This window comes from Polymorphospora sp. A560 (assembly GCF_045781765.1).
Lineage (GTDB): Bacteria > Actinomycetota > Actinomycetes > Mycobacteriales > Micromonosporaceae > Polymorphospora > Polymorphospora lycopeni.
In genome coordinates, this window is the sequence record NZ_CP122282.1 from 5,907,972 (window position 1) to 5,960,949 (window position 52,978).

Genomic DNA, 52,978 nt, shown 5'->3' on the forward strand with positions numbered 1-52,978 from the left:
CCTCCGGTTAGAGGCGTGCGGCAGCCCCGCCCGGTGCCGAGGGAAGCGACTTTCCCCGGTGTGCTGCCGGCGCGGCCCCGCTCGAAGCGGGGCTGCGCCGAAGTTTCCGCCCGACTTCAGCCCTTGTCAATATCCATGATCATCACATTTCCGGCATGCCGGTTACCACGTCACCACTCCGGGTGGTTTTCTCGGCCGGCCGACCGACGAGTGCGGTCAGGGCGGTTTCGAGCATGTCGGGATCGGGCGCCGCGCCGGTCACCATCGCCTGGAGGATGACCCCGTCGAGCAGGGCACCGGCCGCCGCGGCCGGCCCGGCTCCGATCAGCGGCGTGAGCAGGGTACGGATCTCCCGCAGCCACAGCCCGGCCAGCTCGCGCAACTCCTCGTTGCGGACGGCGGCCAGGTAGAGCTCGTACTCCAGCAGCATCCGTTTCCGGTCCCCCACGGCCAGCCCGGTCATCCAGACCAGGGCAACGACCAGGTCCCGCCCGTCGCCGATCTTCCCGGCCAGGTCGCGTATCTCGCGGCGGACCCGCTCGGCGGCCTGCTCCAGCGCGGCGGCGACCAGGTCGGGCAGGGTCGGGAAGTAGTAGGTGGTGGAGCCCAGCGGTACGCCGGCCCGTTCGGCGATCGCGCGGTGGCTGGTCCGGGCGATACCGACCTCGATCACGAGTTCGAGGGCGGCGTCGAGGATGGCCTGCCGGCGACCCTGCGGGTCACGCGCGCGGCGACCAGAATTCATCGGCACCCCCTGCCCCGCTGCTGTACGGTCGTACATGTACGACCGTACAGCAACACGCGCCGATCCGGCGCGGAGGATCAACATGCGCCGCCCCGGCGCGGAGGATCGGAGTCTCCAGGAATGCGCGACAGGCTGACGCCGGCCGCCGACACGAGCACGGACGCGGGCGCGGGTTGGCGGGAGTGGACCGGACTCTTCGTGCTCATGCTCCCGGTCCTGCTGATCTCGGTCGACATGACGGTCCTCGGCTTCGCCGTACCCAAGCTCAGCGCCGACCTCGACCCGTCCAGCACCCAACTGCTGTGGATCGTCGACATCTACTCGTTCATCCTCGCCGGCCTGCTGGTCACCATGGGCAACCTCGGCGACCGGATCGGCCGCCGCCGGCTGCTGATGATCGGCTCCGTCGGATTCGGCGTGGCGTCGCTGGTCGCCGCGTACGCCCCCGACCCCGCCACCCTGATCGCCGCCCGCGCCCTGCTCGGCGTCGCCGGCGCCACCCTGATGCCGTCCACGCTCTCGCTGCTGCGCAACATGTTCACCGACGAGCGGCAGCGCCTGCTGGCCGTCGCCGCGTGGGGATCGGCGTTCAGCGCCGGATCCGCCCTCGGCCCGCTGATCGGCGGCTGGCTCCTCGAACACTTCTGGTGGGGCTCGGTCTTCCTGATCAACCTGCCGGTGGTCGCCGTCGCCCTGCTCGCCCTCCCCCTGCTGGTGCCCGAGACCCGCGACCCGGCACCCGGCCGCTTCGACCTGCCCGGCGCCGCCCTGTCGCTGCTCACCATGCTGCCCACCGTCTACGGCATCAAGACCCTCGCCAAGCGGGAGTCACCACTGGTCGCCGTCGCCACGATCGCCGTCGGCCTGGTGTTCGGCTACCTGTTCGTACGCCGCCAGCGCGCCATCGCCGACCCGATGATCGACATCTCGCTCTTCCGCATCCGTCGCTTCAGCGCCGCCATCGCCACCAACCTGCTGGTGGTCTTCGCGCTGATCGCGGCGATGTTCTTCCTTCCGCAGTACCTCCAGTCGGTCGCCGGCATCTCGCCGCTGCGCGGCGGCCTGCTGCTGCTACCCGGTGCCCTGCTCTCCATCGTCGCCGGATTCACCGCCGCCGCCACCGCCCGCCGGGTCGGCATGCAGCGCCTGATCAGCGCCGGGATCACCATCTGCGCCCTCGGATTCGCCGTCATCCTGCTGCTGCCGTACTTCGACGGAGCCGTGATCGTCACCGTCTCGTTCGCGATCACCAACGTCGGCGCCGGCCTGGTCATGACGCTCACCAACAGCATCGTGCTCTCCGCCGTGCCACCCGCCCGCGCCGGCGCCGCCGCCGCGGTCTCCGAGACCGGGTTCGAACTCGGCGGCGCCCTCGGCGTGGCCGTACTCGGCAGCGTCCTCGCCACCACCTACGCGGCGCGGCTGCCCGACGTACCCGGGGTCACCGGGACGGCGATGGACACCGCCCGGGAGACCATCGGCGGCGCCGTCGCGGTCGCCGCCGAGACCGGCGGTACGGCGGGTCAGGCCCTGCTCGACACCGCCCGGGACGCGTTCACGTTCGGGGTGCAGGTGACCAGTGCCGTCGGCGCGGTGCTGCTGGCGGCCACCGCGGTACAGGCCTGGTTCCTGCTGCGCCCCGCCGCCGTCCGGCCAGCCGCCCCGGCCGCCGACCGCAAGCCGGCTGCCGACCGCAAGCCGACCGCTGACCGCAAGCCGGCCGCGGACCGGAAGCCGGCCGGGTGACGGCTCAGGGCTGGAGACGGACGCTCAGGCCCTTGCCGCCGAACTCCTCGCACACGAACACCGGCTGGCCCGGCCGGCTCGCCCCGGCGTCGAACCGGTAGCCGATCTCGTCGAACTCCTCGATCCCGGCCGCCGCGTCGACCCGCCGGGTGACCAGCCACCGGGCGAACGCGCCACGGGCGATCTTCGCGTGCACGGTCACGAACCTCGGCTCGCCCGACTTCGGGTCGACGGTCAGGAACTTCGGCGTGACCAGCCGGGCCGCGTCGACGTACGGCGTCACCGTACGGCTGTACTCGACGGCGGCCAGGTTGACGATGAGCCCGGTCGCCGGAACGCAGCGCGCCACCGCGTCGCCCCAGAAGTCGTACAGGCTGCCGTACTTCGGCCCGGGCAGCTTGTAGCCCATCTCCAGCCGGTAGGGGCGGATCCCGTCGTACGGGCGCAGGATGCCGTAGAGCCCGGACAGGATCCGCAGCCGCTCGTCGGCGTACTCCCGGTCGGCGTCGGACAGGTCACCGATCCGCAGGCCGCTGTAGATGTCACCGATGAAACTGTGCACCGCCGGCGACTGGTGTTCCGGCACCGCGTCCCACCCGGCGATGACCTCGTGCGTCTTCTCCGCCAGCGATTCCGACAACTGCATCACCTCGGCGAGCCGCGCCGGGGGCAGGGTCTTCAGGTAGCCGGCCAACTCCTCGGCCCGGTCCACCAGTGCGGGCGTGCCCAGCGGCATCCCGTCGCGCGGTGCCGCCCGCATCGCCTTCGAACTGTGGATGAGAATCATCATCGCCGGACCACGAGCCCTTCCATCGCCTTTGTCCGGCCCATGATGGCATCCTCGCGGTTCCGGCCGGCGACGCCGCCGGCCGGGACCGCCGTGGTGCCCTGGCGCGCGGCCGGCCGGCCGGCACCACTACGCCGGCCGGCCGCGGCTCACGTGCCGTTCCGCGGCCTCTTGGTCTCCCGGCCGCCGTCGTTGCTCAGCTTCCGTTTCGTAGCCCCGGTGGGGGTCACGATCTCGACCTCGGACTGATCCTCGGGCTCGTCCTCGGACTCACTCTCGGACTCGGGCTCGATCTTGGCCTTCTTCGCCGAACGGCCGCCGTCCTCGGCCGCCTTCCGCTTCGTGGGCCCGCCCGTCGGCTCCTTCCGGAGTTGCTTGACCTGCGCCATGGTCAACTCCCGCTCCGTCACCAGCGGTTCGCCGTCGTCGCCGGTGTCCGAATCGGAGTTGTACTCGTCGGTGACCGTGTTCCACTTCTGCGCCTGGCCCTTCGTGCGACCCCGGCCGGACAGCGCCATGATGTAGTTCGGGCAGGCGTACAACAGCGTCACGTAGGTGTTCGGAATCGCCCGCTCGATCCGGTCGGCCAGCTCCGTCACGTCCCGGTCGACGTACTCTTCGATGTCGATGTTGGCCGCCTCGCTCGGCCAGTACGGCCCGGGGCGCACCCCCCGCCCCTGGAACAGGTCGAGGTAACAGGCGACACACGGCCGCTTCACGCCCGCGATGTGCGTCGGGGTGACCCCCACCGCCCGGCTGATCCGGCGCTCGGCGTGCAGTCCGTCCTCGCCGTCCGCGCACACGACGACCGGCTCGGTGAGGGTCTCGCACACCAGGGGATAGTCCCCGTCCCACCGCGTCGACTCGTCGAGGATCCGTAGACGCAGCTTCGCCCGGTGCCGCTCCTCGCGCTCGCTGAACGTCAGCGCGGAATCGGCCGCCCGCTCGAGCCGGTCCAGTTCGTCGAGGATCCGGGTGACGAACTGCGTACCGGTCTTGTACCTTCCGGCGATCCTGGCCAGTTCGGTGTTGCCCTTCCCGCTGTTGGCGGCGATGTACAGCGCTCCATCATGGACGGCGGCCTGCACCTCGACGGGGTTGAGGTCAAGGTGGTTCAGGTACTTGAACACCAGGGTCGAGATCCACCGCAGCGCCTGCCCCTCGCGGTCGGAGCCGTACGAGCGCGGCTCGACGACGTTGTCCGAGTCGGCGTAGAAGTCGGCCAGCTTCCCCTTCTTCAGCCCGAGTTCGGCACCGGCCTCGCCATCGGTGGTCACCCGGTGAAGGGTCACCCCCATCTGCGGGATCGGCGCGTCCCTGGCCTCGTCCCAGGTCGCCTTGGCCCCCTGGAGGTGCCACCGCCGACTGCGGAACTCGTCGTAGAGCTCCTCGATGAATCGGGCCCTGGCCCGGGCCGGTGAATCCGTCGTCTGGGCTGGCTGGGTCATGCCGATCTCTCCCCGGATCAGAGGTTCCGCGACACGGAGCCGTTCGCGTCGCCACAACCAATCACCCGAGGGCCCCGGACGGGGCAGATACGTTTGATTCCCGACTCAGCACATGCCCACCGGCCGCCGCCGGCACGCGTACGATCACGGTGACCGTCCGCAACCGCCGGGGCAGGTGCCTGATGACCGATTACCGACACGACCTGCTCTTCGGGACGTTCCTCACCCCGAACGCCCAGGACGCCGAACGGGTCGTCGAACTGGCCCGGCTCACCGAACAGGTCGGGCTCGACCTCGCCACCGTGCAGGACCACCCCTACCAGGCCAGGTTCCTCGACACCTGGACCCTGCTGTCGGTCATCGCCGCCCGCACCACCACGCTGCGGGTCTCTCCCAACGTCGCCAACCTGCCGCTGCGGCCGCCGGCCGTACTCGCCCGCAGCGTCGCCACCCTCGACATCCTCACCGGCGGCCGGGTCGAACTCGGGCTGGGCGCCGGTGGCTTCTGGGACGGCATCGCCGCCCTCGGCGGCCCGAAACTCGGCGGCGCCGAAGCGGTCACCGCCCTGGAGGAGGGCATCGCCGTCATCCGGGCCATGTGGGCGGCCGGCGGCCCGACCGTACGCCTCGACGGCACCCACCACCGGGTACGCGGCGCCCACCCCGGCCCGGCACCCGCCCACGACGTCGGCATCTGGCTCGGGGCGTACAAGCCACGCATGTTGCGCGTCACCGGACGGCTCGCCGACGGGTGGCTGCCGAGCAGCTCATACACCGGCCCCGAGACGCTGCCCGCGCTCAACCACGCCATCGACGAGGCGGCGCGGAACGCCGGCCGGAATCCCGCCGACGTACGCCGCCTCTACAACATCGCGGGCTCCTTCGACGGCACCGGCAACGGTTTCCTGCGCGGGCCGGCCGCCGTCTGGGCCGAGCAACTCGCCGAACTCACCCTCGACCAGGGCATGAGCGCCTACATCCTCGCCAGCGACGACCCGGACCAGATCCGCCGGTACGCGGCCGAGGTCGTACCCGCCGTACGCGAACTCGTCGCGGCCGGCCGGTCCGGCCCGGCTACCTGAGCGACCTACGGCGGTCGTTGATCTGAGCGTCAGCGACCTTTCCCGGCGCCGGTAAGGTCCCTGCCGCTCAGATCAACGTGCCGTCGGCTCGCCGGAATGCGCGGGGACGGCCGGTGGTTGCACATGGCCGCGGCCGGTGAAGTGCCCGCCGGAGGGACGTGAAGACCCCCGGCGTAGGTGACACTCCCGGCACGTGAACCGGGTCGGCTGGAATGCCACGGCGACCCGATCCGTTACACCCTGTCCGCACCCGTTTACCAGCGCGGTGCGGGTCCCCCGCGTGCGAGGCAGACGTGGGTAGCGGCCGTCCCCCGGCCGTCACACATCCCCCTCGAACAAAGGACATCCCCCATGACGAAGTTTGCGACGTACACCCGAACCGCACTGCTGGCCACCGCCGGCCTGGCCCTCGCCGCCGGCCTGGCCGGCCCCGTCACCGGCGACCCGGCGACCACGCAGACCGCACCCTCGGTGGTGCAGTCCGCGCCGGCCTTCGTCGCGCCGCACACGGCGGACAAGCCGACCGTCGAGCAGCTGATGCCGCTGGGCGAGCCGACGAACCAGTCGAGCTTCACCCCGAGCGCGGAGCAGATGGACAACGCCCGCAAGATCGTCGACGCGGGTAAGGACATGGACCTGCCGCCGCGGGCGTGGACGATCGCGATCGCGACCGCGTTGCAGGAGTCGAAGCTGGAGAACCTGGGCCACCTGGGCGAGCGGAACGACCACGACTCGCAGGGCCTGTTCCAGCAGCGGCCGTCCAGTGGTTGGGGCACGGTGGCGCAGATCACCGACCCGGACTACTCGTCGAAGGCGTTCTACAAGGGCCTCACGCAGGTCGACGGCTGGGAAGAGATGCCGCTGACCGTGGCCGCCCAGACCGTGCAGGTCTCGGCCTTCCCGAACCACTACGCGCAGTGGGAGAAGATGGCCGCCGACATCGTCACCGACGTCACCAAGTGACGCTTACGCACACGTGGGCGCCGTCCATCCGGACGGCGCCCACGTTCGCGTCTCCGGCTCATTCGCCGAGCACCAGCAGCACGTGCTCGTCCGCGCCGTGCCGCACCGATCCGGTACGGGTGAAGCCACATCGTTCCAGCAGCCGGATCGACCCGGTGTTCCCGATGTACGGATCGGCGTAGAGCGGGCGGTTCCGCTCCCGCGCGAGGAACAGGGTGAGGGCCCGCGTGCCTATGCCGCGTCCCCAGAACCGTCGGCCGAGCCAGTAGCCGATGAACCGCCGGTCCCCTTCCCACCAGGCGACGGCGTTGCCGGCCAACTCGCCGTCGACGGTCACCGCCTGAACGAACACGGTCGGATCCCCGAGCACCCGCGTGGCCCAGTGCGTCATGAACCGCTCCCGCCCGCGGGGCGGGAAGTTCGACCGACGGGTCGCCTCCGGATCGTGCTCCTGCTCGAAGAAGACCGGCAGATCGGCCTCCTCGACGTCTCTCAGCCGTATGTCACCCGGCGACACGCTGCCCATGCGGTCGAGTCTCGCACCGGGGGCCGACAGTTCCGCACTGCGAATCCGGACACTCGGCGCTTTACCGTCCGGTGGTGACGTCTGTCGGGCGGCCGATCGGCGGAATGGCCGGCGGGCGCGGGTCGTTGTACATGACCGCGGCCGAGGTGGCACCGCCGCGGTGCCCCACCCGATCGCGCCCCGCCCGATCCGGAAGATCCCCCAGCCGGATGTCGCCGGGCCGGAATGGTCCGGGGTGCGGGTGCGTTACACCCGGTCCGGACGTGAGCAGCACCCCCGCCGCGTCGCGTCCGCCACAGTTTTGCCCCGCGTGAGAGGCATGCGTGAGGGCGGCAGCCCGAACACCCCCCGTTCGGGTTGTCACCATCCCCCTCGAACAAAGGACACCCCCGATCATGACTGTCTTCGCCACGTACACCCGTAAGGCCCTGCTCGCCACCGCCGGTATCGCGATGGCCGCCGGTCTGGCCGGCCCGACCAGCACCGCCCTGGCCGCCGACCCCACCCCCACGCAGGCCGTCACGGTCGCGCAGACCGTGGCAGAGCAGGCGGACAAGCCGACCACCGAACAGCTGATGCCGAACGGTGTCCCGGGCGACCAGTCCAGCTTCACCCCGAACGCGGAGCAGCTCGACAACGCCCGCAAGATCATCGACGCGGGTAAGGACATGAACCTGCCGCCGCGCGCCTGGACCATCGCGATCGCGACCGCGTTGCAGGAGTCGAAGCTGGAGAACCTCGGCCACCTCGGCGACCGTAACGACCACGACTCCCAGGGCCTGTTCCAACAGCGCCCGTCCAGCGGCTGGGGCAGCGTGGAGCAGATCACCGACCCCGACTACTCCGCCAAGGCGTTCTACAAGGGCCTCACCCAGGTCGACGGCTGGGAAGACATGCCCCTGACCGTCGCCGCCCAGACCGTACAGGTCTCGGCCTACCCCGACCACTACGCCCAGTGGGAGAAGATGGCCGCCGACATCATCACCGACACCACCAACAAGTAAGACAACGCCACGACGTGGGCGCCTCCCTGAACAGGGAGGCGCCCACGTTCGCATATCCGGACGTCCGGACGACGCCGGTCACGCCGACCGGTCGCACGGCCCCGGCAGGAGCCGGGCCAACTCGGCGGCGACCATCGCGTGCGCGGCGCGGGCCGACAGCGGTCGCTGCCCGGTGTGGCAGTGCAGGACCAGACCGTCGACGAAGGCGAGCAACCTGGCCGCCTCCATCTCGTAGCCGACGGGTTCCGGAAGCTCCCCGCACGCCAGCGCGTTACGCAGCGCCTGCTCGATCTGCGCGCGCAGGTTGGCGTTGCTCGACCGCAGCACGTCGGCAAGGGCCGGATTGCTGAACGAGCGTGCCGTGAACGCCAGTGTCACCCAGCCTTCGCTGCGCCGGGCCGGGTCGAGCGGCATCAGTTCGGCGACCCCGTCGAGCAGCATCCGTTCGGTCCGGGCGCCGGCGCGCTCGGATCGTTGCCGGCGGGCCGCGACCCTGGCCTCGATGCGGTTGCGGATCCGGCGGAACGACTCCAGGAGCATCTCGTCTTTGCTGGCGAAGTAGTGCTGGACCAGGCCGACAGAGATCCCCGCCTCTTCGGCGGTGCGGGCGACCGTGACGCTGTCGAGACTCTCGGCGGCGATCAGCCGCTCGACGGCATCGGCGATCTGGCCGCGACGCTCTGCATGATCCACGATCCGGGGCACGGTTGAATCATACAGCCATACGGTATAACGTCCCCGTAAACCGTACGGCAATATTGTGATGGAGTCTCCGATGCGCCCCTCGTCACTCCGGTCGGCCGCCGTCGTCGCCCTGTCCGTCACCGTTCTGTCCGTCACCGCGCTGGTCACCCCGCCCGCCGCCGCGGCTCCGACCGACACCGTCCACGACTACCTGCAACGGCACCGTGAATCGGTCGGCTCACCCGGACTCGCCTACGCGGTCGTACGGAACGACAGCGTCGTCGCCCAGGGCACCTTCGGCACCGACGGCGACGGCGCACCCGTGACACCCCGCACCGCGTTCCTGCTCGGCTCGGTCGCCAAACCGTTCGCCGGCCTCGCCGTCGCCCAACTCGCCGAGGCCGGCCGGCTCGACGTCGACGCCCCGGTCGTCGACACGCTTCCGTGGTTCCGCCTGGCAGACAGGGAGGTCAGCGACCGGATCACGACCGAACACCTGCTGACCCACACCAGCGGCATCAGCGCACCGGACGGGGTGCGGTTCGCCGACCGCTTCGACAACACCGACGGTGCCGTCGAACGCGCCGCGCGTGCCCTCGCCGACGCCGAACCCGCCGGCCCACCCGGCGGCGCCTTCCGTTACAGCTCGGCGAACTACATGGTGCTCGGCGCGCTCGTCGAGAAGGTCTCCGGATCGTCGTACGCGGACTATCTGCGCCAGCACGTCCTGGAACCGCTACGGATGCGGGATGCCGTCGTCGACGAGGCCACCACACGCGAACACATCCCACCCGGTCACCGGCTGACCTTCGACCGGGCGTGGAGGTTCGACACCGAATACGACGAATCCGGCGTCCCGTACGGATATCTCGGCGGCAGCCTCACCGACCTGACGAACTTCGCGATCGCCCAGTTGAACGGCGGAACCTTCGCCGGCACCGAGGTGCCGTCGGCCGAGGCGACGGCCCGTACCCACGAGGGCAGGGTCGAGACGTCCAGCGGTTCGTACGGCTACGGATGGCGCACCCGCGACCTCGACGGCGTCCGGACCGTGCACCACTCCGGCGCCACCGCCGGATACATGAGTTCACTCGTCCTCGTACCCGAACAGGACCTTGCCGTCATCGTCCTACACAACGCGCACGGCATGGCCCGCGACGTCCAGCAGTACGAGGCCGCCTTCAACGTCGTACGCCTGCTCCAGGGTGGGACGCCACACGACGTCGGCGCAGACCCCCTGCTCGCGTACGGGCCGTGGGTCCTGCTCGGACTGGCCGCCGTCGTCGTCGCGCTGCTGGCGCGTACCGCACTGCGAAAGGGCCCGAGGTCCGTACTGCGGACCTCCATCTGGTGCGGTGCGGCGCTGCTGTCGGCGTTCGCGGCCGGCTGGATACTGCCCCGGCAGTTCGGCGCCGGCCTGCGCGAGGTCATGCTGTGGGCACCCGACATGGCGATCGGCATCATCGCCGTTCTCGTCGCCTGTGCGCTGACCCTCGGTACGCACCTGACACTGTGGCTGAGACACGTCCGCACCGGTCATCCCTCGTGAGTAGGCGGAATCGGGCCACCGGCGCGGTTCAGGAGACCGGGGTCCCGACCTGGCCACGACGACGGTCGGCGGACAGGCGGAGCGCGGCGGTGACCGTACCGGGGACGGCGGCCGTCGCGGACGGTTCGGGCGCCACCGGTCGCGTCATCCCCGTCGGGCGACCGGGATGTTGATTCCGTGTGGAGTGGGGATAACACCTGCCGGGGCCGGTTCCAGGCCGCCCGGACCGAAGGGGGGCACATGACAGCGCCGGAGGAAAGCCAGGAGAAGGATCCGAAGACCGATGACGTGCTCTTCTCTCCGGACGGCGACCCGCACCACAAACTGGCGCAGGCGCCGCAACCGGACGAGCACCTGCCGGTCACCTACACGCACGACGGGGAGACCGAGATCGTGAGTGGCGAGCAATGAGGGCCGTGCGGATATGCGAACGTGGGCGCCTCCCTGTTCAGGGTGGCGCCCACGTCGTGGCGTTGTCTTACTTGTTGGTGGTGTCGGTGATGATGTCGGCGGCCATCTTCTCCCACTGGGCGTAGTGGTCGGGGTAGGCGGAGACCTGTACGGTCTGGGCGGCGACGGTCAGGGGCATGTCTTCCCAGCCGTCGACCTGGGTGAGGCCCTTGTAGAACGCCTTGGCGGAGTAGTCGGGGTCGGTGATCTGCTCCACGCTGCCCCAGCCGGACGAGGGGCGCTGTTGGAACAGGCCCTGGGAGTCGTGGTCGTTACGGTCGCCGAGGTGGCCGAGGTTCTCCAGCTTCGACTCCTGCAACGCGGTCGCGATCGCGATGGTCCAGGCGCGCGGCGGCAGGTTCATGTCCTTACCCGCGTCGATGATCTTGCGGGCGTTGTCGAGCTGCTCCGCGTTGGGGGTGAAGCTGGACTGGTCGCCCGGGACACCGTTCGGCATCAGCTGTTCGGTGGTCGGCTTGTCCGCCTGCTCTGCCACGGTCTGCGCGACCGTGACGGCCTGCGTGGGGGTGGGGTCGGCGGCCAGGGCGGCGCTGGTCGGGCCGGCCAGACCGGCGGCCATCGCGATACCGGCGGTGGCGAGCAGGGCCTTACGGGTGTACGTGGCGAAGACAGTCATGATGGGGGTGTCCTTTGTTCGAGGGGGATGGTGACAACCCGAACGGGGTGTGTTCGGGCTGCCGCCCTCACGCATGCCTCTCACGCGGGGCAAAGAGAAGAGCGGGGGACGTGGCGCGGGGGGTGCTGCTCACGTCCGGACCGGGTGTAACGCACCGGCGGCCCGGGCCATTCCGACCCGCACCGGGAAACCGACGCCGCCGGCTGCCACCTCGGCGGCGGTCATGCACAACGACCCCGACCCACCGACCATTCCACCGACCGCCGGCCGATCCACGTCACCAACGACCCACGAACCGCCCGGATGTCCGGATCTTGCCACTATCTGGGGCGCCGGTAACCGGACAGAACAGCGCCCGCCGGTCTTGTAGTTTGTCCGGGTGAAAATCCGGGACATGCTGTACAAGCTGTACGCCCGCCGCCTCCAGGCCAGTCTCGGCGACAGCCCCATGCCACGGCACGTGGCGATGGTGATGGACGGCAACCGCCGGTGGGCCCGGCAGATGGGCTACGACAACCCCAGCGTCGGCCACCGGTACGGCGCGGAGCACGTCGAGGAGGTCCTGGGCTGGTGCGCGACCGCCGGGATCGAGCACGTCACGATCTTCGTCGCGTCGACCGACAACCTGCGCAAGCGCCAGTCGGACGAGATCCGGTTCCTCCTGGAGATGATCGAACAGGTCGTGGCGGAGCGGCTGGTACGGGGTTCGAGCCGCTGGCAGGTGCACCTGGCGGGCCGGCTCGACGGGCTGCCCGACTCGACCCGGCATGCGCTGAAGCTGGCCGAGGAGGAGACCCGGGACCGGGACACCGACTTCCACCTCACCGTCGCGGTCGGGTACGACGGGCGGGACGAGGTCGTCGACGCCATCCGGTCCCTGCTGGACAAGGAGGCCCGGGCCGGCACCGACATCGACGAGTTGGCCGGGCGGCTGACCGCCGACGACATCGCCGCGCACCTTTACACCAGTGGCCAGCCCGATCCCGACCTCATCATCCGTACCAGCGGTGAGCAGCGGATGTCCGGCTTCCTGCTGTGGCAGGCGGCGTACTCGGAGCTCTACTTCTGTGACGTCTACTGGCCCGGGTTCCGGCAGGTCGACTTCCTGCGGGCGCTGCGCTCGTATGCGGCCCGCAACCGCCGTTACGGCGCATAGCGGCCGATCTCGCGGGCGAAGGCGCGCAGCAGGTCGTGGCAGGTGTAGCGGCCGGGCCGGTGTTCGGTGAGCAGGTGGGCGCGGGAGAGTTCGGCGAGGGCCCGCCGCGCGTCGGCCGACGACGTTCCGGCGAGGCGGGCGGCGCCGTCCGCGTCGACGTCCGGTTCGTGGTACGCGCCGACGCGCCGGAACAGGGTCGCGGCCGCCGGTGTGAGGTGCCGGTAGGAGCCGGCGAACGCCACCCGTAGGTCGGCGGGTGCGTCGTCGCCGCTGAAGAGGTCGAGGCTGCCGTACGCGAGCCGCAGTTCTTCCGCGAGTACGGCCAGCGGGAAGTTGGGGCGGGCGTTGGCGCGGGCGGCGACGACCACCATGGCCAGCGGCAGGCGGGCGCAGTGCCGGACGAGTTCGTCGACGACGGCGGGTTCGGCGGCGGCCCGTACGGGGCCGAGCCGGTGGGCGAGCAGTTGCCGGGCGTCGTCGGTGGTGGGCAGGTCGACGACGAGGTGGTGTACGCCGTCGAGGGCGACGAGGCTGGTGAGTTGGTTGCGGCTGGTGATGATGGTGAGGCAGCCGGGTGAGCCGGGCAGCAGCGGGCGAACCTGGTCGGCGTCGCGGGCGTTGTCGAGGACCATGAGCACCCGGCGGCGGGCGAGCAGGCTGCGGTAGAGGCCGGTCCGGGCGTCGGGGCTGGCCGGGATCTGGTCGCCGGGCACGCCGAAGGCAGCGGCGACGTCGCGGACGACGCGGGCGGGGGTGACCGGCGGCCCGTCCGGGTCGAGGCCGCCGAGGTTGACGTGCAGCTGGCCGTGGGGGAAGCGGCCGGCGATCCGGTGCGCCCAGTTGACGGCGAGGGTGCTCTTGCCGGCTCCGGTGGTGCCGGTGAGCAGCACCGCGACGGCCGCGGGCGGCCCGGAACGGTCGAGCAGGGCGTCGAGGGCGGCGAGTTCGGTGTCGCGGCCGACGAAGCGGAAGTTCTCGCCGGGAAGCTGGCGGGGCACGGGCCACCGGCCGGCGCCCGGTGCCGGTGTGTTGGGACGCCGGTCCTCCTGTGCGCGGTCGCGGGCGGTGGCAAGCACGCCCTGTTCGGTGGGGGTGGCCTCCAGGAGGGCGGCGAGGACGTCGAGCCGGTTGGTCGGGGGCAGGGTACGCCCACCGAAGTATCCGGCGATGGTGCCGATGGACCAGCCGGTCCGGGCGGCGAGTTCGCGGTAGGTGAGTTCGGAGTCGCCGCGCTGTCGGGCGTGCCGGCGGCGGAGTTGGCGGAGGAGCCGGGCCAGGTCGGACAGGTCGGTGCGTTCGGCCGAGACCAGATAGGGGTTGACCGCCATTTGGCGCCTCATCCGTCGAGGAGTCGAGTGGCCTGAGATTACATAGCCGTTCGGCAATGTTCAACGAAGTTCAGGATTCGTGGTGTGAATTCTCGGTTACCGCAATCATCGGTATCTGCGACGGGGCTTCCAACAACGGGTCGGTCGATCAAGGTGCCTATTTCCTCGCGTTGGGCAAGTCCCGTTGCCGCCCGACTTTTCAGCGTCGGCGTGTTCGCACTTTTCGGATCAGGGCGTCTATCGGCGCCCAAAAGGAGGAAGCCCGTGAACCCGCCCATCGTCGTACCCGGCAGGAGAGGTGGATCCAGGTCCGGCCTACTGCGCCGCCTGGCGTTTCCCGTCGCCGCGACACTCTGTCTCGCACTGGTCGCCGGGCCGGCACACGCCGGAGTGCCGAGCAAGCAGGGCAAACCGACCGAAACTGCGGCATCGTCGGTCGACGCCATGATCGAGGCCCGGCTACAGGCGCTGATCCTCCCCCTGCTGACCGCCGCGCAGAACACGATGCTCCAGGTGCTGATCCGCGACATCGCCGGCCGACAGTTCGACGGCGACACGAACGCGCTGCTCTCGAGCGTGATCAGCGAGGCCGAGGAATCGTATATCGTGCACCCGCAGGACCAGAACTGGCTGCACCTCAAGAATGGTGTCGCACAGTTCCAGAACATCTCGGGCTTCACCTACCCGCCGCAGATCTACATCCCGAACCTGGACGAATGGGTGCCACCGGCGAGTACGCCGACCGTGGCGGTCGCGCCGGCCGATCAGACGGCCACTTCCACGCCCGGTTACCAGTTCCAGAACGGGCAGGTGGTCACCCTGCCGACTCCGCTGACCGAGGCGTACGCCGAGACCAACGAGGTCTGGGTGTTGTCGGTCAACGAGGTCGTGGACACCGGCGGCGGCACGACGGTCGCCTCGTGGACGCCGCCGGCCGAGGAGGCGTCGGACGGCGTCGTCGGACCGGTGGCCGGGGCCGACGCCGGCGCGACCGGTGCCGGCGCGGGGACGCAGGCCGCCTGCAACCCGACCGGACTGCGCAACAACCGGGGCCAGGAACACCTGCACCGGTTCAAGGTGCCGAGCCCGAGTTCGCTGGGCGGGCTCTTCGAGGGCAAGCTGGAGATGAAGCTGATCGTCGTCGCCCAGGGCGGGGCGCACGTGAAGACCATCTACTTCGGAAAGATCAAGAAGAAGCACATCACGGGTTGGCAGTACCCCGACCACTTCCTGACCACCTGGGACTACGCCGCGTACGGCCCGGTCTGGGGCTACCAGTGGGTCGAGGTCGACGGCGGCCCGAACATCAACATCACCCTCAACATCAAGGTGATCGGCTCGGTCACGCTGGCCTTCCAGTCCCGCGACGACCCGGCCGGCGACGCACCGGTCTGGAACAACGAGTCGACCTACCTGCAGTACAGCACCGGCCTGGTCGACTTCGGTGCGTGCAGCGTGGGTGGTGACGGCGGGACCGGCCACGACAACCTCGCCCGCAGCGGCACCGTCTCGGCGTCGAGCACCTTCTCCGGCTACTCGGTGAACCGGATCAACGACGGCTCGACGAACACCACGCTCGGCGGCCTCCACAGTTGGGCGAACGCCGGGGGCACCTATCCTCCGCTGACGCCGGAGTGGGTGCAGGTCGACTTCGGGGTGAACAAGGCGGTGAGCCGGGTCGTGGTCTACACCAGCCAGGGCTATCCGATCAGGGACTTCGACATCCAGGTCTGGAACGGCATCACGTTCATCACCGTCGCGCAGGTCACCGGCAACACCCAACTGGTCCGGACGGTCACGTTCGGCCAACGCACCACCCGCCTGGTCAGGCTGCTGGGTAAGCACGGCCCCACCCATCAGCCCGGCTACGTACGGGTGAACGAGTTCGAGGCCTACCCGGTGTAGTCGTACCGGAACGACGAACCCCGGCGGGACGAGCTCCCGCCGGGGTTCGTCGCATGTAGTGAGCTACACTCACTATCAGGCGGACTCATTATGAGGATGGTGATGTGAGTAAAATGGCGGACCGGCACAACGCGGCACTGAACCTGTTGCTGGAGCTGGTCGTCGTGGTCAACGACGACATGACCCGCAGCCTGGCCCGTGACGGCCTCACCGGCTCCCGGGCCCACGTCATGTGGGTGCTCGCCCAGCGCGGCCCCACGACCCAGCGCGACCTCGCCGAGGCGCTGGCCGTCAGCCCGCGTACGGTCACCGGCCTGGTTGACGGGCTCGCCGCCACCGGCTTCGTCACCCGCGAACCGCACCCGACCGACCGCCGGGCGACCCTCGTGACGTTCACCGCGCACGGCACCGAGACCGCCGAAGCGCTTCTGCGCGGCCAGCACGAGTTCGCCGACCTGCTCTTCGCCGGGATGCCCGACGACCGGCTGGACTGCCTGGTCGCCGGCTTCGGCGAACTGCTGGACAGGTTGCGCGCCCACGATGTCGACCCCGTCCCGGCAGCCGGCACCGGCGACATCCCCACAACCACCGAGGAGGACCGATGACCACCACCCACGGCCGCCAGCCCACCCTGCTGCGCCGGGCCCTCGCCGCCGAGGCCGGGATGTGGCGCAGCCTCTTCCGCTGGATCTCACGCCGACGGCCCACGCTCGCCGACGACGCGCGGGCGTTCGGGTACGCCGGCGTGGTGACCCCGATCTTCGTGGTGTTCATCGTCGTGTCGGCGGTCGAGATCCCGCTGCTCGACCTCCTGCTCGCGCACTTCCTGCCGTGGCCGCCGCTGCGGATCGTCGCGTTGACGCTCGGCGCGTGGGGACTGATCTGGATGTTCGGGATGCTGGGCGCCGTACGCGTGCACCCGCACGTGACCGACGCCGCCGGCATCCGGGTCCGGTACGGACACTCGGTCGACGTCACGATCCCCTGGTCGGCGGTCGCCGAGATCCGGGGCCGGCGCCGGTCGTTGACCCACAGCAGCCGGACCGTCGAGGTCGAGGAGTCCGGTGACCGGGTACACCTGCTGGTCGGCACCGGCGGGCAGACCAACATCGACCTGGTGTTCCGTGAGCCGATGACCGTCGTGGTGCCGAAGGGACCGGACCGCCCGGTGAGCGAACTGCGGTTCTACGCCGACGCCCCGGACGCGCTCATCGCCCGGGCCCGCGGGCACCTGACGGCGGTGGCCACCCCGTGAGTACGTACCCGGTCCCGCCCGGCGCCGGGTGGCATCCGGTCACCGGTGGTGAGTCCGGGGCGGCCGTCTTCCGCAGTGCCGACGGTTCCCGGTACGCCAAGTGCGTGCCGGCCGGCCAGCGGGCGACGTTGGAAGCCGAACGCGACCGGGTCGAATGGCTGAACGGCAGCGGGATCCCGGGGCCCGAGGTGCTCGACTGGCTCGCCGACGACGCCGGGGCCTGCCTGGTGACGAGCACTGTGCCCGGGGTGCCGGCGGACCGCCTACCGGCCGAACAACTGAAGCGGGCGTGGACTTCGATCACCGACGCCGTACGGCGGCTGCATGAACTGCCCGTCGACCGGTGCCCCTTCACCTGGGGCCTCGCGGACATGTTCGACACCGCCCGGGACGTCGTCGCCCGTGGGGCGGTGAACCCCGACTTCCTCCCCGTGGAGCAGCAGGCCACCCCGCCCGACGAACTCCTCGCCCGCCTCGAACCGCAGGTCGGCCGGCGGCTGGACCAGGAGGCCGCCGACACCGTCGTCTGCCACGGCGACCTGTGCCTGCCCAACATCATGCTCGATCCGGACACCTTGCGGGTCACCGGATTCATCGACCTCGGCCGGCTCGGGCGGGCCGACCGGCACGCCGACATCGCCCTGCTGCTTTCCAACGCGCGCGAGACCTGGTCCAGCGAGGAGCGGGCGGCCGAGGCCGACCGGGCCTTCGCCGACCGGTACGGCGTCGAACCCGACCCCGACCGGCTGGACTTCTATCTCAGCCTCGACCCGCTGACCTGGGGCTGACCTCGGTGTCGGCCCGGGGGCGGGTTGCGCCGCCCCCGGGCCGACCGCCTACAGCGTGGTTTCGCCGTTGAGGCCGAAGAAGTCGTGCCATTTGGCGGCGGGGCCGAAGGTGGTGCCGGTGGACAGGGCGACGTGTACGTCGTTGGTGGTGCCCTTGGTGAACACGACGATGTCGTCTTTGCCGTCGCCGTTGAAGTCGCCGAGGTAGGGGAATTCTCCGGCGATGCAGAAGAAGTCGTGCCACTTCACCGTGGTGCCGGCGAAGCTGGTGCCGGTGGAGGTGGCGGCGTAGACGTCGGCGTTGCCGTCACAGGTGAAGGTCACGATGTCGTCCCTGCCGTCGCCGTTGATGTCGCCGATTCGGGGTTGTTCGTTGCCGACGGCGAACAGGTCGTGCCATTTCTGGCTGGCGCCGAAGCCGGAGCCGGTGGACAGGGCGACGTAGACGTCGGCGAGGGTGTTGGGGCCCTGGGTGAAGACGATGATGTCGTCGCGTCCGTCGCCGTTGACGTCACCGACGGCGGGGAACTCGCCGTTCAGACCGAAGAAGTCGTGCCACTTCTGCTCGGTGCCGACGAAGCTCGAACCGTTCGACAACGCCACGAACACGTCGTTCGTCGAACCCCTCGTGAACGTCACGATGTCGTCGCGGCCGTCCCCGTTGAAGTCCCCCACCGCGGCAACCTCCCCGCCGGGTGCGAACCAGTCGTGCCACTTCGTCGCCCCCGCGAACGCCGACCCGGTCGACAGGGCCACATGCACATCGGCCAGGGTCCCGTGCGTGAAGGTGACGATGTCATCGCGCCCATCGCCGTTGAAATCACCGGTCAGCGTCGTCTCACCCGACAGACCGAAGAAGTCGTTCCACTTCACCGACGTACCCGCGAAACCCGAACCCGTCGAGGTCGAGACGTACACATCAGCCAACGACCCGTGCGTGAACGCCACGATGTCGTCACGGCCGTCACCGGTGAAGTCCGTCGGCGAACCACCCATCGGCCGCGCCCCCGACGGTGACTGGCCGCAGTTGTCGCTGGTGAGGTAGCGCTGGTGGTAGGAGCCGGGGTACGGCGCCAGCGACACGCCGTTGATCCGGATGGTCTGGCCCACCCCGTTGAGCAGCTGCTCGTAGTGGACGTGTGCGCCGGACGAGTTGCCGGTGCTGCCGGTCAGTCCGATCTGCTGCCCCTGCCGGACGAAGGCGCCGTTGGGCACCGAGAACGCGTTCAGGTGGAAGTAGTACGTCGTCCAGCCGCCACCGTGGTCGATGACGATGTAGTTGCCGGCCCCGTTCGGCTGCGAGTGGTGCCGGGCGACACCGTCGGCGGACGCCACCTGCGGGGTGTTGTTGGTGACACCGCCGTCGGCGCGTACGAAGTCCAGGGCGAGCCGTACCTCGGCGCTGTGGTGGCTGTACGTCCACCGCTGCCCGCACGGGAACGGCGCTTTGAAGTTCGGTGCCGCGTACGCGACGGCGGGCGCGACCACGATCGCCACCGCGGCGACGGCCGACGCGACGAGGACGCGGAGCAGGTTGGTCATGGATCGGCGGGACATGCGGCTCCTTCCGGCCGGCGCACTCGGCGAACGGCTCTGTCGAGACGGTGGGTCGGCGCGCGGGCGGCCCGGCGTAGGCGGAGGGTCTGGGCGGGCGCGGAGGGTCAGGGCACGCTCGGCCGGGGCAGTTGGCTGCCGGCGGCCAACTGGTCATGCCACTTCCAGGCGTTCTGCACGAAGCGGGACCCGTCGGAGAGCGACACGTAGACGTCGGCGGCCGTACCCCGGGTGAACGTGACGACGTCGGCCCGGCCGTCGCCGTCGAAGTCACCGACACCGGGCGTCTCGGTGCCGACCGCGAAGTTGTCGTGCCACCTCGCGGCGGCTCCGAAGCCCGAGCCGGTGGAGCGGGCGACGTACACGTCGGCGGCGGCACCGCGGGTGAAGGTGACGACGTCGTCGCGGCCGTCACCGTCGACGTCGGCGAGGGCGGGCAGTGCGGTGCCGGCGGCGAGGTTGTCGTGCCACTTCCAGCCGTCCTGCACGAAGCGGTTGCCGTCGGAGAGCGACACGTAGACGTCGGCGGCCGTACCGCCGGTGAAGGTGACGACGTCGTCGCGGCCGTCGCCGTCCACGTCGCCGACGACGGGGGTCTCGGTGCCGACCGCGAAGTTGTCGTGCCACTTCACGCCGGGACCGAAGCCGGAACCGGTCGACAGCGCCACGTACACGTCGGCCCCCGCACCACGGGTGAACGTGACGATGTCGGCCCGGCCGTCACCGTTCACGTCGCCGACCGCCGGGATCTCGGTGCCGACCGCGAAGAAGTCGTGCCACTTCACGCCCGGACCGAACCCGGAACCGGTCGACAGCGCCACGTACACGTCCGCCGCCGCACCACGGGTGAACGTGACGATGTCCGCGCGGCCGTCACCGTCGACGTCGCCGGTCAGCGGGATCTCGGCGTCGATCGCGAAGAAGTCGTGCCACTGGGCGGCCGGACCGAACGCCTGCCCGGTGGACCGGGCGGTGAAGACGTCCGCCGCCGTACCCCGGGTGAAGGCCACGGCGTCGTCGCGGCCGTCGCCGTCGACGTCGCTGGTGTTGCGGGTCCGGGTGGTGGCGGAGACCTCGGCCGAGGCCGGGCCGGTGTTGCCGGCGGCGTCGAACGCGACGACCCGGTAGTGCCAGCGCTGCCCGGCCGGCAGCGGCCCGTGCCGGAACGTCGTGGTGCCGCTGGTGCCGACCAGGTTCGCCGGGTTCACCGGCACCCCCGGGGTGCGCGAGCCGTAGATCCGGTAGCCGGCGACGCCGGCGTTGTCGATCGCCTCGGTCCAGGTCAGGGCCAAGGCGTGGGTACGCCCACCGGTCGTGGCCAGGCCGCCGACGGCGCCGGGCGGCTGCGTGTCGGCGTACGGCGGCACGAGGCTGTGCGCGGTGTAGCGGCTGGCTGTCCACGCCGGCTGGCCGGCGGTCGGGGTGAGGGTGACGGTGACCGTCGACTTCCCGGCCGTCACCGCGGCCGGCAGCGGGAACTCGTCGGTCAGCCAGCGCTGGAACGTGTTGCCGGTCGCCTGCAGCCACACCCCGACCGGTACGCCGTCTACGGCGACCGCCGCCTGCTGGCCGGCGACCCGCTGGTCGCCGGTGCGACGCAGCCGTACGCCCTGGTTGGCGGGGTCGACGGCGAGGCGGAAGCTGATCGCGGCGGTGCCGGCGCGGACCTGGCCGTCGACGCCGACGTTGTCGTCGTCGCCCTCGAAGGTGGCGGTGAGCGGGTACTGGTTCGCGGCTCCGTCGCCGTAGACGTGGGCGGTGCGGCTGGCCGGGTCGCCGACGACGAGGGTGTCGGTCCGGGCCGCGGCGACGGTCGGCTGGGTGTAGAGGTAGGCCGTCGAGCCGTAGTCGGCCGGCATGTCGTTGGTCGGGCCGTGCTCGATGCCGAACCGCAGGCTGGTCGCGTACGACACCGCGTCGCCGATCATCAGCCGGTAGGCGACGTCGCATTCGTCGCTACAGCCGCCGGAGCGCAGGTTGTGCGCGGTGTTGCCGGTGAAGACGCCGCTGTAGACACCACGGTTGAAATACCAGCCGGACTCGTAGAAGTCCTCGGTGCCGGTGCCGTAGATCTGGGGTGTGGCGGCGCCGTCGACGTACACCCGCTCGTCGCCCTCCAGGTAGTTGCGGGTGTTGCCGGCGGGGATGTGGCCGCGCATGGTCTGGGTGACACCGACGAAGCGGCCCCGGCCGGCCTGTTCGGCGAGCGTCCAGTCGCGGCCGGCGACGGCGGCGCCACGCCGGGACTGGGTGGTGAAGTAGCCGGAGTCACCGCCGGCCGCCAGGGCGGCGGTCCATTGTGCACCTAATGCGGAGGTGACCTCGGCCTGGAGGCCGGTGACCGGGATGCCGGTGGGGTTGGTGACGGTGACGGTCGCACCGGTGCGGAACGGCATCGGCCACCAGGTGCTGTACCAGCCGCCGGGTGCGGTGTCCATGGCGAACATCAGGGACCGGACGTGCCGTTCACCGAGTCCGGCGCCGAAGAACCCGGCGATCGGCGAGTCGACGGTGGTCCGGCCGTCGAAGGTGATCCGCAGTCGCAGCCCGGTCAGCAGTGGATCGGTGGCGGCGGCGTCCGGCACCCGTAGCCGCAGCGCGGTGATCGCCCGTGGACCGGTGAGGGTGGCCAGGGTCGCCTGGCCGCCGGAGGGCACCGACACGGTGGCGGCCGTGGTGGCGGCGCCGGGCTGGGCCGGCTTCGGGTCGCGGGTGCCGGCGGCACGCAGCAGGTTCACCACGTCGGTCGCCGGGTCGGTCGGGTCGAAGGTGCCGATGCCGGTGGCGTCGGCGAAAGAGCGGTAGGTGACGTGGTGGAAGAGCGGATTGTGCTGGGTGGTGATCCGCATCGACTGGCGGTAGGGCATCGGCACCTTGACCGTCACCCCGCCGGAGGTCTGGTCGGCGTTGGTGACCAGCGGGAAGACGAACGGGGCGCCGAGGCCGCCGTCGACCAGGCGCTGCAGGCCGGTGTCGACGACGGTGACGCCGTCGAGCTCGATCCGGATCCACCCGGTCGCGGTCACGTTGCCCTCGTCGCGGGTGAACCAGATCGACTGGATCTCACCGGCGCCGCGGTCCTCGGCGATGACGCAGCCGCCGGCCGTACGCAGGCAGGAGTGGGCGCCGCTGAATCCGTCGTCGTTGGAGCCGTCGCGGGCGAAGCTGGAGAACTGCTTCGTACGGGTGCCGGCGGCGAGGTGTGGAAGCTGGTCGAGCCGGCGGTAGACGTCCCAGCCGACCGGCCCGCGGGCGGCGGTCGTGACGACGGCCGTGGGCGACGTGGGCCCGGCGGTCGCGGGTACGGCGACGGCGGCGGTTGCCGGCAGGGACACGGCCAACGCGGCGGCGATGACGGCTCGTCGGATCGTGTGGACGCTCATGATGGCCCCCGAACTGCCGGGCACGGATCAGTGTGCGCAGTCAACCCCGGACTTCGATACATGTCAATAGTTGACTGCCTGCGACGACTGGCCGAAACTTAGCTCCAAACGACCGCACCCACCATGGCCATGACGTGCGAAAACCGCCACCCGGCGACCAGCGGGGCCCATCGCGGGTTCCGCCATCACATCGATTGATCTCATTTGATTGATGGCGAGGTGCAGAATGCGACGACGCCTTCCGAGCGGCCACCGGCGCCGCCTCGGCCCATCCACCCTGGCGGCCGCACTCGCCGCCGTACTGCTGCCGGGCGTGCTGCTGCCGGCCCCGGCGTCGGCGTCGACCGCCGCCGGCCCCGGCGCGCCGATCGGCACGCTGGCCTGCCCCTCGATCCCGGCCAACCACGACCCGTCGATCATCATCATCGTCAACCGGGTCGGCCGGAGCCTGAACGTCAACGACAAGGTCATGCTCGCCGGCTTCGAGGCCGGCTGGGTCGAGTCGCACATGAACAACCTGCCGTGTGGCGACAAGTCGTCGCTCGGCGTCTTCCAGCAACGCCACGACTTCGGCTGGGGCACCCCCGAGCAGATCATGGACCCGGTGTACGCATCGACCCAGTTCTTCGTACGCGCCATCGACTGTGACCGCCGCTACCCCGGCTACACCGCCGGCCAGGTCGCCCAGTGCGTGCAGCGGTCCGGCTTCCCGACCCGCTACGACCAGTCGGAGGCGAAGGCCCGCAGCCTTCTCGCCGAGGCCCGGCGCGCGATCGGCACCATCGGCGGCACCCCGACCGACTTCACCGGTGACGGCCGTGACGACATCGTCACCTTCACCCACGGGTCACTCGCCGACGTGTACGTCTCGACCTCGACCGGATCCGGCTTCGCGGGCACGTCGGTGAAGTGGAACGACTTCTTCGGCCTGTCCGGTGAGACGACACTGACCGGCGACTTCAACGGCGACGGACGCGACGACATCGTCACCTTCACCCACGGATCGCTCGCCGACGTACACGTGGCCCTGTCCACCGGTGGTGGATTCGCCGGCGCCTCGAAGTGGCACGACTGGTTCTCGCCACGGGCCGAGATCGCGGCCGTCGGTGACTTCAACGGGGACGGCCGCGACGACATCGCCACCTTCACCCGAGGCACCACGAACGACGTCTACATCGCCCTGTCCAACGGCTCAGCCTTCATCGGCACCGAACAGAAATGGCACGACTTCTTCGGCCTCAACGGCGAATTCCCCGCCGTCGGTGACGTCAACGGCGACGGACGCGACGACATCATCGTCTTCACCCAGGGCCCCAACACCCTCGCCGACGTCTACGTCGCCCTCTCCACCGGCAGCGGCTTCGGCGCCAGCCAGAAATGGCACGACCTGTTCGCCGTCGGCAACGAACAACCCCGAATCGGCGACATCAACGGCGACGGACGCGACGACATCGTCACCTTCACCTGCGACGCCAACGCCGACGTCTACGCCGCCACCTCCACCGGCACCAGCTTCGCCGGCACCACCGTCAAATGGCACGACTTCTTCTGCATCGGCGGGGAGTTCCCGTACCTCGGCGACTTCAACGGCGACGGCAAAGACGACATCGTCGTCTTCACCAAGGGCACCACCAACGACGTACACGTCGCCCTGTCCACCGGCACCACCTTCGGCCCCGCCGCCAAATGGCACGACTTCTTCGGCCTCAACGGCGAAACCACCCTCTAGGAACCCACCGGATACCGGTGCTCGGCGGTGAAGCCGAGCACCCGGGCGGCGGCGCCGGCGTCGATCGGCGCCGCCCGGCCGGGCAGCGGCAGCCGACGGGGCACGCCCGGATAGAACCGGTCGAGCAGTTCCCCGGTCGGCTGCGGCGCGAGCGTGTCCGGCGCGGCCACGAACAGCACGTGGCAACCGGTGATCGGCCGGGTGACCGCCAGCCAGACGACGCTGGCCGCGTCCCGGGTGTCCAGGTAGCCCCACAAATGGGCGGCGCCGAACCCCGGATCGTCGACGTAGCGGGCGGCGATCTCCGGCAGGGTGTCCCGTGGACCGCCGAGCAACGGGAACCGCAACGCCACCACGGTCATCCCGTAGCGGCGCGACATCATCGCCGCGGTCGCCTCGTCGGCCTGCTTGGACAACGCGTACGGGTCGGCGACCTGCGCCGGCACCGCCTCGTCGACCGGCAGGTAGGCCGGACTCAGGGGGCGGGGCGCGAACGACAGCCCGAGCACGGCGATGCTGCTGGCGATGACGGCCCGCCGGACACCGGCCCGAGCCGACTCCTCCAGGGTCACGAACGTCGCCCGCGCGTTGCCGGCGAAGACCTCCTCGGGGCTGCCCATCGTCGGCGCGGCGAGCGCGGCGCAGTGCACCACCGCGTCGACATCGGCCAGCGCGGCCCGTACGGCGACCGGATCGCCGGCACCGCCGACCACCACCCGGTCGGCCGGCAGGTCGGCGGGATCACGCAGGTCGAGCGCGGTCGCCGGGACACCCCGGGCGGCGAGCAGGTCGAGCACCGCCCGGCCGAGCCGGCCGGCCGCACCCGTCACGAGAACCCGGCGGGGAGCACTGGTCAATCGGATCACCACCCGGTGTCGTGCGGATCGGTCGTCCGGATCAGGGTGGCACCCGGCACCGCCCTCCGTCACCCTGCGGTCGGTGACCCCGGCCGGGACCGTCCGCGACGGTGCCCGGTCAGGCTGGTGTGAGCGGGAGACTGAGCGACTTCAGGCCGTCGACCGCTCGGAACCCGAACCCGGCGTAAAGCCGCAGCGCGGCGGCGTTGTCGGGCTCGGTCTGCAACGAGATCCGCAGAGCCCCGGCGGCGCGGGCCTCGTCCACGACATGGCGCAGCAACTCCCGAGCCAGCCCGGATCGACGATGCGCCGGATCGACGTAGAGGTCCCGGATCATCCATGCGGTGCCCAGCAGCAGCGAGGCCGGCAGGACGGTGCGGGTGACGAACCCGTGCGCCCGTCCGTCCCGTACGCCGGCCGCCACCTGGAGCCGGCCGGCGGTGAGCTGCTCGGCGAGCCACCGCCGGGTGGCCGCCGGCGCGGCCGGCAGGCCGTAGTGCACACGGTAGGCGTCGAACAGCTCGGCCACCCGGTCGAAGGGCGGCTGCCCGGGGTCGACGGCCAGGACGGTCACCGGGCCGGCACCCGGGCCGCTCGGTCCGGGTCGCCCCAGCGGGTCCAGGCGTCGTCGACCACCGCTTCGACGGCATCCGCCGCCGCGCGCAGGTCGTCGACGGTGAAGGTCTCCCCGCCGTCGCCGCGCCAGCGCACCGCGCGGTCCTGCAACGCCGTCCAGGCCGGGAAGAATCGGCCCAGGTACGCCCCGGCGTCTGCCTTGGCGACGACGGTGCCGTGGGCGAGCGTGTGGTGCAGCCGGGCCGGGCCGAGGACCAGCCACGACACCGCCTCGCCGGGCACCGGTTCGGCGCCGCCCAGTTCCCCGGTCTCCTGCCGCGCCCGGCGTGCCAGCGGCCGCCAGTAGTCGCGCAGGTTCTCCAGGTTGTAGCGGCGCAGGGCGGCGGGGTCCACGGTGATTCCGAGGTCGGTGACGGCGGGTCCGCGTACGGCGATGCCGTGCTGCCGCAGGACCGTCCACAGTACGGGGTTCAGTTCGCCGCACGGCCGGTCGGCGTGGAACTCGCCGTTGACGACGAACGGGACGACGCGCCGGTCGTCGGGCCGCGCGGCGAACGTCGCCGGGTCGAGGTAGACGCCGTCCAGGTGCGGTCGCCCGGCCAGGCCGGCGTGTACGGCGCGCAGCGCGGTCAGGTCGTCGGTGGTCGCCGGGCGCGCCGTCCCGATCACCAGGTCGATGTCGCTGTGGGCGGATTGCCAGGCGCCGAGGGCGGCGGAGCCCGCGATGTAGAGCTTCGTCACGAAGCCCGGCAGCGCCGTGTCGACTGCCCGCAGGTAGCGGTCGGTGTGTTCGGCGAACATCGGGACACCGTACCGGCATCGGCCGGGTGGGTGGGGCGGGCTCAGCCGGCCGCGAGGCGGGCGGCGCGCAGCACCAGGTAGTGCCGTTCCGGCAGGCTCGTCGTACGCCCGGCCGCCGCCCGGTACGCCTCGGCCGCCGCCGGCCGGTCGCCGGCCATCTCCAGCAGGTGCGCCCGGACCGCGAAGAGCCGGTGGTGCCCGGCCAGCCGGGGATCGTCGGCGAGCGTGGCGAGCGCCTCGAGGGCGGCGGCCGGCCCGTGCACCATGGCCGCCGCCACGGCCCGGTTCAGGGCCACGACCGGGCTGTCGGTGATCCGTTCGAGGACCCCGTAGAGGGCGAGGATCTGCGGCCAGTCGGTCTCGTCGGCGGTCGGCGCCTCGTCGTGCAACGCGGCGATGGCGGCCTGGACCTGGTATTGCCCGACCGGGCCACGGGGCAGCGCGTGGGTGACCAGCGCGATCCCTTCGCTGATCGCGGCGGCGTCCCAGAGCCGGCGGTCCTGGTCGGCCAGCGAGATCAGTTCGCCGCCCGGACCGGTGCGGGCCGGGCTGCGGGCCTCGGTCAGCAGCATCAGCGCGAGCAGCCCGGTGACCTCGCTGTCGCCGGGGAGCAGGGCGTGCAGGGCCCGGGCCAGCCGGATCGCCTCCGTCGACAGCTCGACCTGGCGCAGGTGCGGCCCGGCGCTACGGGTGTGCCCCTCGTTGAAGATCAGGTAGAGGACGTGCAGGACGGCGCCGAGGCGACGTACCCGGTCTTCGGCGTCCGGCTGCCGGAACGGGATCCCGGACGTCTTGATGCGCTGCTTGGCCCGGCTGATCCGCTGCGCCATGGTCGCCTCCGGAACCATGAACGCACGGGCGATCTCGGCGGTGGTGAGGCCGCCGACGGCCCGCAGGGTCAGCGCGATCGCCGACGCCGGTGACAGCGCCGGGTGGCAGCACAGGAAGAGCAGCACCAGCGGGTCGTCACGGTCGGCGAGCATCTCCTCGTCGGCGGCCGGCGCGGCCAGCCGGTCGACCGGTTCCCGCCGGGCGACGACGTCCTCGCGTCGCCGCCGTGCCTGTTCGGCGCGGATCTGCTCGACCAGCCGGCGGTGGGCGACCTGGATCAGCCAGCCGCGCGGGTTGTCCGGGACGCCGTCGGCCGGCCACTGCCCGAACGCGGCCAGCAGCGCCTCCTGCACGGCGTCCTCGGCGGCGGCGAAGTCACCGGACCGCCGGGTGAGCACGCCGACGACCTGCGGCGCGAGTTCGCGCAGCAGGTCCTCGACGGCACGGTCGTCGCCGGCCAGGGGTCACACCTCCACGGGCGGGGCGGACATGACCGGGCGTACCTCGATCGGCATGTTCAGCGGCCGGCCGCCGGGACCGGGTGCGGCCGACACCCCGGCGGCGATCTCGACCGCCCGCTGCGGGGTCTCGCAGTCGACGATCCAGTAGCCGGCCAGGAACTCCTTCGTCTCGGGGAAGGGGCCCTCGGTGACGACGGGGCCGCCGTCGGCGCCGGCGCGTACGATCCGGACCTGGTCGGGGCCGGCCAGGCCCTGCCCCTCGACCAGTTCGCCGGTCGCGGTGAGCTTGTCGTTGGTGTCGCGCATGAACTCGATGTGTGCCCGGATCTCCTCGGGCTGCCACGTGCCGATCTCCGGGAAGTCGGCGGTCGCCGCGCTGAACTGCATCAACAGCATGTACTTCACGTCCTGCTCCTCACACCCTGGGCGCCGGTCGTCCGACGCTCTCATGGTCAGGTCGAGGCGGCGGGACGGTTCTCGACATCCCGCGCGGATTTCTCCCGGGGATTTTTCCGGTCGACGGTGGCCCGGGCGACGGCGCCGACCTCCGGCCCCGCCGCGGCGACCCGGACGCCGTCCGGCGCCCAGATGCCGGACCGGCCGGCCGCCCGGTCGTATCCCTCGCCGGTCGACCCGGCGAAGCTGGCCATCGCGACCCAGACGCCGTACCCGGTCGCGATCCGGCGGGCACGCTCGTCGTGCACCCCGGCCTCCGGTTCGTTGTCGAGCACCCCGGCGGCGTAGATGTCGATGCCGAGGGCGGCGGTGTCGGCGGCGTGCCGGGGAATCCCGGTGTCCTTGCAGACGGCCAGGCCGAGCCGCCAGCCGTCGACCTCGACGACGGCCGGGGCGGGTCCCGGGGCGAACCGGGTGGTCTCGGCGGCGCCCAGCCACTGCTTGCGGTAGGCGACGGCGGCTCCCGCGCCGTCGACGGCGAGGACGGCGATGTGTGACCGGCCGTCCGCACCGGCCACCGGGGCGCCGACCAGCGCCACCGATCCGGCGGCGGCGCAGGCGGCCACGAGGGGCGCCAGGCGCGGATCGCCGGGCTCGACCGCCGGGGTGTCGAACTCGTACCCGGTCAGCGACATCTCGGGGAAGACCACCACCCGGGCGTCGGCGCGGCGGACCAGCTCGGCGTGCGCGGCGGCGTTCGCCCCGAAGTCGTGGGCGATGCACGACGGTTGGGCGACGGCAACGGTGAGCGGCGGACGCATCGGGTCTCCTCGCAGGGTCGGCACCGGGCCCAGGTTCTCACGTCCGTCGGGCAGCAAACGGATGCCCGTACGGGCCAAACGGGCAGACCCTATGCCGATTAGATCGTGTTTTGTACGCCTATACCCCACCGCCACCGTTCGCCCATCCGGGCAAACCCAGACCCGATTCAGGGCATTTCACCGCTTGGAGCCAACGTTTCGACGGTGTTAGAAATTCATTACAGTCAACTCATGTGAGCTGGGGCACAGCGAGGAGGTGCGGGATGAGCGCTGACGAGCGCCAACACCGGATCCTCGCCCTGGCCCGCGGCACCGGCGACGTCTCCGTACTCAAGCTCGCCGCCGACCTCGGCGTGTCACCGGAGACGGTGCGGCGCGACCTGCGCCTGCTCGAACAGCACGGGCTCGTCCGGCGCACCCACGGCGGCGCGCACCCGGTCGAGACCGCCCGCTTCGAAACCACCCTCGCCACCCGGACCACCCGGCAGGTGCCGGAGAAGCGACGGATCGCCGCCGCGTCCGTCGCGCTGCTCGGCGACGCCGAGACCATCTACATCGACGAGGGCTACACCCCGCAGCTCATCGCCGAGGCGCTGCCCACCGACCGGCCGCTGACCGTCGTCACCGCGTCGCTGGGCACCGCCGCCGCGGTGGCCCGGCTGCCGTCGGTCACCGTACTGCTGCTCGGCGGCCGGGTCCGCGGCCGGACCCTCGCCACCGTCGACCACTGGGCCACCCGGATGCTGGCCGACTTCGTCCTCGACCTCGCCTTCGTCGGCGCCAACGGGATCTCCCGCGAGCACGGCCTGACCACCCCCGACCCGGCGGTCGCCGACGTCAAGGCCCAGGCGGTACGCGCCGCCCGCCGCCGCATCTTCGTCGGCGTGCACACCAAGTTCGGGGTCAGCAACTTCTGCCGCTTCGCCGAGATCGGCGACCTCGAGACCATCGTCACGGACTCGGCCCTGCCGGCGTCCGAGGCGCACCGCTACTCGCTGCTCGGACCGGCGGTCATCCGCGCCTGACCGGCCGCACCGCGCACCCACTCCCACCCTTTTGGAGGTTCGCTGTGCCCGTTTCCCGGAAGGTCATAGCCACACTCGCCGCCGCCGGCCTCGGCCTGGGCGCCTGCTCGGGAGCCGGTGGTGGCTCCGGCGGCAGCGACGACAAGACGATCACCGTGCTGATGGTCGGCAACCCGCAGATGGAGGACATCGCCAAACTCACCGCCGAACACTTCACCAAGGAAACCGGCATCACGGTGCGGTTCACGATCCTGCCCGAGAACGAACTGCGCGACAAGGTCACCCAGGACATCGCCAACCAGGGCGGTCAGTACGACGTCGCCACCATCGGCGCGTACGAGGCACCGATCTGGGCGAAGAACGGCTGGCTGCGGGAGCTGAGCACGTTCGCCGACGCCGATCCCGCGTACGACCGCGCCGACCTGCTGGAGCCGATCGTCGAGTCACTGTCCGGAGAGGACGGCAAGCTGTACGCCGCACCGTTCTACGGCGAGTCGTCGTTCCTGATGTACAACAAGGAACTCTTCGCCGCCAAGGGCATCACGATGCCGGAACGGCCGACCTGGCGGCAGGTGGCCGGCTTCGCCGCCCAACTCGACGACAAGGCCGGCGGCGTCGCCGGCATCTGCCTGCGCGGCCTGCCCGGCTGGGGCGAGGTCTTCGCCCCGCTGACGACGGTCGTCAACACCTTCGGCGGCACCTGGTTCGAGAAGGACTGGACCCCGAAGGTCAACGCGCCGGAGTTCAGCGAGGCGACGAAGTTCTACGTCGACCTGGTCCGCGCGTACGGCCAGCCGGGCGCGTCGCAGTCCGGCTTCACCGAGTGTCTGAACACGTTCGGCCAGGGCAAGGCCGCGATGTGGTACGACGCCACCTCGGCCGCCGGAACGCTGGAGGACCCGGCGGCGAGCCGGGTCGCCGGCAAGGTCGGCTACGCGTACGCCCCGGTCGAGAAGACCAGCGCCGCCGGCTGGCTCTGGGCCTGGGCCTGGGCGATGCCGAAGACGACCACACACTCCGAGTCGGCGTGGGAGTTCATCTCCTGGGCCACCAGCAAGGAGTACGAGAAGCTGGCCGGCGAACAGCTCGGCTGGTCCCGGGTGCCGTCGGGCAAGCGGGCCTCCACCTACGAACTGCCGCAGTACCAGGAGTCGGCGCGGTCGTTCGCCGACGTCACCCTGCGGGCGATCGAGGAGGCCGACCCGGTCAACCCCGGACTCCAGCCCCGGCCGGCGCTCGGCGTGCAGTTCGTCGGCATCCCCGAGTTCGCCGACCTCGGCACCAAGGTCTCGCAGGAGGTGGCGGCCGCGATCGCCGGCGGCACCACGGTCGACCAGGCCCTGGCCGACGGGCAGAAACTCGCCGAGGAAGTCGCCGCCAAATACAAGTAGCCGTTCGGTGGGGGCGCCACCCGCGCCCCCACCGGCGCCATCGCCGAGGTGACCCCGATGACCCAGACCATCCGACCGGCGCCGGCCCCGGCCCGGAAAAGACCACCGCCGCCGGTCCGCGGCGGTGCCCGGGACCGCCTGATCCGCCGCGCTCCCCTGCTGCCCGCCCTCGTCTTCGCCATCGTCGTGACCCAGATCCCGTTCCTCGTCACGATCTACCTGTCCATGCTCTCCTGGAACGCGCTGCGGCCGGGCGAACGCGACTTCGTCGGGCTGGCCAACTACGCCGACGTGCTCACCGACGACCGGCTGCGGGCCGCGCTGGTCAACACCGTCGTGCTCACCGCGAGCGCCGTCGTCGTCTCGGTGCTGCTCGGGCTCGGCCTGGCCGTGCTGCTCGACCGGCGCTTCCCCGGCCGGGGCGTCGTACGCACCCTGCTGATCACCCCGTTCCTGGTGATGCCGATGGCCGCCGCCCTGCTGTGGAAGCACGCCTTCTACAACCCGGCGTACGGCCTCATCAACGGAATCGTCGGCGGCAGCACAGACTGGATCTCGTCGTACCCGATGGTCTCCGTCGTCGCCACCCTGGTCTGGCAGTGGACCCCGTTCATGATGCTGATCATCCTGGCCGGACTGCAGAGCCAGTCGCAGGAGACCGTCGAGGCGGCCCGGGTCGACGGCGCCGGCCCCTGGCAGGTCTTCACCCGGCTCACCCTGCCGCACCTGCGGCCGTACCTGGAACTGGGCGCCCTGCTCGGCTCCATCTACCTGGTGCAGACCTTCGACGCGGTCTTCACCATCACCCAGGGCGGCCCGGGTACGGCGACCACCAACCTGCCGTACGAGATCTATCTGACCACCGTGGGGTAGCACTAAGTGATACCTATATTCGTGCTGGTCGCGGCGGCAGCCCTTGCCATTAGCGGCACCCCATGCCATGGTAGGTGCCATGTCTGGCACCTTTGACCAAGCCGCCAGTGCCGCCGACGTCACCTCTCGCTACGCGCCACACCCCGAACTCATTCGGGCCATCGTTGCCTGCGCCCCGCCGCTCACCACTGCACAGATTGAGGTACTGCGCGCCGCGTTTGGGGTCGACGAGCCTGCCGCAACCGCACCGGCAGCAACCATCGCCTCTCGGCAGGCGTTGCCAGACGCGGCCTAGACGCCGTCGGTTGCCGCCTCGGCCCCTCGGGCGAGGTGTGGCGCCTCTCTCGGTGCGCGACCGACCCCGAACGCGTCGAACCAAAGTTCGATCGCAGCGTTGATTCCCTTGCTGAGTACGCGCTTCGCCGAGTCTGGGATGTTCGGATCGGAGAACAGGCGGTTGGCTCGAATCACGCTCGGGTCGGGTGCCGGTGGCGGCTTCGGTAGATCGAGAGCGTCGCGACTACTAAAGCCGAGCACGACGAGCGTTTCGCGGGGGTCGATTCCGAGCGCCTGGACGAGAGTGCGGAGGGCATCGAGGGTTGGAACGTTGTCGGCGCTCTCGTACCGCTTGATGCTGCGTGAGGCGATGCCGGTCGCGGCGGCCACCTGCTCCTGGGTCAGGCCTGCGTTGACGCGGCCGTCGCGTAGGTGCTTTGCGAGGGCTTCGATGGTGGCCTTGTCGAGCGGCATGGGGACACGATAGGGCTGCTCAGGGGCCGGATTCAGTGCCGTAGCCAACAAGTGCCACTCCTGTCACCCTGTGATCGTTTTGGCTTTGGCAGTGTACGTGCTGCATGTGCGGCCTATCGATAGCGATCGACGTTGGCTGCACTGTCTGAAAATTGGCTCCGTGTCGCCACTTGCGTGCCACATCTGGCACATGCCAGAGTAGGTGACATGCCTGTCACCTCACCCCACACAGAAGGGGCCAACATCGGCACCGAGCGGGTGCGTCTGACAGACGTAGCCGTTCAGCGCCTACGGAAGCGGTTCACCCCTCTAAGCCTCAACCAGATCGCCATCACCAACGGCGTAGTCAGCCGGCGCACCTTCTACCGGCTACTCCAAGGCGACTTCGGTCTGACGCTGACCAAAGCGCTTGACCTGGCAGCCCTTGCCGACCTCGACGTCGATGAGGCGTTCGAGCGCGTCCCGGCTCCAGAAGCCGCGTACAGCCAGGCCGCGTGACGAACGAAGCGCCCGCCGGCTGCAACCCGGCGAGCGCCACACGATCCGCCACCACCGACTGACCAATGCGAGAGGAGTCGGCCTCATGGCTGACCACAACGGTACCCGAACGGCTACCACCCCCGCACTGACCCTCGTTCACACCGCCAGCCTCGGCCCTGCCACCACCGACTACCAGCGGATGCGCGCCTACCACATGGCCCCACAGGCCGTCCGGTGCCCGAAGTGCAAGGCCGGGTTCGCCACCTACTGCCAGTCGACCGGCGGCGGCTACGGCGGCTCCGTCCCCACCCACAAAGTCCGGCAGGACCGGATCGCGGCCTGGAGCGACGACCAGCGGCACAAGTACGGCGACCTCGCCCGCCGGTACATGCGCGCCCCGTGGGAGGCCCCGGCCGACCAGGTCGCCGAGGCCGAGGCTGCCGCCGCGCCGATCGTCGTGAAGTCGGCCCCGAAGGTGACGCCAAAGGGCGTCCGGCTGAGCGAACTGCAGGCCGAGCGGATCGAGTGGGCTGCGGCGGCCGGCGGGGAGACGTCGGCGTCGACCGCGCATTTTCACGGCGACCACCAGGAGCGGCAGACGGTCCTGTCCCTGGTAGCCAAGGGCATCCTCGCCGAGGGTGCCTTGGGCAGTCGCGGATACGACCGCCAGTACACGCTGACCGAGTTCGGGTGGCAGGTGTACTTCCAGCACCGGCTGATCATTCGCCACATTTCTGACGAGCAGGCGAAGGCGTTCATGGCCGCTGCCGGTTTCGGCGCTGTGGCGGTGGCGGCATGACGCCTCGCACGCTGGCTGAGGTCCGCGCAAGCTGGCCCGTTCTCGACGGCGCTCGGCACCTGCCGACCATGACGGACCCCGCCTGGCAGGACCCGCAGACGGTTGCCGCCATCGCCGGGGTCACCCTGCCGACCGAATACGTCGGCTACTACCCGGACGCGCTCAGGTCGGACGAGTGGGAGCAAACGATCGCCGACCACCTGGATGAGCTGGGCTCGACCCGTGAGGCGGTCGCTGCGAAGCTGATCACGGACGGTGTCACCGGAAACCAGCACGACGGCCACCGCAACCCGGTCGCGAACTGGCTCGCCCGCCAGGTCGAGGGTCCAGCGCCCGAGGTGGCCGGGATCCGCCTCGAGGAGGTCGGCGACCAGGTTCGTGCCCAGGTGCTGGACCAGTACGGGGCGTGGCAGGACATCTCGGTGCCGCTGCCCGAGCCGGTGGACGCGTTCTTGACCGTGTTCGACGCGAGCCCGGCGGAGCGGTGCGCGTGGCCGGCCCTGCTGGACCGGTCGGACATCGCAGTGTCGGCGGTGGCCGCGTGATTCTCGACGCCTACGCTGGCGCTGGCGGCTGGGACCAAGGCGCCCGCATGCTCGGCCTACCCACCGTTGGCCTCGAAAAGTGGCACGACGCCTGCATCACTGCCGTCAAGGCGGGCCACCCCCGCATCCGCTGCGATGTCGCCACCTATCCCACCGCCCCCTTTGTTGGCCGCGTCACCGGCTACATTGCATCGCCGCCCTGTCAGGCGTTTTCGCCCGCGGGCAAGCGAGCCGGCGAGCAGGACAAGGAGCGCGTTCACCAGCTCATTGACGACTATGCGGCCGGCGGCAACGATCCGGGCGACGGTTGGGCCGACGACCGCTCCCACCATGCTGCCCAGCCCGTTCGCTGGATTCGCGACCTCCGCCCTCCGTGGGCCGCCCTAGAGCAGGTTCCGCCGGTGCTCGACCTATGGCAGCACATCGGCGACGTGCTCCGCGGCTGGGGCTACTCCGTCTGGACCGGCATCCTCAACGCCGCCGACTACGGCGTACCGCAGACCCGCCGCCGTGCCATCCTGATTGCCTCCCGCGTTCGCCCCGTTTTTCAGCCCGAAACGACCCACGAGCAGAACCCGCCAGCAAGCGCGCTGTTCGGCGCTCGGTTTCCATGGGTGTCCATGGCCCAGGCCCTCGGCTGGACCGGCATTGACGGGCCGGCCCGAACCGTCTGCGGCGCCCGGTCGCCTCGCTGGGCCTACGGACAGGGCAGCAGCTACGCCACCGGCTGGACCCTCGAAACCGAGAACCGCACCGAGACGTCCGCAGGCCGCCTGCCCTACCGCCGCTCCGTCGACCGCCCCGCGCCGACCGTGGTGTCGAACGCAGGCCGCTGGGAGCTGCACGCAGGCGAGCGCGGCAACGCCACCGTCCGCAGTCTGGACGAGCCCGCGGCAACGGTGCTGTGCAGCCGCCCTGGGAATCTGACCTGGAAGACCAAGGAGGCGAGCCGGCAGGTCGGCATTTCGGAGGCTGCCGTTCTCCAGTCCTTCCCCGCCGACTACCCCTGGCACGGCACCAAGACCAGTCAGTTCCTTCAGGTAGCCAACGCCGTTCCCCCGGTGCTGGCTACAGCCATCGTTGCCGCAGCAGCCGGTGTTGGCGCTTCCCGGCAGTTTGGGGTGGCGGCATGAACGCCAACCACGTGCCGACGTTCCCCGAGAGCGTGGAGCGTGACGCCGACGCCGACCGTGCCGCCCGCCGTGAGCGCTGGGCCGGCTGGCTGTTCGTCGCCGGCACGATCGCGGTCGGTTTGACGCTGCTCGTTGTCGCACTGCATGCCCTGGGGGCGTCGTGAAGCCTCCGATCGGCTACTACGGCAGCAAGGCGACGATCGCCTCCCAGATCGTGCGCCTACTACCACCCCACGAGCACTACGTAGAGCCGTACTGTGGATCACTGGCCGTCCTGCTGGCCAAGCCGCCGTCGAAGCTCGAAACCGTCAACGACCTCGACCAAGACCTCGTCACCTTCTGGCGTGTCTGCCGCGACCGGCTCGACGACCTGGAGCGGGTGGTGGCGTTCACCCCGCATTCGCGGGTCGAACACCTCGAGGCCTACCAGCCCGCCGATGACGAGTTGGAGACGGCCCGCCGGGTGTGGGTGCTGCTGTCGCAGGGCCGGTCCGGAACGCTCCGCAAGACGGGATGGCGGTACTACGTCGACCCGGCCGGCACCTCGATTTCGATGCCTGCCTACCTCGATGCCTACCGCAGCCGGCTGCCTCCTGCCGCACGCCGGCTGATGGCTGTCTCCCTCGAGGCCCGGCCCGCGCTGGAGGTTATCGCCCAGTACGGGCAGCACCCGTCGACTCTGCTGTACGTCGACCCGCCGTACCTGAAGAGCACCCGTGGCGGCACTAACTACCGGCACGAAATGCCGGACGAGGCCGGGCACCGGGAGTTGGCGGAGGCGCTACTCGAGGCCCGCGCCGCGGTGGTGGTGTCCGGGTACGCGTCGCCGCTGTACGGCGACCTGTACGGGGCGTGGGATCGGGTCGAAATCGCCACCGGCACGGGGCAGGGCGGCACGTACGAGGGCCGGACCGAGGTGCTGTGGAGCAACCGTCCGCTGGGTCGCCAAGCGTCGCTGTTCGACGCGTTGGAGGTGCCGGCGTGAGCGGCCTGCCTGCCGGGGTGCTGGACACCGATGACGTGGCCGTGAAGGTCGACGACTGGTCGCTCGCGCACAGGCCTGTTGCTGATCGGACCACGTGCGGTCTGTTGATGGCGCGAATGGTCGTGCCGCGGCCTGCCGCCGGCCATCTGGCGGCGCGTTCTGCCCGCTTCTGCACGACCTGCTTCCCGCGACCGCGCGGCTCGTAGCCGTGGGGGCGGTGTCGGTGGCTGCCAGCCGGCCGCGCGGGCTCGACACCCGCCCGCCCCGCTTTCCTCCCCTTCCCGTCCTGACCTTGGAGGTCCAATGAGCTTGATCATCCGCCTTGGCGGTCGCCTCTGCGCCGCCGTCGTATGCCGCTGGGTGCTCGGCGACGAGTACGCGCCGCCGAAGCCGTGCGCGGTCGCCAAGGCCGCCAACCGAATGTTGGCCCGGCCGCCGCGCCCGGCACCGGATGCCCCGACCCTGGTGCTGCCGGCCGTCAACGGCGTGGTGCCGCCCGTCAACTGGCCGGGCCGGCGACGTCCTGGCTACGACTGGGCGGCCTCCCCCGGCCCGCGGCCCCGCTTCGGTACGGGGGCACGGCTGTGACGGGGCTCCTGGTCGCCGCCGTTGTCGTCACCGGCGTCCTGCTCATCGGTGCGCTGATCCGCTGGGACCGCGCCGACACGGCCCGCATGGCGCTCGCGGACGAGCGGAATTACCTCGTCGCCGAGAACGCCGAGCTGCGTGGCCAACTCGAACTGGTGATGCGCCAGCTCGTGACGCCGAGTGTCGCCGAAGACCTGATCGAGGACTTGTATGACCACCTGGACCAGGAGGCCGGCCGATGATCGGCAACTTCGTGGCCGCCGCCGGCCAGGAGATCGCGGCGTGCATCCTCTACATGCTGATCGGCTTCCTGGCCGGACTGATGTCGTACCGGCGGCTGCGTCGCCTCTACCTCGAGCTGTCGGCCGAGGAAGTGCCGCCTGCGGTCGATCCGGTTGACCCGCCGGCCACGAAGGCCGCATTCCCGCCGGTTGCGGACCTGCGTCCAGCACCGACGGCAATCCCCAAGCAGTGGCCGGTCATCAACCCGCCGCGCCCAATCCCGACCGCCGCCCGGCCGCGGACCCGCGACGAGGTTGACGCCGACGTCGCTGCCCTGAACAGGGAGATCGCCGCCGCGTGGGAGCGCCGCTGGAACCACCACCCGAAGCACGGGGCAACCGAGCAGTGGGAGGTGCCCGCCGACCTGCGGACGTCGGTTGTTGCTGACCAGGTGGGGCGGTCGTCGTGAAGACGTGGTGGAACCGGCTGGCCGTCTGGTGGTGGAACCTGCGCGCCCTCGAAGCGGCCCGGACGCAGGCCGAGCAGCGGGCCCGCCACCACCGCGACCGCGCCGACGCGTACGAGCACGAACTGTGGCAGGCCGAGCAGACGGTTGCCGACCTGCGCGCCGAAGCGAAGGCCGCCGACGAACTGTGCCAGGAAGCCGATCGGCTGAGGGTTGCCGCGCTGACGGAGAAAGCTCAGGCGCTTGTGACGCTGGGCCGGCTGTCGGGTCGCCTCAACGAACTCGATCACCTCGCCGACGAGATGCCGGACGAACTGTCGGTTCGGGTGCGTCGTCTGACGCGTCCGCATGCTGAGAGGGCGTCGTGATGGGGTCGGTGCAGCCAATCGAACTGGTCTGGATCACGCCCGCCGATCTGCTGGTCGCGTTCGCGTTCCAGGTGACGCTGATGTTGCTCGTCGCGGCCGGCGTGGTGTGGGCGGTGCGATCGGACGGCAGCGAGCCGGTCGACGTGCCCGGCGACCTGGCCGACGAGCCCGAGCCTGCGCCCGTCCGCCCGCGGTCGCGTCGTCACGTCTCCCCCGCCCTGTGCCCGCGCTGCTCGGACGACACGACCGTCGACCTGACCAGTGCGCGTGAGGCGGTGCACGGTGGCTGACCGTCTCGCTGCCGCCGTGCTGGCGGGTGCGGTTGAGGGCTGGGTGCTTGGTGTCGGGCTGATCGTGGCCGCGCTGGCAGCACTGGTGTGGCTACGGCGTCGTGTCCGCCGGCCTCGGCCGGCTGTGGGTCGGGTGTCGCTGATCCCGGTGCGGCGCGGCCCGGTCGAGGTGGCCAGCGTGATCGTGCCGTGGCGAGGCGGGGCACACCGATGACCTTCCGTTCGAAGACCTGCATCGAGATCGTCTGCGACGGCGGGCCGTGCGAGCCGTGGTACAGCGGCACGTCGCACTTCGACACCGAAGCCGCAGCCATCGAGCAGGCCCGCTACGAGGGCTGGATCGTGCTTCCCGACGGGCGGGCGTGGTGCCGGCGGTGCGCCGAAAAGGTCGACTGCACCGTGACCGGCCACCAGTGGCAGGAGCGGCAGCCAGCTACCCATCACGGGGTTGCGTACCGGCGCCGCTGGTGCGGGCGCTGCTCGGTAACCGACTTCGACCCGCCTCATGACGAGCTTGCGACTGCGCTCGATGTAGCTAAGGCGCGTCGCCGTGAGGCTGAGCGTCGCCAGCGGCGAGGCGGTGGCCACCGTGGCTGACCAGTTCGCGATCCCCGCCCGCTGCACCCACCGCCCCCTCGCCGGCGGCAGGGTCGTCCCGCACATCTCCGTCGTCCTCGCCGACGGCCGCCCAGTTCTCGGCGCCGTGCACCGCAGCAAGGCGATGCGGTGCATCTCCGAGTTCCGGTGCCAGATCTGCGGCGACCCGCTCGGATCGCCGATGGTCGTGTTCGTCACCGACGCCCAACTCGCCGACCGGTACAGCCCCGAGGCCGCTTTGCATCCGGAGTGCGCGGCGTACAGCCGCAAGGCGTGCCCCGTGCTCGCCGGCCAAGTCGACACGCTGCGCGGCGTGGACCGGCATGTCGGGTCGGCGTGTTCGGAGCCAGGCTGCGACTGCGCCGGTTGGGTTGCCTCGGATGGCCCGTCAGTGCGCGGCCGGGAGGTTGGCCGCTGGTGGGCGGTGTGGCTCGACAGCTATGCAATCGCGGTCAACGAACGGCATGAGGTGCACGGCCTGTCGTGGCGGGACGTGAAGCCGCGCCGAGTGCGTGAGGTCGAAACAGCGGGCGGTGGCAGCCGTGGCTGAGCGGGAGCGGTGCCGTCCGCTGGTCGACGACAACGGCCAGGTCGTCGCCTCGGTGCGCGGCAGCGGCGAACTGCCTGAGGAAGCCCGCCGGGCGCTGCTGAATGTGGTCGAGGCCGCCAAGCGGCTACAGGCCGAGCAGGATGCCGCCGACCCATCACGGATCGTCCGGTGGGAAGAGGGGCAGCAGCGGATCCGGGAGCGGGTCGCGCGGTGGCGCCGCGAGGACGGTGACTGGTGAGCCGGCCGCCGACCTCACTCGCCCTTCGGGATCCGCTGGACGGTTGGCCGCCTGGTCGGCGGCAAGCCAGCAGCCTTACGGATGCGGTCGATGTGCTGCCGGTCGTAGTGGCTGACGCGCTCAATCGCCGACGGACCAGCCCCAGCTTGCAGCGCCTTCACGATCGCGTCGTGGAGAGCCTTGCGCTTCTCCTCTTCGGCGTTCTGGGCGTCTTCGTGCTGGTCGGATGCTGCCTTGACCTCGGCCAGGGCGCTCACCTTCGGGTCTTCTTCGTCGGCCATGCGGCTGATTCTGCCGCAGTCACTTGTCTCCTCATGAGACAACAGTGTAGCTTCAAGTTATAACACCGTGAGACATCGGAGTTCTGAGTGACACAGCTCGACGACGCCCCAGCGCACTACCCCTTCCTGAATCTCGGCCCCGCCGACCTCGGAACGGGCAACAACCTGCCCCGCTTCAGGAACCCGGAGCGCTTGCACCAGGAAGGTCACATCTACGTCCTGCGCTTCGGCGACACAACCAAAGTTGGCTACACGAAGGCAGTACAAGAACGCCTCACCAAGCACATCCGGACATTCAGCACGTGTGGTCCCCTCAACCGCCTCTGGGTCTCCGGCCCACACAGCAAGCCGGAAGCCAACGAGCAGGCACTCCTTGCCTTCTGCCGGGCTAGAGGTCAGCAGTTGCCGCAGAGCCGCGAGGCTTTCGCGGGTTTGGACGTTGACGAGGTGATCCGCTTCGCGGAAGCGCTGCAATTCGACCGGTACGACGCCGATGTGCATCAGCCGTGGCTCGCTAGGTGGGTCGCAGACCAGCGCGCCTACACCGAGCGAACCGGCATCGGGCTGTCACTCGAAGACTTCATGAGCGACGACTTCGTTCTCATTCGCCGAGACGTCTGGGAGCAGACTCGCGCCGAAGCTGCCGAGTCGATCGGACGCCTCTTTGGTCGCACTGGCGACGGACGTCAGATCCCACCCCAGCGGCCCTGCGACATCGAAGACGAGCTGATCGAACAGGTGGCGCGGCTGACGAAGCAGTCGGTCGCCGACGTGCTCGACCTGTCGTACATCGATCTGCTGCAACTGATCGGCGAACAGCGCATGCAAGTCGAAGCCGCCGAGTTGCGCCTCTACGCCATCAACGAGGGCCGCGACGACATCCGCTTTCCGCTCTGGCTGACCCGAACGGAGGCGCCGAAGTGAACCCGTCGCAGGTGCTTGCCGCCGCGCCCTCCACCGTTCCCGCCTCCCGATAGGAGCGCCCATGACCATCACCAACCCGCCACCGAAGCCCTTCGCGCTGGCCACCCTGACTACCGACAGCGGCAACCTGACGCTGCCGTGCGAGCCGATCACCGAGCACATCGTCATCACCCCGTCCATCGGCATGGACGAGCACGGCAACAGCCTGCTCATGGGCACCTTCCAGGTAACCCACCAGCCGTCCGGCCTGAACATGGGCGACGGGAGTGGCTGCATCAACTGCTGTCGGCGGGCCGGCCGGGCGCTTGCAGCGTTGAGCGTGGACTGGTCGCAGATAACCGTCGAGAACAGCCGTGAGCTGAGTGCCGCATGGTCGGACGAGGTCAAGATGTCCGTCGCGGTCGCGCGGACGGTCGAGTGGGGCTGCGACACCGACTACTGCGACTATCCGGAAGGTCCGACGGCGTTGGTCGAAAAGGCCGGCTCGGCGACCGAGGGTGCGGTGTCGGCGAGATCGTCGACATCACCATCAAAGGCGCCCGCGTCATCCGGGTCGACGACAGCCTACGAGGCTGGCGGCACCGACACCCTGCACTTCGAGTGCAAGGACAGCTCCGGCTGCTTCGCCTCCCAGGTCGAACTGGGCGTCAAGCCGGTCACCGTTGCCCACGCCGCCCCGCCGGAGTGGCCGCCGGTCCCCGGTGACCTGTGGCGGGACCGGGTCGGTTCCCTGTGGTTCGCCTACACCAAGCGCAGCGAGCAACGTGCCGAGGTCGTCATGCAGCCCGCCGATCCGGTTGTCGGGTACAAGCCGAAGACGCCGGGCCTGGTGATGAGCAGCGTTGGCCCGCTGACGCTGGAGTACCGGCAGCCGTTGAGCCCGCTGCCCAAGGCGGGCGAGCAGGCATGACCTCGATCCGTCCTCACCACCACATTGGCCCACTGAAGGCACCGTCTTGCGGCGGAACGCCGATCGCAGGGTACTCGGACTCCACGCCCTGCCCAGGCCGGCCGCATCCGATGACGCTGCCGAGCCGCGTCGGCGAAGCTATGGACTACGTCCTCAAGGACTCGCCCGACTGGCACAACCTGAAGACGTCGCTGTGGGATGCGCACGCGGCCCGGAACCTTCACTACGGGCATTCGGTCGACACGATTTCTCCTCTGAGTGGGCAGGTCTGTAACGGCGGTAAGTCGTGACCGCCCCGCTGCTGGACCTCGACGTTCCGGCCGTCAAAACGCCAACCTGCTCCGAGGGTCACGGCCCCATGATGCTGCGGACCGGCCCGCAGAGCCCCGAGTCCGCTTGGTGCGGCACCTGGCACGACTGCACCTATATCGGGCCGGGGAAACGCTGCTGGAACTCGCACCTGACGGCGTCACCCGAACTGCGCGCCTTCCTCGCCGAGCAGGCCGCCCGCTCTACCGGTGCGCGAGGTGACCGATGACCGCCCGCCCCGACTCCGCCGTGCTGGATCTCGGTGACCTGCCCGCACTGCTGGCCGACGCCACCCTGCCGCCCGAGTTGGCGACCGCCGGCCGGCAGGAGACGCCGTGCCCGTACTGCGGCGACCCGCTTCCCGGCCTACTCGCCCTCTGCTGGGGCACCGCTTCCGACGGGCGGCCGTGTCGCAGCCATGCCCTCGACGCCGACCGCACCTTCGAACGGAGCCACGAGAGTGACTGAGCCGAACTGGAAGCCGCTCGAAGCCGTCATCCCCGCCGCCGACTGCGGCGACTGGATGTGGATGGACCGCGGCGAGCACGACGGTCACACCATTGAGCACTACAAGCACCGCAACACCCGCGGCTACCTGAACCTCGATGAGTCCGGCAACGCCTGGCAGGCCCGGACCATCGAGTACGGCTGCCCCCCGTGGTGCGACGAGCAGCACGAGCACCGCCAGGACGTGTGGGTCATGGAACAGGTGCCGCTCGCCGAGGCAATCGAACAGGCACTGTTGTGACCGCCACACTTGCCGGCCCCGTCGGCGTCATCGGCTGGGACATCTCTGACGACGAGTGGCGGGCACGCCGCTCCGAAGGGTTCGGCGGCTCCGACATCGCCGCCATCCTCGGCTTCTCCACCCACCGCACCCCCTGGGAGGTGTGGGCAGAGAAGACCGGCGTCCGCACCTGGGCCGACAAGGAATCCCAGGTCGCCGACCTCGGCACCGCGCTGGAGCCGTGGCTGCTCGACCAGGCCGCGATCCGGCTTGACCAGCAGGTTCGCCAGCCGAAGTTCCGCACCTACGCCCACCCCGACCATTCGTGGCGCCGCTGCTCCCCCGACGGGCTCACCGACACCGGCATCGTGGAGTGCAAGACCGCCGGCCTGATGTCGTTCCGGGCGCCGGTCGGCTGGGACGACGGGGCGACACCGCTCGGCTACGAATTCCAGTGCCGGTGGACGTTGCACGTCATGGATCGGCCCCGCATCGACCTCGTCGGCCTCGTCGCCGGCATGGGGCTCGTGCACCGCACCATCGTCCGCGACATGGCCGTCGAACGGGACATGGTTGACCAGGTCACCGACTGGCACCGCACCCACATCGTCGAAGGCGTCGAGCCGCCGATCGGACCCGGCGACAACGAAGCCCTGGCCCGCCTGTACCCGCGGTCGGACGGCACCGTTGTTGACCTGTCCGACACCGACGCCTACGAACTTCAGGCCGCATACCTCGCTGCTCGCGCCGAAGAGTCCGCCGCCAAGCAGCGCAAAGAGGCTGCCGGGGCCGCGTTGAAGGCGCTGATCGGCGCCCACGACTCCGCCACCGTCGAAGACCACCTAATCGCGACCTGGTCGAACAAGAAGGGCGCCGTCGACTGGCCTGCCCTCGTTGCCGACCTTGTCTCCACCCACAGCATTCCGGCACCGAACCCGGACGTGTACCGCAAGCCGTCCACCCGGTCCCTGAACGTCAAGGAGTAGCCCTATGGCCACCAGCAACGGAACCACCGCCCCGACCAACGCCGCGCAGGCGCTCGCCACCCGCCGCGAAAACGGCGGCGTCGCCCAGAACACCATCGCCGACCGCATCCGCTCCATGTCCGCCGAATTCCAGCTCGCCATGCCCCGCGGCGCCGAAGCAACCCAGCTCGTCCGTGACGCCCTGACCGCGCTGCGGATGACCCGAAACCTGTCGAAGTGCGAGGACACCTCCGTCCTCGGCGCCCTCATGACCTGCGCCCAGCTCGGGCTGCGACCCGGCGTCCTCGGTCACGCCTGGCTGCTGCCGTTCTGGGACCGGAAGGCAAACAGCCACAAGGCGCAACTCGTCATCGGCTACCAGGGGCTGATTGAGCTGGCGCACCGCTCCGGCAAGATCTCGTCGCTGATCGCCCGCACGGTGTACGAGGGTGACGAGTTCGACGTCGACTACGGCATTGCCGACACCCTCGTCCACAAGCCGGACCTGTTCGGGGACCGTGGTAACCCGGTCGCCTACTACGCCATTGCGAAGTTCACGACCGGCGGCTACGCCTTCTACGTTATGTCGCACAAGGACATGGAGCGGTACCGGGACCAGAACGCAACCGCGCGGACCCGCGAGGGCAAGGTGTTCGGGCCGTGGGTCGACCACTTCGAGGGGATGGCGCACAAGACGTGCGTCCGCCAGTTGGCGAAGTACATGCCGAAGTCGACCGAGTTGGCGTACGCGCTCGCCGCCGACGAGGGCGTACGGGTGGACCTGTCGCCGAACGTTGATCCGGCCGAGTCGACGGAGCACCCGGACGTTCTGGACGGGGAGGTGGTTGCGCCGACGTCCGGACCGCCGGCCAACACCGCGGGCGACGAGGGCTGGCCCACCACGGCGAAGCCGGCCGACGCCAACGGTGGCGCCCAGTGAGCAACGACAGCACGGCGGACGCGTACACCACCGACGACGACGGGCTGACGATCCGCGACGACCGCGGCGCATCGCTGGTAGTCGAGCGGTTTGACCGCCACCGGATGGGTGCGTGGATCGCGCGGCCCGGCGAGAGCGACGGCCACACGGTGTGGCTGTCGCCGGACGACCGGCGTCGCCTTGCCGCCTACCTGCTGGACGGTGCGGCATGAGCTGGCACCTGAGCAACCTCTCGGCGTTCGATGTCGAGAGTTCCGGCGTCTCAGTCGACGACGACCGGATTGTGAGCGCAACTGTGGCCCACGTCCGTCCTGGCGAGCAGACCGAGGTGGCATCGCACCTGATCGCAGTCGACGTTGACATTCCGGCACAGGCAGCCGAGGTGCACGGCATCACGACCGAGTACGCCCGCGCCAACGGCAAGCCTGCGGCCGAGGTGCTGGAGTTGGTGGCTGCGCACCTGACGGAGCTGCAGGCGAACGGCATCCCGGTCATCGCGATGAACGCCAGCTTCGATCTGACCATGCTCGACCGGGAGCTGCGCCGGCACGGGCTGCCGACGTTGGAAGCCCGTCTCGGCCGGCCGGTCGGCCCGATCGTGGACGTGCTACTCATCGACAAGCACATCGACCGGTTCCGCAAGGGCTCCCGCAGGCTGGTCGACATGGCCGCCCACTACGCGGTCAAGCTGGATGACGCCCACAACGCCACCGAGGACGCTCTTGCCGCGGCCCGGATCGCGTACCGGCTGGCTCAGCGTGGGGCGCTGGCACTGGCGCATCCGGAGCAGGTGGCGGAGATGTACCGGGACCGCCGCTACCCAATGGAGTTGGTCCGGAACTTCCAGGCATTCGGTCGGCTGTCCCTCGTGGAGCTGCACGCCGCGCAGGTCGGCTGGGCTGCTGAGCAGGCCGAGGGGCTGGCGCGCTTCTGGTTACGACAGGCCAACGACTTGCAGCACCAGGCCGAACGGGCGTCAGACGACGCCGAGCGTGAGACGGCGCTCGCCGACGCGGAGGAGTTGCGGCAGCGCGCGGACGGCGTCTCCACGGAGTGGCCGGTTCGCAGCTTCGGCGGTGCCCGGTGACCAGCCCGTGGGAAGACGCGTCGTACGAGCCGTGGACGCCAACCGACGCAGAGAACGCCCTGCGGTGGGTGCTGCGGGCCATGCACGACGCCGCCCGCCAGCTCGCCGACCTGCGGAACGAGGAGGTGGCCGCCAAGCACGACTTCGAGGCGGCCAAGCGTCGGGCGTTCTTCGCTGGCGACTGCCCGAAGGTCGAGCGCGGCGGCTACACCGTCGCCGACCGGGAGGCGTACATCGAGCGGGCAACCGTCGATCAGCGGCAGGCGTATGAACTGGCGAGCGCGGCAAAGGAGGCCGCCCAGGACCATCTGCGGACCCTGAATTCGCAGTCGGTGGTCATGTCGGCGTTGGCGAAGAACGTGCACGCGACGTGGAACGTGGTCGGTGCCCGATGAGCCTGCCGCGCCGTACTCCGCTGTCTCCGATGTCCGGCCGCCGGCGTGCCCAGTACGCCGTGGCCGGGCTTCCGATTCCGTTCTCGACGCTGGCCCGGTCTGGGCATGTGCGGGAGTCGAAGCCGGTCAAGTCGCGCCGTCCAAAGGTGACCGGCCCGGACAAGGCGACGGTCGCCGCGGTGATCGCCCGCGATGGTGGTTGCGTCCGCTGCGGCCGGCCTGTGTCCGGTCAGCGCGGCGTCGACTACTCGATTCACCATCGCAGGCTGCGGTCGCAGGGCGGCGACAATAGCCTCACCAACCTCATAGTCCTCTGCGGTGATGGAGTTCGCGGGGATCACGGGTGGGCGCACCACAACCGGACCGCGGCGCTTGACCTCGGCCTGATCGTGTCCGGCATGGCTGACCCGGCTGAGGCGCCGGTCTCTCACCGCCAGCTTGGATCGGTGTTCCTTCTCGTTGACGGGCTGTGGCTGCCGCATGTGCCGTCGTGCGGCGACGAGCTGCATGGTGCCGATGGTGGCGCCTGTCCGGGCTGTGGTTGGGACTCCCATCCGATCCCGCCGCTGCCGGCGCCGCCGGTTGGTCGTGCGCCGTGGGAGGTGTGATGGCCCGCCGTAAGAACGCCTGCCAGGGCAAACGAGCGCACTCCACCCGCGAGTACGCCGAGCAGCATCGCGCCAGGCTTGCTGCTGCTGGCGCCGCCGCGGACCGGCTGCGCGCCTACGAGTGCGGGTTCTGCGGGCGCTGGCATGTCGGCCACCGCTCGTACTCGGCCCGAAGGCCCACGACCACGACGAAGGCCACCAGGAGGTAGCCCCATGTCCGAGAAGACCAAGCCGTTGCCGGCTGCCACTGTCAAGGCGATCCGCAAGGCCGGGCTGGCCGCGGAGGACAACGACGATGCCGTTCTGTTCTTTCTGGCCGGGTTCATGGTCGGCGCCGTCTGGTGTCCGGGTCTTGGAACCGACTTGTGGGCGGCGTACTGGCGTGCCGAGCCCGTAGTTCGGTGTACGAGCCGGGATGCGGCGGTGCAGCACATCCTGGACCGGCGTGACGCGGAGCAGCCAAGGGTGGCGCGGGCGGGCGGTGGCCGGTGATGGACCGGTCAGGCTTCGGGTTCGTCGGGCGGGTTGACGTCGACCTTCTTTCGGCGGCGGCCCGGGTGTGCCTCACGCCATTCGCGGAGGTCTTCTTCGCGCCATACCGGGGTCCGTCCGATCCGTCGGTGGGGTTCGGGAAACCCGGTCTTCTCACGGTCGCGAAGGTTGGTGTACACGGTCTTCCGGTCGACGCCGAGGTATCGGGCGACGTCGGCGGCGGTCATGTACTCCTCTTCCATAAACCCAACAGCGTAGGGTCTACCTTAACCCATCCTAGTTGGGTTAAGGTGATGGCAGACGGGTTAGCAGGCACTTCAACGCCTCACCCACGCACAGCAACCCACCCAGCGCGCACCAGCGCACCCACAGACATGCCCTACTCCCGAGGAGTGCCAATGGGACGCGAAATCAAGCGGGTGCCGATCGACTTCGGCGCACCCCTCAACGAGGTCTGGGCCGGCTACCGCATGTCCGACGACCTGCGCCTGCCAACCTGCCCCGACTGCAACGGCTACACCCGCGACGCCACCTACCAGTGGGTCGAGGGCATCGCCCAGCTCCTGCTCATGGTCGGCGAGGACATCGCCGACCAGCAGCGCGGGCGCCCCCTGCACCCCTACCTGTCGGCGCTCACCGTCTACACCAACCAGCGCCCCGCCGATCCGTCCGCGACCGCTCTTTCCGGCGGGCTGGCCGGCCGCCACCCGCGCGGCTGGGGCCACGACGCTATCGACTGCTACTCGGCCACGAAGGCCATCATCGAAGCCGCCGGCCTGGACTACGAGACGTGGGCTGTCTGCACCGGCTGCGAGGGTCGCGGCAACCTGGGCACGCCCGAGCAGGTCGCCGCCTACGACGCGTGGGAGCGGTCCGAGCCGCCGACCGGCGACGGCTGGCAGTTGTGGGAAACCGTCTCCGAGGGGTCGCCGATCTCACCCGTGTTCGCAACCTCGGACGAACTGGCGTCGTGGATGTCGGATCCGGCCCGCGAGCAGCACTGGGTGCCCGGCCACGTGGCGGCACAGTTCATCGCTGACGGTTGGGCGCCGACGTTCGTATCCACCCCGGAGACCGGGCTCGTGTCGGGTGTCGAGTTCGTCGGCACCACCGAGGGCGGTGAGCGCTGATGGGCTACGCGTTCTACACCCTCCCCAATGGCCGCGAAGCCGGCTACGACGTCCCCGACACCTGCAACCTCGACGGCTGCAACGAGCAGATCGACCGGGGAATGGCCTACCTGTGCGGCGAGGAGCCGGGCGGGGACGAGTACGGCTGCGGTGGCTACTTCTGCTATGGGCACCTGTTCTACGCGTACCCGCCGGACGGAAAGCCGCAGCGCTGCCCGGCTTGCATCGCCAAGGACGACGACGCGGATGGCGGTGTTCGCTGATGGCCGCCGAGCACGAGCAGGACACCGTCAACGAGACCGCCCGATGCTGCGGCAACAAGATGTGGCCCGCCGGCGAATCCCTCGTCCTTGCCTGCCAGCTCTGCCCCAACTCGCCCACCTGCGTGCCCATCGTTCGTGAAGCCGCCCGCAACCGACAGGCGGTGGCCCGGTGAGCATGCAGTACATCCGCAACTACTACGGCGTACCCGCCAAGCGCGGCATGCGCGTCGTCGCAGACGGCAAGCCCGGCGTCATCACCGGCACCATCGCGGCCAGCCTGCGAATTCGGCTCGACGGTGAAAAGCACTCAGCACCGTGGCATCCGACGTGGCGCATCGAGTACCCCGACACCCGTCCAATGTCGGCCCGCCCGTGCAGCTACCGGGGCGGGCGGTTGGTCGAAACCGTCAAGGTACCGGGGGTGTCCCGGTGACCACCACGACCACCCGCACCTGGACCATCGCCATCCCCGCACCGATCCGCATGAAGAGCGCCAACGAACGCGAGCACCACATGGTGGTGGCCAAGGACCGCCGAGCGTGGCGCGAAACCGCCTACGGCTGGACCGCCCTCGCCAAACTGCCGCGCGGCCTCCGCCGCATCCATGTCGACGTTGAGTTGCGGTTCACGTCGGCCGGACGGCGTGATGCCCACAACTACTACTCGGCCGTCGTCAAGCCCTGCATCGACGCCCTCACCCCGGAAAAGCGGGTCAAGACGAAGACCGGCTACCGGGTCGAGCGCGGCTGGGGCGTCATCCCGGACGACACCGCCGAATACCTCGACCTAAGTGCACCCCGGATCGGCCCTGTCGTGCCGAAGGGGGCGCACCCGTACGGGCTCGTCGTCCTCACCGTTACCGATCTCACCGAAACGGAGCAGCCATGACCACCACCACGCCCGACCCCACCGAGACTGTTGCCTACAGCCGCACCTCCGACGTCGCCAACATCGTCCTCACCGCCGCCGGCCGGCTCGACGGACGCCTCCAGCCCGCCCCGAACGTCCCCGCCGACATCGCCGCCCCGCTCGCCGCGATGCTGCAGAACATCGGGGACGCCATGAACGACGACTGGGCCACCGAAACCGAGCACCCGGACCACATTCCCAGCCACCGGTGGCTGGTCCAGCCGGGCTACTCGTCCGGCGTCTCGACGAACGAGACGTGGACGGATGCGCTCCGGCTGGCCCGCGCCATCCTCGGCCAGCCCGACCCCAACGCCACGGGTGACGGCCGATGAACGCGCCGCAGCGAATCCAGCGCCGCCGTACGGCCGGCTGGCGGATGCCCGACAACACCGTCTACGTCGGACGCGGCTCGAAGTGGGGCAACCCCTTCGCCTACCGCACCCACAAGGCCCTCGCCCGCTACCCCGGCGGAGACGACCCCACCGCCACCTGGGAGTACGAGGGCCGCATCTCCGGCGACGGCGCCCGCCACGACATGCACCACGCCGACGGCCGCATCACCGTCCACCACGTCCGCTACATGACCCGCGCCGAGATCGTCGAGATCTACCGTCACGCCCTGCTCGGCACCGACACCCCCTCGATGCAGGCCGCTTTTCCGAACGGGCGTGGCCGGTGGTTCGGCCGCTGGGTTGGCAAGGACGGCGACCGCCGCCGCGAGTACGTGACCGTGGAGGACGTCCGCCGCGAGTTGGCCGGAAAGCACCTCGCCTGCTGGTGCCCGCTCGACCAGCCGTGCCACGCGGATGTGCTGCTGGAAGTCGCTAACCGGGCGGTGATGCCGGTATGACTCGCCACTCATGGAACAACGCCGCCAACCCGCTCGACACCGTCCGAGACGAGGACTGGCGGCACCAGTCGAACTGCAGGGACCTCGATCCAGAGACGTTCTTCCCGATCGGGACCTCCGGCCCGGCGCTACTTCAGACCGAGCGGGCCAAAGCCATCTGCCGACGCTGTGACGTCATCGACGACTGCCTCAACTTCGCGTTGGAAACCGGACAGGACGCAGGCGTCTGGGGCGGCATGTCCGAGGAAGAGCGGCGCGCCGTCAAGCGCCGTGGTGGCCTGCGCGTGCTGAGGGCAGCCTGATGGGGCTCTTCGACCGCGTCACCGGCAAGGCGCTCACCGTCCACGCCTGCGGCATCGACATGGCCGCAGGCCGGCTCACCCGCATCCCGAACCGTGACGAGCCCTGCCCCACCCATGGCGGTATCGGGTGCGCCGACACGTACCTCTCCATGACGCTGCTGGCCCGCTACTCGGTGCGCGACTTCTGGCACCAGCGGCGGCGGGCTCGGCGCCGGAAGGCGGGTGCGTGATGCCCCGCCTCGCCCCCGACCAGCGACTGCTGAACGCCATCAAGAGCAACCAGGTCGAACTCGTCGACTTTGAGTACGTCCGCAAGGACACCGGCCGCTCCGTCGATGCCGCCGTCTACGACCTCGAGCAGCGGCACCTGATCACCCTCGGACAGGGTGGCCAGATCTCGATCACTATGGCCGGTGAGCGGCGCCGAACCCTCAAATCCGAAACCAGCGCCGAGCCCGTGGTTGCGTTCCAGGCGCCCGGAGGCGGCCATGCCTGAACTGCTCACCGGCCCCGCCAACGCTGCGGACCCGTTCCCCGAAGGCATCTGCACCGGCTGCGGCGACGAAGTACCACTCAACGACCTCGGGATGGTCGAGCAGCACCCCTGCCTGTCACCTGATGGCCGTAGCTGGATTCCGTGCCCCGGTGTGGGCCGCTCCCCGGAAGGAGGCCGCATGGGCCCATCGGTGGCCTTGATCGCCTGGACCCACTTCGAGGCGCCGGAGGACGTCGCGTGGTCGACCGACGCCGAAGGCGGTCAGGCCCTCGCGGAATTCGCCGGCCGGGCCTGCTACCAGTCGTGGAGCAAGCCCAATCCGGCGACCGCGACCAACGCCGGCTACCTCGCGCACATCCTGGAGGTCGGCCACCTGTCGGTGCTGGAGCACGGCAGCGTCACGTTCTACTTCACCGGCGTGTCGCGCTCGTTCACCCACGAGCTGATCCGGCACCGGCACTTCTCGTACTCCCAGCTCTCCCAGCGCTACGTACCCGAGCGCGACGCCGCCATGGTCGAACCCCGGGTGATCGCCGAGGACCCGGAGCTGCACAAGAAGTTCGTCGAGGCGACCGAGGCGAGCGTGCGCGCCTACACCGAACTCCTCGAAGGGCTGGAGCAGAAGGTT

The 52,978-nt window shown here is 70.2% G+C and carries 72 protein-coding genes (1 of these 72 running past the window's edge); 54 read left to right on the plus strand and 18 right to left on the minus strand.

The window, feature by feature from the left end; genetic code table 11:
• Window positions 1-142: 142 nt before the first annotated feature.
• On the minus strand, window positions 143-745 hold the full coding sequence (locus QCD66_RS26380) for a TetR/AcrR family transcriptional regulator (protein ID WP_375736590.1): 603 nt from the start codon (window positions 743-745) through the stop codon (window positions 143-145).
• Between the two features lie 120 nt (window positions 746-865).
• Here QCD66_RS26380 and QCD66_RS26385 point away from each other — a divergent pair, with 120 nt between their 5' ends.
• Window positions 866-2,491: an MFS transporter gene (locus QCD66_RS26385; RefSeq protein WP_375736589.1), complete on the plus strand. Its 1,626-nt coding sequence runs from the start codon at window positions 866-868 to the stop codon at window positions 2,489-2,491.
• 4 nt (window positions 2,492-2,495) lie between these two features.
• Here the strand turns inward: QCD66_RS26385 and QCD66_RS26390 are convergent, their stop codons facing one another.
• Both QCD66_RS26390 and QCD66_RS26395 read right to left on the minus strand, forming a co-directional pair.
• Window positions 2,496-3,281: a YaaA family protein gene (locus tag QCD66_RS26390; RefSeq protein ID WP_375736588.1), complete on the minus strand. Its 786-nt coding sequence runs from the start codon at window positions 3,279-3,281 to the stop codon at window positions 2,496-2,498.
• A gap of 146 nt (window positions 3,282-3,427) precedes the next feature.
• On the minus strand, window positions 3,428-4,726 hold the full coding sequence (locus tag QCD66_RS26395) for a hypothetical protein (RefSeq protein WP_375736587.1): 1,299 nt from the start codon (window positions 4,724-4,726) through the stop codon (window positions 3,428-3,430).
• Window positions 4,727-4,908: 182 nt separating this feature from the next.
• On the opposite strand from QCD66_RS26395, the gene QCD66_RS26400 reads away from it, so the two are divergent.
• Both QCD66_RS26400 and QCD66_RS26405 read left to right on the plus strand, forming a co-directional pair.
• Entirely contained in the window at window positions 4,909-5,808 is a 900-nt protein-coding gene (locus QCD66_RS26400) for an LLM class flavin-dependent oxidoreductase (protein ID WP_364213643.1), read from the plus strand.
• Window positions 5,809-6,159: 351 nt separating this feature from the next.
• A complete protein-coding gene (locus QCD66_RS26405; protein WP_375736586.1) occupies window positions 6,160-6,771 on the plus strand; it encodes a hypothetical protein in 612 nt (203 codons plus the stop codon).
• Window positions 6,772-6,829: 58 nt separating this feature from the next.
• On the opposite strand, the gene QCD66_RS26410 is transcribed toward QCD66_RS26405, so the two are convergent.
• Window positions 6,830-7,297, minus strand: coding sequence for a GNAT family N-acetyltransferase (locus QCD66_RS26410; protein WP_375736585.1), 468 nt, complete (start codon window positions 7,295-7,297; stop codon window positions 6,830-6,832).
• Window positions 7,298-7,692: 395 nt separating this feature from the next.
• On the opposite strand from QCD66_RS26410, the gene QCD66_RS26415 reads away from it, so the two are divergent.
• Entirely contained in the window at window positions 7,693-8,301 is a 609-nt protein-coding gene (locus tag QCD66_RS26415) for a hypothetical protein (protein ID WP_407566833.1), read from the plus strand.
• 78 nt (window positions 8,302-8,379) lie between these two features.
• Here the strand turns inward: QCD66_RS26415 and QCD66_RS26420 are convergent, their stop codons facing one another.
• Window positions 8,380-9,006, minus strand: coding sequence for a TetR/AcrR family transcriptional regulator (locus QCD66_RS26420; RefSeq protein WP_375737317.1), 627 nt, complete (start codon window positions 9,004-9,006; stop codon window positions 8,380-8,382).
• A gap of 70 nt (window positions 9,007-9,076) precedes the next feature.
• On the opposite strand from QCD66_RS26420, the gene QCD66_RS26425 reads away from it, so the two are divergent.
• Window positions 9,077-10,534 (plus strand): serine hydrolase domain-containing protein, encoded by a 1,458-nt coding sequence (locus QCD66_RS26425; protein WP_375737318.1) that lies wholly within the window; start codon window positions 9,077-9,079, stop codon window positions 10,532-10,534.
• 240 nt (window positions 10,535-10,774) lie between these two features.
• Complete coding sequence (locus tag QCD66_RS26430; protein WP_357536415.1) at window positions 10,775-10,945, plus strand: hypothetical protein; 171 nt, start codon at window positions 10,775-10,777, stop codon at window positions 10,943-10,945.
• A 67-nt stretch (window positions 10,946-11,012) separates the two neighbouring features.
• On the opposite strand, the gene QCD66_RS26435 is transcribed toward QCD66_RS26430, so the two are convergent.
• Complete coding sequence (locus QCD66_RS26435; protein WP_407566834.1) at window positions 11,013-11,621, minus strand: hypothetical protein; 609 nt, start codon at window positions 11,619-11,621, stop codon at window positions 11,013-11,015.
• A gap of 379 nt (window positions 11,622-12,000) precedes the next feature.
• On the opposite strand from QCD66_RS26435, the gene uppS reads away from it, so the two are divergent.
• Entirely contained in the window at window positions 12,001-12,777 is a 777-nt protein-coding gene (gene uppS, locus QCD66_RS26440) for a polyprenyl diphosphate synthase (protein ID WP_364223324.1), read from the plus strand.
• Here the strand turns inward: uppS and QCD66_RS26445 are convergent.
• Window positions 12,765-14,105, minus strand: coding sequence for a helix-turn-helix domain-containing protein (locus tag QCD66_RS26445; RefSeq protein ID WP_375737192.1), 1,341 nt, complete (start codon window positions 14,103-14,105; stop codon window positions 12,765-12,767). The two genes, uppS and QCD66_RS26445, sit on opposite strands and share 13 nt — an antisense overlap.
• Window positions 14,106-14,369: 264 nt before the next feature.
• On the opposite strand from QCD66_RS26445, the gene QCD66_RS26450 reads away from it, so the two are divergent.
• The 4 genes from QCD66_RS26450 (at window position 14,370) to QCD66_RS26465 (ending at window position 18,053) form a co-directional block, all read left to right on the plus strand.
• Entirely contained in the window at window positions 14,370-16,010 is a 1,641-nt protein-coding gene (locus tag QCD66_RS26450) for a discoidin domain-containing protein (protein WP_375737193.1), read from the plus strand.
• A gap of 113 nt (window positions 16,011-16,123) precedes the next feature.
• Window positions 16,124-16,615: a MarR family winged helix-turn-helix transcriptional regulator gene (locus QCD66_RS26455; RefSeq protein ID WP_375737195.1), complete on the plus strand. Its 492-nt coding sequence runs from the start codon at window positions 16,124-16,126 to the stop codon at window positions 16,613-16,615.
• A complete protein-coding gene (locus tag QCD66_RS26460; RefSeq protein WP_364223315.1) occupies window positions 16,612-17,265 on the plus strand; it encodes a hypothetical protein in 654 nt (217 codons plus the stop codon). Before QCD66_RS26455 ends, QCD66_RS26460 begins: the two co-directional genes overlap by 4 nt.
• A complete protein-coding gene (locus tag QCD66_RS26465) occupies window positions 17,262-18,053 on the plus strand; it encodes an APH(3'') family aminoglycoside O-phosphotransferase (RefSeq protein WP_375737194.1) in 792 nt (263 codons plus the stop codon). Before QCD66_RS26460 ends, QCD66_RS26465 begins: the two co-directional genes overlap by 4 nt.
• Before the next feature lie 48 nt (window positions 18,054-18,101).
• Here the strand turns inward: QCD66_RS26465 and QCD66_RS26470 are convergent, their stop codons facing one another.
• Together QCD66_RS26470 and QCD66_RS26475 are read right to left on the minus strand one after the other, a co-directional pair.
• The gene (locus tag QCD66_RS26470; RefSeq protein ID WP_407566835.1) at window positions 18,102-19,610 is read right to left on the minus strand and encodes an FG-GAP-like repeat-containing protein; all 1,509 of its coding nucleotides are present in this window, start codon (window positions 19,608-19,610) and stop codon (window positions 18,102-18,104) included.
• 104 nt (window positions 19,611-19,714) lie between these two features.
• A complete protein-coding gene (locus tag QCD66_RS26475; RefSeq protein WP_407566836.1) occupies window positions 19,715-22,990 on the minus strand; it encodes a DUF2961 domain-containing protein in 3,276 nt (1,091 codons plus the stop codon).
• Between the two features lie 226 nt (window positions 22,991-23,216).
• On the opposite strand from QCD66_RS26475, the gene QCD66_RS26480 reads away from it, so the two are divergent.
• Window positions 23,217-24,719 (plus strand): FG-GAP repeat domain-containing protein, encoded by a 1,503-nt coding sequence (locus QCD66_RS26480; RefSeq protein ID WP_407566837.1) that lies wholly within the window; start codon window positions 23,217-23,219, stop codon window positions 24,717-24,719.
• Here QCD66_RS26480 and QCD66_RS26485 read toward each other — a convergent pair.
• The 6 genes from QCD66_RS26485 to QCD66_RS26510 form a co-directional block, all read right to left on the minus strand.
• Window positions 24,716-25,576, minus strand: a complete 861-nt coding sequence (locus QCD66_RS26485; RefSeq protein ID WP_375737072.1) for an NAD-dependent epimerase/dehydratase family protein — start codon at window positions 25,574-25,576, stop codon at window positions 24,716-24,718. The genes QCD66_RS26480 and QCD66_RS26485 overlap by 4 nt on opposite strands.
• 118 nt (window positions 25,577-25,694) lie before the next feature.
• Window positions 25,695-26,150 carry a GNAT family N-acetyltransferase gene (locus QCD66_RS26490; protein ID WP_375737071.1) on the minus strand — a complete coding sequence of 152 codons (456 nt, stop codon included), beginning with the start codon at window positions 26,148-26,150 and terminating at the stop codon, window positions 25,695-25,697.
• Window positions 26,147-26,953: a hypothetical protein gene (locus tag QCD66_RS26495; RefSeq protein WP_375737070.1), complete on the minus strand. Its 807-nt coding sequence runs from the start codon at window positions 26,951-26,953 to the stop codon at window positions 26,147-26,149. Before QCD66_RS26495 ends, QCD66_RS26490 begins: the two co-directional genes overlap by 4 nt.
• Before the next feature lie 41 nt (window positions 26,954-26,994).
• Window positions 26,995-28,245 (minus strand): RNA polymerase sigma factor, encoded by a 1,251-nt coding sequence (locus tag QCD66_RS26500; RefSeq protein WP_375737073.1) that lies wholly within the window; start codon window positions 28,243-28,245, stop codon window positions 26,995-26,997.
• A gap of 3 nt (window positions 28,246-28,248) precedes the next feature.
• Window positions 28,249-28,641, minus strand: a complete 393-nt coding sequence (locus QCD66_RS26505; RefSeq protein WP_357536450.1) for a YciI family protein — start codon at window positions 28,639-28,641, stop codon at window positions 28,249-28,251.
• Window positions 28,642-28,697: 56 nt separating this feature from the next.
• A complete protein-coding gene (locus QCD66_RS26510; RefSeq protein WP_375737069.1) occupies window positions 28,698-29,462 on the minus strand; it encodes a carbon-nitrogen hydrolase family protein in 765 nt (254 codons plus the stop codon).
• A 263-nt stretch (window positions 29,463-29,725) separates the two neighbouring features.
• Between QCD66_RS26510 and QCD66_RS26515 the strand changes: the two genes are divergently transcribed.
• The 3 genes from QCD66_RS26515 to QCD66_RS26525 are packed head-to-tail and all read left to right on the plus strand — an operon-like array spanning window position 29,726 to window position 32,751.
• Window positions 29,726-30,487 (plus strand): DeoR/GlpR family DNA-binding transcription regulator, encoded by a 762-nt coding sequence (locus tag QCD66_RS26515; RefSeq protein ID WP_375737068.1) that lies wholly within the window; start codon window positions 29,726-29,728, stop codon window positions 30,485-30,487.
• Window positions 30,488-30,531: 44 nt separating this feature from the next.
• Window positions 30,532-31,878, plus strand: a complete 1,347-nt coding sequence (locus QCD66_RS26520; RefSeq protein WP_375737067.1) for an ABC transporter substrate-binding protein — start codon at window positions 30,532-30,534, stop codon at window positions 31,876-31,878.
• Window positions 31,879-31,935: 57 nt separating this feature from the next.
• The gene (locus QCD66_RS26525; RefSeq protein WP_375737066.1) at window positions 31,936-32,751 is read left to right on the plus strand and encodes a carbohydrate ABC transporter permease; all 816 of its coding nucleotides are present in this window, start codon (window positions 31,936-31,938) and stop codon (window positions 32,749-32,751) included.
• Between the two features lie 291 nt (window positions 32,752-33,042).
• Here QCD66_RS26525 and QCD66_RS26530 read toward each other — a convergent pair whose 3' ends face one another.
• Complete coding sequence (locus QCD66_RS26530) at window positions 33,043-33,501, minus strand: helix-turn-helix domain-containing protein (RefSeq protein ID WP_375733266.1); 459 nt, start codon at window positions 33,499-33,501, stop codon at window positions 33,043-33,045.
• Between the two features lie 207 nt (window positions 33,502-33,708).
• Between QCD66_RS26530 and QCD66_RS26535 the strand changes: the two genes are divergently transcribed.
• The 15 genes from QCD66_RS26535 (at window position 33,709) to QCD66_RS26605 (ending at window position 40,762) form a co-directional block, all read left to right on the plus strand.
• On the plus strand, window positions 33,709-33,999 hold the full coding sequence (locus QCD66_RS26535) for a hypothetical protein (RefSeq protein WP_375733267.1): 291 nt from the start codon (window positions 33,709-33,711) through the stop codon (window positions 33,997-33,999).
• Window positions 34,000-34,084: 85 nt separating this feature from the next.
• Window positions 34,085-34,780 carry a hypothetical protein gene (locus QCD66_RS26540; RefSeq protein ID WP_375733268.1) on the plus strand — a complete coding sequence of 232 codons (696 nt, stop codon included), beginning with the start codon at window positions 34,085-34,087 and terminating at the stop codon, window positions 34,778-34,780.
• A gap of 68 nt (window positions 34,781-34,848) precedes the next feature.
• Window positions 34,849-35,325 (plus strand): hypothetical protein, encoded by a 477-nt coding sequence (locus tag QCD66_RS26545; protein ID WP_375733269.1) that lies wholly within the window; start codon window positions 34,849-34,851, stop codon window positions 35,323-35,325.
• Window positions 35,322-36,458: a DNA cytosine methyltransferase gene (locus QCD66_RS26550; protein ID WP_375733270.1), complete on the plus strand. Its 1,137-nt coding sequence runs from the start codon at window positions 35,322-35,324 to the stop codon at window positions 36,456-36,458. The genes QCD66_RS26545 and QCD66_RS26550 overlap by 4 nt, the downstream gene beginning before the upstream one ends.
• Window positions 36,455-36,622: a hypothetical protein gene (locus tag QCD66_RS26555; protein ID WP_375733271.1), complete on the plus strand. Its 168-nt coding sequence runs from the start codon at window positions 36,455-36,457 to the stop codon at window positions 36,620-36,622. Before QCD66_RS26550 ends, QCD66_RS26555 begins: the two co-directional genes overlap by 4 nt.
• Complete coding sequence (locus tag QCD66_RS26560) at window positions 36,619-37,443, plus strand: DNA adenine methylase (RefSeq protein ID WP_375733272.1); 825 nt, start codon at window positions 36,619-36,621, stop codon at window positions 37,441-37,443. The genes QCD66_RS26555 and QCD66_RS26560 overlap by 4 nt, the downstream gene beginning before the upstream one ends.
• On the plus strand, window positions 37,440-37,649 hold the full coding sequence (locus QCD66_RS26565) for a hypothetical protein (RefSeq protein WP_375733273.1): 210 nt from the start codon (window positions 37,440-37,442) through the stop codon (window positions 37,647-37,649). Before QCD66_RS26560 ends, QCD66_RS26565 begins: the two co-directional genes overlap by 4 nt.
• Before the next feature lie 97 nt (window positions 37,650-37,746).
• On the plus strand, window positions 37,747-38,031 hold the full coding sequence (locus QCD66_RS26570) for a hypothetical protein (RefSeq protein ID WP_375733274.1): 285 nt from the start codon (window positions 37,747-37,749) through the stop codon (window positions 38,029-38,031).
• Window positions 38,028-38,273 carry a hypothetical protein gene (locus QCD66_RS26575; RefSeq protein WP_375733275.1) on the plus strand — a complete coding sequence of 82 codons (246 nt, stop codon included), beginning with the start codon at window positions 38,028-38,030 and terminating at the stop codon, window positions 38,271-38,273. Before QCD66_RS26570 ends, QCD66_RS26575 begins: the two co-directional genes overlap by 4 nt.
• A gap of 11 nt (window positions 38,274-38,284) precedes the next feature.
• Window positions 38,285-38,722, plus strand: a complete 438-nt coding sequence (locus tag QCD66_RS26580; RefSeq protein ID WP_375733276.1) for a hypothetical protein — start codon at window positions 38,285-38,287, stop codon at window positions 38,720-38,722.
• Window positions 38,719-39,087 carry a hypothetical protein gene (locus QCD66_RS26585; protein ID WP_375733277.1) on the plus strand — a complete coding sequence of 123 codons (369 nt, stop codon included), beginning with the start codon at window positions 38,719-38,721 and terminating at the stop codon, window positions 39,085-39,087. The genes QCD66_RS26580 and QCD66_RS26585 overlap by 4 nt, the downstream gene beginning before the upstream one ends.
• Window positions 39,088-39,095: 8 nt before the next feature.
• The gene (locus tag QCD66_RS26590; protein WP_375733278.1) at window positions 39,096-39,377 is read left to right on the plus strand and encodes a hypothetical protein; all 282 of its coding nucleotides are present in this window, start codon (window positions 39,096-39,098) and stop codon (window positions 39,375-39,377) included.
• A 210-nt stretch (window positions 39,378-39,587) separates the two neighbouring features.
• On the plus strand, window positions 39,588-39,974 hold the full coding sequence (locus QCD66_RS26595) for a hypothetical protein (RefSeq protein WP_375733279.1): 387 nt from the start codon (window positions 39,588-39,590) through the stop codon (window positions 39,972-39,974).
• Entirely contained in the window at window positions 39,928-40,524 is a 597-nt protein-coding gene (locus tag QCD66_RS26600) for a hypothetical protein (RefSeq protein ID WP_375733280.1), read from the plus strand. The genes QCD66_RS26595 and QCD66_RS26600 overlap by 47 nt, the downstream gene beginning before the upstream one ends.
• Window positions 40,517-40,762: a hypothetical protein gene (locus QCD66_RS26605; RefSeq protein WP_375733281.1), complete on the plus strand. Its 246-nt coding sequence runs from the start codon at window positions 40,517-40,519 to the stop codon at window positions 40,760-40,762. Before QCD66_RS26600 ends, QCD66_RS26605 begins: the two co-directional genes overlap by 8 nt.
• 14 nt (window positions 40,763-40,776) lie before the next feature.
• On the opposite strand, the gene QCD66_RS26610 is transcribed toward QCD66_RS26605, so the two are convergent.
• Entirely contained in the window at window positions 40,777-41,043 is a 267-nt protein-coding gene (locus QCD66_RS26610) for a hypothetical protein (RefSeq protein ID WP_375733282.1), read from the minus strand.
• 87 nt (window positions 41,044-41,130) lie between these two features.
• Between QCD66_RS26610 and QCD66_RS26615 the strand changes: the two genes are divergently transcribed.
• The 13 genes from QCD66_RS26615 to QCD66_RS26675 all read left to right on the plus strand — a co-directional run bounded on the left by QCD66_RS26615 (window position 41,131) and on the right by QCD66_RS26675 (window position 48,400).
• The gene (locus QCD66_RS26615) at window positions 41,131-41,967 is read left to right on the plus strand and encodes a GIY-YIG nuclease family protein (protein ID WP_375733283.1); all 837 of its coding nucleotides are present in this window, start codon (window positions 41,131-41,133) and stop codon (window positions 41,965-41,967) included.
• 61 nt (window positions 41,968-42,028) lie between these two features.
• On the plus strand, window positions 42,029-42,877 hold the full coding sequence (locus QCD66_RS26620; RefSeq protein ID WP_375733284.1) for a hypothetical protein: 849 nt from the start codon (window positions 42,029-42,031) through the stop codon (window positions 42,875-42,877).
• A gap of 110 nt (window positions 42,878-42,987) precedes the next feature.
• Complete coding sequence (locus QCD66_RS26625; protein ID WP_407566838.1) at window positions 42,988-43,167, plus strand: hypothetical protein; 180 nt, start codon at window positions 42,988-42,990, stop codon at window positions 43,165-43,167.
• Entirely contained in the window at window positions 43,164-43,415 is a 252-nt protein-coding gene (locus tag QCD66_RS26630) for a hypothetical protein (RefSeq protein WP_375733285.1), read from the plus strand. The genes QCD66_RS26625 and QCD66_RS26630 overlap by 4 nt, the downstream gene beginning before the upstream one ends.
• A complete protein-coding gene (locus tag QCD66_RS26635) occupies window positions 43,412-43,654 on the plus strand; it encodes a hypothetical protein (RefSeq protein ID WP_375733286.1) in 243 nt (80 codons plus the stop codon). The genes QCD66_RS26630 and QCD66_RS26635 overlap by 4 nt, the downstream gene beginning before the upstream one ends.
• Window positions 43,647-43,934 carry a hypothetical protein gene (locus tag QCD66_RS26640; RefSeq protein WP_375733287.1) on the plus strand — a complete coding sequence of 96 codons (288 nt, stop codon included), beginning with the start codon at window positions 43,647-43,649 and terminating at the stop codon, window positions 43,932-43,934. The genes QCD66_RS26635 and QCD66_RS26640 overlap by 8 nt, the downstream gene beginning before the upstream one ends.
• Window positions 43,931-44,899 (plus strand): YqaJ viral recombinase family protein, encoded by a 969-nt coding sequence (locus QCD66_RS26645; protein ID WP_375733288.1) that lies wholly within the window; start codon window positions 43,931-43,933, stop codon window positions 44,897-44,899. Before QCD66_RS26640 ends, QCD66_RS26645 begins: the two co-directional genes overlap by 4 nt.
• Window positions 44,900-44,903: 4 nt before the next feature.
• Window positions 44,904-45,818: a recombination protein RecT gene (gene recT / locus QCD66_RS26650; protein WP_375733289.1), complete on the plus strand. Its 915-nt coding sequence runs from the start codon at window positions 44,904-44,906 to the stop codon at window positions 45,816-45,818.
• Window positions 45,815-46,030: a hypothetical protein gene (locus QCD66_RS26655; RefSeq protein WP_375733290.1), complete on the plus strand. Its 216-nt coding sequence runs from the start codon at window positions 45,815-45,817 to the stop codon at window positions 46,028-46,030. Before recT ends, QCD66_RS26655 begins: the two co-directional genes overlap by 4 nt.
• Window positions 46,027-46,905, plus strand: coding sequence for an exonuclease domain-containing protein (locus QCD66_RS26660; RefSeq protein WP_375733291.1), 879 nt, complete (start codon window positions 46,027-46,029; stop codon window positions 46,903-46,905). The genes QCD66_RS26655 and QCD66_RS26660 overlap by 4 nt, the downstream gene beginning before the upstream one ends.
• Entirely contained in the window at window positions 46,902-47,300 is a 399-nt protein-coding gene (locus QCD66_RS26665) for a hypothetical protein (protein ID WP_375733292.1), read from the plus strand. The genes QCD66_RS26660 and QCD66_RS26665 overlap by 4 nt, the downstream gene beginning before the upstream one ends.
• Window positions 47,297-47,908: an HNH endonuclease gene (locus QCD66_RS26670; protein WP_375733293.1), complete on the plus strand. Its 612-nt coding sequence runs from the start codon at window positions 47,297-47,299 to the stop codon at window positions 47,906-47,908. Before QCD66_RS26665 ends, QCD66_RS26670 begins: the two co-directional genes overlap by 4 nt.
• Before the next feature lie 213 nt (window positions 47,909-48,121).
• A complete protein-coding gene (locus QCD66_RS26675; protein WP_375733295.1) occupies window positions 48,122-48,400 on the plus strand; it encodes a hypothetical protein in 279 nt (92 codons plus the stop codon).
• 8 nt (window positions 48,401-48,408) lie between these two features.
• On the opposite strand, the gene QCD66_RS26680 is transcribed toward QCD66_RS26675, so the two are convergent.
• Window positions 48,409-48,642: a helix-turn-helix transcriptional regulator gene (locus QCD66_RS26680; RefSeq protein ID WP_375733296.1), complete on the minus strand. Its 234-nt coding sequence runs from the start codon at window positions 48,640-48,642 to the stop codon at window positions 48,409-48,411.
• 156 nt (window positions 48,643-48,798) lie between these two features.
• Here QCD66_RS26680 and QCD66_RS26685 point away from each other — a divergent pair, with 156 nt between their 5' ends.
• From QCD66_RS26685 to thyX, 11 genes are all read left to right on the plus strand, one after another.
• Window positions 48,799-49,530, plus strand: coding sequence for a hypothetical protein (locus QCD66_RS26685; protein WP_375733297.1), 732 nt, complete (start codon window positions 48,799-48,801; stop codon window positions 49,528-49,530).
• Window positions 49,530-49,793, plus strand: a complete 264-nt coding sequence (locus QCD66_RS26690; RefSeq protein ID WP_375733298.1) for a hypothetical protein — start codon at window positions 49,530-49,532, stop codon at window positions 49,791-49,793. The genes QCD66_RS26685 and QCD66_RS26690 overlap by 1 nt, the downstream gene beginning before the upstream one ends.
• Window positions 49,793-49,966: a hypothetical protein gene (locus QCD66_RS26695; protein WP_375733299.1), complete on the plus strand. Its 174-nt coding sequence runs from the start codon at window positions 49,793-49,795 to the stop codon at window positions 49,964-49,966. The genes QCD66_RS26690 and QCD66_RS26695 overlap by 1 nt, the downstream gene beginning before the upstream one ends.
• Window positions 49,963-50,226: a hypothetical protein gene (locus QCD66_RS26700; protein WP_375733300.1), complete on the plus strand. Its 264-nt coding sequence runs from the start codon at window positions 49,963-49,965 to the stop codon at window positions 50,224-50,226. Before QCD66_RS26695 ends, QCD66_RS26700 begins: the two co-directional genes overlap by 4 nt.
• Complete coding sequence (locus QCD66_RS26705; RefSeq protein WP_375733301.1) at window positions 50,223-50,681, plus strand: hypothetical protein; 459 nt, start codon at window positions 50,223-50,225, stop codon at window positions 50,679-50,681. Before QCD66_RS26700 ends, QCD66_RS26705 begins: the two co-directional genes overlap by 4 nt.
• The gene (locus tag QCD66_RS26710) at window positions 50,678-51,034 is read left to right on the plus strand and encodes a hypothetical protein (RefSeq protein ID WP_375733302.1); all 357 of its coding nucleotides are present in this window, start codon (window positions 50,678-50,680) and stop codon (window positions 51,032-51,034) included. The genes QCD66_RS26705 and QCD66_RS26710 overlap by 4 nt, the downstream gene beginning before the upstream one ends.
• Window positions 51,031-51,552 carry a DUF4326 domain-containing protein gene (locus QCD66_RS26715; protein WP_375733303.1) on the plus strand — a complete coding sequence of 174 codons (522 nt, stop codon included), beginning with the start codon at window positions 51,031-51,033 and terminating at the stop codon, window positions 51,550-51,552. The genes QCD66_RS26710 and QCD66_RS26715 overlap by 4 nt, the downstream gene beginning before the upstream one ends.
• Window positions 51,549-51,854 (plus strand): WhiB family transcriptional regulator, encoded by a 306-nt coding sequence (locus tag QCD66_RS26720; RefSeq protein WP_375733304.1) that lies wholly within the window; start codon window positions 51,549-51,551, stop codon window positions 51,852-51,854. The genes QCD66_RS26715 and QCD66_RS26720 overlap by 4 nt, the downstream gene beginning before the upstream one ends.
• Entirely contained in the window at window positions 51,854-52,084 is a 231-nt protein-coding gene (locus QCD66_RS26725) for a hypothetical protein (RefSeq protein WP_375733305.1), read from the plus strand. Before QCD66_RS26720 ends, QCD66_RS26725 begins: the two co-directional genes overlap by 1 nt.
• Entirely contained in the window at window positions 52,084-52,350 is a 267-nt protein-coding gene (locus QCD66_RS26730; RefSeq protein WP_375733306.1) for a hypothetical protein, read from the plus strand. Before QCD66_RS26725 ends, QCD66_RS26730 begins: the two co-directional genes overlap by 1 nt.
• A 178-nt stretch (window positions 52,351-52,528) precedes the next feature.
• A protein-coding gene (gene thyX, locus QCD66_RS26735) for an FAD-dependent thymidylate synthase (protein WP_375733307.1) crosses the window boundary here: on the plus strand, window positions 52,529-52,978 show its 5' portion. Its footprint extends 393 nt past the window's final position; the window shows 450 of its 843 coding nt (coding positions 1-450); it begins with the start codon at window positions 52,529-52,531; its stop codon lies beyond the right edge, outside the window.

Bases quoted from the DNA above. Each gene is read 5' to 3' on its own strand.
- QCD66_RS26515 (WP_375737068.1), top strand. From the start codon at position 29,726: ATGAGCGCTGACGAGCGCCAACACCGGATCCTCGCCCTGGCCCGCGGC.
- QCD66_RS26530 (WP_375733266.1), bottom strand. From the start codon at position 33,501: ATGCCGCTCGACAAGGCCACCATCGAAGCCCTCGCAAAGCACCTACGC.
- QCD66_RS26730 (WP_375733306.1), top strand. From the start codon at position 52,084: ATGCCCCGCCTCGCCCCCGACCAGCGACTGCTGAACGCCATCAAGAGC.
- QCD66_RS26425 (WP_375737318.1), top strand. From the start codon at position 9,077: ATGCGCCCCTCGTCACTCCGGTCGGCCGCCGTCGTCGCCCTGTCCGTC.
- QCD66_RS26540 (WP_375733268.1), top strand. From the start codon at position 34,085: ATGGCTGACCACAACGGTACCCGAACGGCTACCACCCCCGCACTGACC.
- QCD66_RS26475 (WP_407566836.1), bottom strand. From the start codon at position 22,990: ATGAGCGTCCACACGATCCGACGAGCCGTCATCGCCGCCGCGTTGGCC.
- QCD66_RS26390 (WP_375736588.1), bottom strand. From the start codon at position 3,281: ATGATGATTCTCATCCACAGTTCGAAGGCGATGCGGGCGGCACCGCGC.
- QCD66_RS26400 (WP_364213643.1), top strand. From the start codon at position 4,909: ATGACCGATTACCGACACGACCTGCTCTTCGGGACGTTCCTCACCCCG.
- QCD66_RS26510 (WP_375737069.1), bottom strand. From the start codon at position 29,462: ATGCGTCCGCCGCTCACCGTTGCCGTCGCCCAACCGTCGTGCATCGCC.
- QCD66_RS26480 (WP_407566837.1), top strand. From the start codon at position 23,217: ATGCGACGACGCCTTCCGAGCGGCCACCGGCGCCGCCTCGGCCCATCC.
- QCD66_RS26405 (WP_375736586.1), top strand. From the start codon at position 6,160: ATGACGAAGTTTGCGACGTACACCCGAACCGCACTGCTGGCCACCGCC.
- recT (WP_375733289.1), top strand. From the start codon at position 44,904: ATGGCCACCAGCAACGGAACCACCGCCCCGACCAACGCCGCGCAGGCG.
- QCD66_RS26525 (WP_375737066.1), top strand. From the start codon at position 31,936: ATGACCCAGACCATCCGACCGGCGCCGGCCCCGGCCCGGAAAAGACCA.
- QCD66_RS26505 (WP_357536450.1), bottom strand. From the start codon at position 28,641: ATGCTGTTGATGCAGTTCAGCGCGGCGACCGCCGACTTCCCGGAGATC.
- QCD66_RS26685 (WP_375733297.1), top strand. From the start codon at position 48,799: ATGGGACGCGAAATCAAGCGGGTGCCGATCGACTTCGGCGCACCCCTC.
- QCD66_RS26385 (WP_375736589.1), top strand. From the start codon at position 866: ATGCGCGACAGGCTGACGCCGGCCGCCGACACGAGCACGGACGCGGGC.
- QCD66_RS26555 (WP_375733271.1), top strand. From the start codon at position 36,455: ATGAACGCCAACCACGTGCCGACGTTCCCCGAGAGCGTGGAGCGTGAC.
- QCD66_RS26455 (WP_375737195.1), top strand. From the start codon at position 16,124: ATGGCGGACCGGCACAACGCGGCACTGAACCTGTTGCTGGAGCTGGTC.
- QCD66_RS26535 (WP_375733267.1), top strand. From the start codon at position 33,709: ATGCCTGTCACCTCACCCCACACAGAAGGGGCCAACATCGGCACCGAG.
- QCD66_RS26660 (WP_375733291.1), top strand. From the start codon at position 46,027: ATGAGCTGGCACCTGAGCAACCTCTCGGCGTTCGATGTCGAGAGTTCC.
- QCD66_RS26495 (WP_375737070.1), bottom strand. From the start codon at position 26,953: ATGTTCGCCGAACACACCGACCGCTACCTGCGGGCAGTCGACACGGCG.
- QCD66_RS26690 (WP_375733298.1), top strand. From the start codon at position 49,530: ATGGGCTACGCGTTCTACACCCTCCCCAATGGCCGCGAAGCCGGCTAC.
- QCD66_RS26545 (WP_375733269.1), top strand. From the start codon at position 34,849: ATGACGGACCCCGCCTGGCAGGACCCGCAGACGGTTGCCGCCATCGCC.
- QCD66_RS26410 (WP_375736585.1), bottom strand. From the start codon at position 7,297: ATGGGCAGCGTGTCGCCGGGTGACATACGGCTGAGAGACGTCGAGGAG.
- QCD66_RS26715 (WP_375733303.1), top strand. From the start codon at position 51,031: ATGAACGCGCCGCAGCGAATCCAGCGCCGCCGTACGGCCGGCTGGCGG.
- QCD66_RS26610 (WP_375733282.1), bottom strand. From the start codon at position 41,043: ATGGCCGACGAAGAAGACCCGAAGGTGAGCGCCCTGGCCGAGGTCAAG.
- QCD66_RS26595 (WP_375733279.1), top strand. From the start codon at position 39,588: ATGACCTTCCGTTCGAAGACCTGCATCGAGATCGTCTGCGACGGCGGG.
- QCD66_RS26415 (WP_407566833.1), top strand. From the start codon at position 7,693: ATGACTGTCTTCGCCACGTACACCCGTAAGGCCCTGCTCGCCACCGCC.
- QCD66_RS26710 (WP_375733302.1), top strand. From the start codon at position 50,678: ATGACCACCACCACGCCCGACCCCACCGAGACTGTTGCCTACAGCCGC.
- QCD66_RS26625 (WP_407566838.1), top strand. From the start codon at position 42,988: ATGACGCTGCCGAGCCGCGTCGGCGAAGCTATGGACTACGTCCTCAAG.
- QCD66_RS26430 (WP_357536415.1), top strand. From the start codon at position 10,775: ATGACAGCGCCGGAGGAAAGCCAGGAGAAGGATCCGAAGACCGATGAC.
- QCD66_RS26695 (WP_375733299.1), top strand. From the start codon at position 49,793: ATGGCCGCCGAGCACGAGCAGGACACCGTCAACGAGACCGCCCGATGC.
- QCD66_RS26635 (WP_375733286.1), top strand. From the start codon at position 43,412: ATGACCGCCCGCCCCGACTCCGCCGTGCTGGATCTCGGTGACCTGCCC.
- QCD66_RS26570 (WP_375733274.1), top strand. From the start codon at position 37,747: ATGAGCTTGATCATCCGCCTTGGCGGTCGCCTCTGCGCCGCCGTCGTA.
- QCD66_RS26675 (WP_375733295.1), top strand. From the start codon at position 48,122: ATGTCCGAGAAGACCAAGCCGTTGCCGGCTGCCACTGTCAAGGCGATC.
- QCD66_RS26670 (WP_375733293.1), top strand. From the start codon at position 47,297: ATGAGCCTGCCGCGCCGTACTCCGCTGTCTCCGATGTCCGGCCGCCGG.
- QCD66_RS26380 (WP_375736590.1), bottom strand. From the start codon at position 745: ATGAATTCTGGTCGCCGCGCGCGTGACCCGCAGGGTCGCCGGCAGGCC.
- QCD66_RS26395 (WP_375736587.1), bottom strand. From the start codon at position 4,726: ATGACCCAGCCAGCCCAGACGACGGATTCACCGGCCCGGGCCAGGGCC.
- QCD66_RS26470 (WP_407566835.1), bottom strand. From the start codon at position 19,610: ATGTCCCGCCGATCCATGACCAACCTGCTCCGCGTCCTCGTCGCGTCG.
- QCD66_RS26620 (WP_375733284.1), top strand. From the start codon at position 42,029: ATGACCATCACCAACCCGCCACCGAAGCCCTTCGCGCTGGCCACCCTG.
- QCD66_RS26435 (WP_407566834.1), bottom strand. From the start codon at position 11,621: ATGACTGTCTTCGCCACGTACACCCGTAAGGCCCTGCTCGCCACCGCC.
- QCD66_RS26680 (WP_375733296.1), bottom strand. From the start codon at position 48,642: ATGGAAGAGGAGTACATGACCGCCGCCGACGTCGCCCGATACCTCGGC.
- QCD66_RS26445 (WP_375737192.1), bottom strand. From the start codon at position 14,105: ATGGCGGTCAACCCCTATCTGGTCTCGGCCGAACGCACCGACCTGTCC.
- QCD66_RS26460 (WP_364223315.1), top strand. From the start codon at position 16,612: ATGACCACCACCCACGGCCGCCAGCCCACCCTGCTGCGCCGGGCCCTC.
- QCD66_RS26725 (WP_375733305.1), top strand. From the start codon at position 51,854: ATGGGGCTCTTCGACCGCGTCACCGGCAAGGCGCTCACCGTCCACGCC.
- QCD66_RS26720 (WP_375733304.1), top strand. From the start codon at position 51,549: ATGACTCGCCACTCATGGAACAACGCCGCCAACCCGCTCGACACCGTC.